This is a genomic window from Methylocaldum sp. MU1018 (assembly GCF_053646775.1).
In genome coordinates this window covers 2,045,361-2,103,031 of record NZ_CM132195.1, presented here as the reverse complement: position 1 = coordinate 2,103,031, position 57,671 = coordinate 2,045,361, and the positions used below count along the sequence as shown (strand labels likewise).

The following is a 57,671-nucleotide window of genomic DNA, read 5'->3' as shown; positions in this document are numbered from 1 at the left end:
CGTCAGTCGCTTCAGGTCGACGGTGCGTCCGCCGATTTCCAGGGTTCCTTTGATCAGCCGGTTCTCCTGATAGAAATGCTTGATGAACTGCCGAAACAGCTCGCCCGGCTGATCGGGGCTGTCGAAAATCCATTTTTCCATGCGCAGGAAATTCTTGAGCCGTTCCTCGTCGTCCATGATATCAGCCATGTCGACGTACTTCTGGCCGGTCAGGCGGAACGGTTTCAACGACAGGAAGCTCCAGTTGAGCAACTCGCCGGGAATGTTGCCCAGCGTGTCGACCATGAGATCCACGTCGAGATCGCGGTACCATTGGCTCAGGGTGTTGTCCGGCGTGTGAAAGTCGACCGGCGTGACCATGACGATCAGGTTGCGCACCCGTTCCGGGTGCAGGGCCGAATAGCAAAGGCTCAGGGTGCCGCCCTGGCAAATCCCGAGCAGGTTGATGCTCGGCAGACCGTGCCGTTTGCAGACGAAATCGACGCACCGCGCGATATAGCGGTTGACGTAATCTTCGAGATCCAGAAAACGGTCGGCTCCGTCGGGATATCCCCAGTCGATCAGGTAGACATCGATTCCTTGTTCGAGTAGTCCGCGGACGATGGACCGGTCCTTCTGAAGATCGGTCATATAGGGGCGGTTCACCAAGGCATAGACGATCAGCAGCGGGACCGTGGAAATCTTTTCCCGTTGCGGCCGGTAACGGTAAAGAACGAGTTTGTCCTCCCGATAAACCGGATCCTTAGGACTCGCTTCCACGTCGACCTCGCCGATTCTGGCGAGCGTCGCCGCGCCATCCGCCATTCGGCGATTGAATTCGAAAAGTTCTTGGGCAATCTGGTCCGGGCGTAGCATGGGATCGCCTGCTCCTGTTTCGGCTAGGTGGATGTCTTGGCTCTCGTCTTGCGCGGCGAGTTTGCCGCTTCGTCCTTTTCGTCTTCGATTTTGCCGCGCAGGGCTTCCAGATCGCGCCGCAGTGCGGTGATTTCGGCCCGAAGCTCCAGCGCGCCAGATTCTTCGAATCTCTGCTCCAGTTGCCAGACATGGCGCCGCAACCGGTGAACGCGCCGGTGGCTGGTGTCGAGCTCGCGGCGGGTGGGCATGTTGAGCGCGCCGAGAACTTCCTCGACCATGTTCTGCTCCTGGCGCTTCACGGCAAAGACGGCATTGGCCAGGCGGGTCTGGGCCTGCGTGAATTCGGGCGAGGTCGAGACTTGGGTGTAGGTTGCCTCGCAGCAATCGATCCACAAGTCGTAATAAGCCCTCAGGGTTTCGATGGATTCGCCTTTTTGGTTTTTTTCGTAAAGCTTGTTGCCGAACAGTTCGATGGCCTTGGCGGTTATTCCCGAAATGGACAGGACGTATTCCTGAAGGGCCTGATAATAGTCGATGGAGAGCAGTCCCCAGTGCTGAAGCTCTTCCTGCCATTCGCGGGTGTAGCCCAGCGTCGGCATCGACAGAAAGCCGATCATGCCTTGACGCAGGGTTTCCTGGTCATAGGGCGAGCCGAATTCGCGCTCGGCTTTTCCCATGTCGCCGGGCAGGACGGAAAAAGCCGAGCAGACGCGGCGCCAGTTGTCCACGGGCATGCCCCAGAAGGTGGCGAATCCGGTCCACGGATCGTTGCCGCCGCGCAGACGTTCGCCGAACCGATCGCGCATCCGGCGGATGTCGCGGTTGAAGGCGTCCCACTGGCTTTCGAGGCTCTGCGCGGCGCCGCGGCCCGGCGACATCGTCTTCCACAGACCCTCGCCGATCCGGAAAAAGGCTTCGTTCGCGTCCAGCAGCTTGGCGATCGATTCGCGCGACTGCTCCGGTATCAGCGGCATCCAGAGTCTGATCCAATGATCCCGCAGCCGCGCGGAGACGCTTTCGTCAGCGGCTTCCGTTTTCGCTTCCGACGTTTGCCGCGCAGGCGCGAACCAGCGGTCCCAGTTCTTCTGCTGCGCGGATATCCAGAAATCGACCCATGCGCCCGGATCGTAGCCGGCCTTTTGAGGCTCGGGGCCGGACTTGCGGCCTTCGCCGGAGACGTTGCGGGAAAAATCGGACCACGATTCCCAGTATCGGCGCTGGGCGTCGAGCCAGAATCGGGTCCAGGCATCGGCGGCGGAAGATGATTTCTCGGTCATTCGGGACTCCCTCGGTCTGGCCTGTTGATGCCGTGGCGATCGCCATATCCAATGAATGTTGCGCCGCAACATTGTGAACCCTGGATGAACCGCCTATTTCCTCTCGATAACGAAAACCCTTCTTTCCCGTCATGAACGAAGCGAACAAGACGGTCGCACGCCGGCGGCAAACCTCCGATATCGTCCGTATTCGTATGATGGACCGGATTCTCCGGGTCAGGGTTCCTGAATTCGTCATGGTTATTTTTTACACTTTTTCGAGCTCGTCGGGGCTAGGTATTTTGGCCTATTGCCCAGCCCGAACGGCTTCTGTATGGTGCATCGCATCACGATAAGGGCCGCATATGCGGTGAAGATGTTTCGCCCGGAGGAGGGAGCGATGAATACACGCGAGATGTACGACCGATGGTTTCAAATGAATCGCGCGGCGATCGATCCGCTGATGCGCTGGAACGAGATTGCGTTGGAGGCCGCCGAGAAAGTTGCCCGATGCAATCTGGCCATAGCGCAGGATTATCTGGAAATTGGCACGCGGCAGGCCCAATTGAACTGCGAAACGCGGGACCCTGAAAAATGGAAGGACGAAGAGCGGAAATTGATGTCCGAACTCGGCCAAAAAATCGTGGACCATGCCGGAGATTATCTGGCGGTGGTCAGAGACACCCAGAATGCCCTGAACGCATGCGCCTATCAGACGGCGAGAGAAACCGCCGAGCGGGCGGCGCGCGCCGCCGACGCCGCGGCCGAAACGGCAGCCGAGAGCAGCGCGCGAACCGCTAAACCGGGAGCGCAGCGGTCGCAGCAGAAGGAACCGCAGAAAGGGTGAAGGCGGCGCGATCCGAGCCGTTTTCATTTGTCGTAAGGGCGCGGTTTCGTTCCTTCGGATTCGGCATCAACCTAAATCCGGCGTCGGAAACGACCTGAAAAGCCCTAAACCCTCTCCCCGGCCCTCTTCCAAAGGGAGAGGGTGGTTTTGAAGGTCGGGCGAAGGGCGTTTGGCCCCTCTTCCTCGGGGAGAGGGCATGCAGCGGCCGACGCAGCCTGGCGGTTATTTCGGCGATTCAACGGTGGTTTTTAGGATCAACAGGAGATCGATCGATGCAAGATGTGGTCATCGTAGGCGCTTCGCGCACGGCGATAGGCAAGTTCGGCGGCGCGCTGGCCAATATTCCGGCCGCTCGGCTGGGGGCCAGGGTCATTCTGGATCTGATTTCGAAAACCGGCCTGGAGCCGCGGCTGATCGATGAAGTCGTCCTGGGACAGGTCCTGGCGGCCGGAGCCGGGCAGAATCCGGCCCGCCAGGCGGCGATCGGGGCCGATCTTCCGGTCGAAGTGCCGGCCACCACGATCAACAAGGTGTGCGGGAGCGGCCTCAAGGCGGTGCAACTGGCGGCCCAGGCGATCCGGTGCGGCGATGCGGAGATCGTGCTTGCGGGCGGACAGGAGAACATGAGTCTGGCCCCGCACCTGCTGCCGAATTCGCGCAACGGCAACCGCATGGGAGATTGGACCCTCGTCGACAGCATGATCGCGGACGGGCTTCGGGATGCCTTCGGCGACTGCCATATGGGCTGCACCGCGGAGAACATCGTCGATCGGTACGGCATTTCCCGCGAGGAGCAGGACGCTTTCGCGGCGGCCTCCCAGCAAAAAGCGGAAGCGGCTCAAAAGGCCGGAAAACTCCGGGACGAGATCGTGCCGATCGAAATTCCGCAGCCCAAGGGTCCGGCCATCTCGTTCGATACGGACGAATATCCGCGTCCCGGCACCACCGCGGAATCCCTGGCGAAGCTGAAACCCGCCTTTCGGCCGGGCGGCACGGTGACTCCCGGCAACTCCTCGGGCATCAACGACGGCGCGGCCGCGGTATTGCTGATGTCGGCTGCCGCAGCCGAGAGACATGGCCTGAAACCTTGGGCCCGCATCGTAGCTTTCGGGAACGCGGGCGTCGAGCCGGCCGTCATGGGAACCGGGCCCATCGCGGCGACGCGCCGCTGCCTGGCGCGGGCCGGGTGGACGGTCGACGATCTGGAGTTGATCGAAGCCAACGAAGCCTTTGCCGCCCAGGCGATTGCGGTCAATCGCGAGTTGCAGTGGGATACCGATAAGCTCAACGTCAACGGCGGCGCCATTGCGCTCGGTCACCCGATCGGCGCGTCCGGCGCCAGGATTTTGGTCACCTTACTGCACGAGATGCATCGGCGCGGTCTTCATAAAGGACTCGCCACGCTTTGCATCGGCGGAGGGCAGGGCATTGCCGTCGCCATCGAGCGTTAGAGCGTTTTCAATCCGGATGTAGGGGCGACTTCAGTCGCCCGCGACAGACGATACGAGCACGGACTGCCGTTAACGCGAGACGCTCTAGCGCGGCGCTCACGGCACGTCCCACACAAACACGGAGGATTTTCTGATGAACGGGCGAGTGGCCGTCGTAACCGGGGGAACCGGAACCATCGGCACCGAAATTTGCAGACACCTGGCGGCGATGCCTTGCCGCGTCGTTGCCCTTTGCCGTCCGCGGGCGGCAGACTGCCGCACCGAAGAATGGACGGCGGCGCGCTGGGACGAGGGCTACGACATGGAGGCCGTGGCATGCGACGTTACCGATTTCGAGCATACGGCCGCCGTACTCGATAATATCGCGAGCAAGTTCGGCCGGGTGGATGTTCTGGTCAATGCCGCCGGCATCACCAGCGACGCGACCTTGCGCAAAATGACGCCCGACCAGTGGCGGACGGTGCTCCGGACCAATCTCGACGGCGTGTTCAACACCACGCGCTGCCTCATCGAAGGCATGCTGGAGCGCGGCTTCGGGCGCATCGTCAACATTTCCTCGGTGAACGGCCAAAAGGGCCAGTTCGGCCAGGCCAATTACGCGGCCAGCAAGGCCGGGATACACGGTTTCACGATGTCCGTCGCGCGCGAGGTCGCCAGAAAGGGAATCACCGTGAACACGGTGTCGCCGGGTTATATCGAATCGCCGATGATCATGAGCGTTCCGGAAGAACATCGCGCTAAAATCCTGGCGGAGATTCCGGTGGGCCGTTTCGGCCGGCCGGAGGAGGTCGCGCGATTGGTCGCCTTTTTGTCGGACGAAGAGGCCGGATTCATCACCGGAGCGGATATTTCGATCAATGGCGGACAACATATGGGGTAGGCCGCGCTACGACTCCGGAATATGAACGACGAAAACGACGAACGTCTTATCAAGAAATATCCCAATCGGCGCCTTTACGATACGGCCGTCAGTCAATACGTCACTTTCGAGGATATTCGAAGGCTCGTAAAAGACGCCGTCAAATTCCGGGTGGTGGATGCCAAGACCGGCGGCGACATCACTCGGAGCATTCTGTTACAACTGATCGTGGAAGAAGAAGAAAAGGGCCAGCCGATCTTCACCGTCGAAATTCTGGAGCAGATCATCCGGACCTACGGCAATGCCATGCAAGGCTTCATGACGGCCTATCTCAAGGAAAGCATGGAGGTTTTCCTGAAACAGCAAAAACGGGTGCAGACGCAGATGGCGAGCCTGATCGAAACCGCGCCCTTGTCGGTGTTCACCGAACTGGCCCGGCAAAACCTGAAGCTTTGGCAAACGGCGCAGAAAGGCTTTTTCTCGGCCTACGGGCGCGACGGAACGAGCGATGACGAGCGCAAGGACAAAAAAAGCTCCCGTCCGGCCCCTTTCTCGGGGGGAGAACGGACTGAGGACGATTCCACCTAGAGCATTTTCATCCCGCGTTGACGGCATTCCGTGCGGAACGCGTGTGCCGTATGTCGTGGGCGACTCGAGTCGCCCCTGCATCGCGAAGCCCTCGCGCCGGAATCAGCCGATCCAGACGCTCTTGATGTTCGTAAATTCCCGCACCCCGTAAATACCCAGCTCCCGTCCGTATCCCGAAGCTTTCACGCCGCCGAAAGGCATGCGCGGATCGCTTTTCACCATGCCGTTGACAAAAGCGACGCCGCACTGCAATCGGCGGGCAAAGTCTTCGCCTTTGCGCGGGTCGCGGGTCCACACCGAAGCGCCAAGGCCATAACGATGTCGGTTGGCCATATTGAGCGCTTCCTGCTCATCGCTCGCGCGGACGATGACGGCGACCGGTCCGAACAGTTCCTCCTCGTAAGCCGGCATGCCGGGTTGCGCCCGGTCCAGGATCGAGGGCGCGTAAAAATAGCCCGGCCCTTCCAGCGGCCGGCAACCGGCGAGAGGCACCGCTCCCCGGCGCATGGATTCGATGACCGTGCGATGCACCTGTTCCCGGAGATCGACCCGCGCCATCGGGCCTATCCGGGTGTCCTCGCGGAAAGGATCGCCGATCGCAAGCGCCTCGACTTTCGGTTTGAACCGCACCAGGAATTCGTCGGCCACGGATTCGATCAGAATGAACCGCTTGGCGGCGATGCAGCTTTGCCCACAGTTTTGGAAGCGCGCCGCGACTGCGGCGGTCGCGGCCTGCTCCGGATCGGCATCGGCCAAAACGACGAAGGGGTCGGAACCTCCCAATTCCAGAACCGTTTTCTTGAGATTTTTCCCGGCCAGCGCCGCTATCCGCCGTCCCGCCCGTTCGCCCCCGGTCAGGCTGAGCGCGTGAATGCGCGCGTCTTCGATGAGCTTGTCGCTTTGGACATGAGAGATTCTGAGCCATTGAAACACGCCCGGCGGAAAGTCCGATTGCAGAAAAAGATCTTCGATCGCTTCGGCGCATTGGGGTACGTTCGAGGCGTGCTTGAGCAAGACGCAGTTACCGGCCGCCAGAGCCGGCGCGGCGCATCGGAACACCTGCCAAAAAGGGTAATTCCAGGGCATGATCCCCATGACCGTTCCGATCGGCTGAAAGGCTACGTAACTCCGTTTCGCGTCGGTCTCGACCGGTTCGTCCCGCAAAAAGGCTTCGGCATTTTGGGCGAAAAACTCGCAGGCCCAAGCGCATTTCTCGATTTCCGCGCGCGCCTCTCGAATCGGCTTGCCCATTTCCAGGGTGATTTTCGACGCATAGACGTCCGTGTGTTTTCGCAGCGCGCCGGCGACGTTCCCCAGCAGCTCGCAGCGCTCGGCGATCCGGATCGATGACCAGGCCGTCGAAGCGTCCGCCGTCAGCCGCAGCGCCAGTTCGAGTTCGGTATCGGTCCACAGGGCGTAACGCTTCAGCGTTTCGCCGGTAGTCGGGTTGATGCTCGTGAAGTCCATGCCTGTCCTCGTGAAAGAGTTCGCAAAACCATAGGGTACTCTGCTCAAGAGCACCTCGAAAAACCTGCCCCGTTCAAGATTCGACCCGCCGAAAACGCGAGTGTTGTCGTTCCGGACGGCTTCCGAGATAAAGTTCTCGTCCCGTGTGTCCGATTCATCAAATTCCCGGCGTGAAAACGCCGCATTAAGGAGAGAGCTCCATGATATTTGGCTATCCGCGCTTGGCAACCATCGTCGCGGCATGCGCATTGATCGTCGGACCGGGTTGCTCCTCGCAGCCGACCGCCGTCCGCGCACCGTCTCCCGAAGCCGCCGGGCAACCGGTCGCTCCCAAGGCGGCGCAGACATCTTCGAAAGCCGAAGCGATCGACGACGATCCCCCGCTGTTGGACGGGCTCGGCGCCCTGAGCTACCGCATAGCGACATCGAATCCTCTCGCGCAACAGTATTTCGATCAGGGATTGCGGCTGGCCTACGCCTTCAATCATGCCGAGGCGCGCCGGGCGTTCAGAAAAGCCCGGCACCTGGATCCCGAATGCGCCCTTTGCTATTGGGGCGAAGCTCTGGTGCTGGGGCCGAACATCAATGCGCCGATGGATCCGGGCGCGAATGGCCCCGCTCTGGAAGCGATCCGAAAGGCGCAGTCCGCTGCCGCCGAGTCGCCCCGCCGCGAACGAGCCTTGATCGACGCCTTGGCCGTGCGCTATGCGTCCGAACCGGGAGCCGATCGCGCCGGTCTCGACCTGGCTTATGCGGACGCCTTGGGCAAAGTCTCGGCGGAGTACCCGGGGGACGATGACATTGCCGTGCTGTACGCCGAGTCGCTCATGGATCTGTCTCCGTGGGATTATTGGGAAGCCGGTGGCGTCAGGCCCAAGGGCCGGGCGGCGGAAACCGTCGCCGTTCTGGAGCGCGTACTGCGCCGGAATCCGAATCATCCGGGCGCTATCCATTATTACATCCATATGGTCGAGGCTTCGGGCGCTCCGGAGCGGGCGGAGCCCTATGCCGAGAGACTCGCGAAGCTGATGCCGGGAGCGGGACACATCGTCCACATGCCGGCGCACATTTATTACCGCACCGGACGCTACAAGGACTCGATCGAGGCCAATCGCAAGGCGGTGGAAACGGACGAGCGCTACTTCGCCCGGGTCGGGCGCACGCCCGGCATTTATTCCGATGCGTATTATTTGCACAACATCCATTTTCTGATGAGCTCCGCGCAAATGGCGGGCGACGGCCGGACCGCCCTCGATGCGGCGGAAAAGCTTTCTTCGCTGGTTTCGGATGCGGCGGCGAAGACCATGCCCCCGGTTCAGCCGATCAAGGCCGCACCATATTTCGCACACGCCCGCTTCAGTGAACCGAACACGATTTTGAGCCTCCAAGAGCCCGGAGACGAATTGCCCTACGTCAAGGCGGCATGGCATTACGCCAGAGGCATCGCCAATGCGGCGATTGGCGACATCGATGCCGCGTTGCGGGAAGCCGACATGATTTTGCGGATGGGGCTGGAGGGCGACTTCACCGCTCTCCAGGCTGCCGGCATCCCGGCCGGAGCAGTCTTGAAGATTGCCGATCATGTCGTCCGGGGGCGCGTTGCCCAAAAGCGAGGCGATCTGCGGACTGCGGCAGCGGAATTCGAAGCCGCCATCGCCGTGGAGGACACGCTTCCGTATATGGAACCGCCGTTCTGGTACTATCCAGTGCGCCAGTCGCTCGGCGCCGTGCAGTTGGCGGCGGGCGACCCGGACCTTGCGGAACAGTCCTTCCTAGGCGCTCTGAAACACGCGCCCGACAACGGCTGGGCGCTTTACGGCCTTAAAGCGATTTATGAAAGACGAGGGGACGCGAAGCAGCTTCGCGCCGTTCAAAAACGGCTCGACAGGACCTGGCTGGGCGATAAGGCCGGACCCGGCATCGAGCAACTGTAGCCCGTATGCCGGAAACGCTTCGCTTGCTCCGACCCGCCATCTTTATGAAAGAGCGGGCGGGTCGGTTGTAGGTCGGGGTAAGGCGATAGAGCATTTTCATCTCGCGTTAACGGTATTCCGCGCGGAACGCTGGTGTCGCATGTCGTGGTAGGAGCGACTGAAGTCGCCCCACGTTTGTGTTGAAAACGCTTTAGCCGCTCCCGGCGCATCGGCGGCATCACTCGGACGCCGCCGTTTCGCCCGGCTTCGCCGCATCGGGTTTTGCCTTCTTCTTTCTCGGCCGCCACAAGCCGCCGGAGGCGTAGCAACTCCACCCCCAGCGCAGCCAATCCAGCAGCGAATAGGCCAGCCACAAGGCCCAGGCCAGCATCAGCACGCGGTATATCCAGACGGGCGCCGAAACGATCCAGGGCCGGGGAAGCGTCGGGCCGCTGCGGTCCTGATACCAGTTCAGGTGGTACGGATCCGAGCCGTTGCCGGCGATTTGCATGTCCGGCAATCCCAGCAATCCGTGACGAACCGCTTCCAGCAAGAGGGAGAGGGCGGCCAAGGCGAGCACGGCGAGTCCCGCCTGGAGCAGATTGAATCTCAAATCGTCCAGCCTTGATCCCACGTTCGCCCGCCACCCCAGCGCCAGCAGCCAGCCGACCACGACGATGCCGCCGATCGCCGGAATCTGGCTGAGTCCGATCAACAGCAGAAACCATTGCCAAATCTTGACCGGCGTCAACGGCAGTTTTCCCAATCCGGCCGATAGCAGGGTGATCACGATGAGAACGCCCCAGAACAACACCGCCGGGCCGAGGCGGGGGCCGCCCGCCAGCAGCACCCAGCGGTCCGGTCCCGGCGAAAAGGTGATCGCGCTGTTCACGCCGGGAGCGCCCAGGTCGATCTCGGGAGAGACGAGGCGGCTGCGAATGCCGCTCCCGTCGCGCCATGTCAGGGTCGCGGTCTGCTCGCCCGGACGGATCGGCAGCGAAACCAGCCGTCCTTGCTGCCGGATCGGCTGCACGGCGCCATCGATGGCGACCGATTGCAGCTCGGCGTTCTCCGGGAGTTTCAGCGTGTGCTGCCCGCCCTGCGAGCTTCGCAGGCTCAGCGTCAGAGTGGCGTCGGTAGCGTGCAGCCCCGGATTCAGTTGAAGCCGGCTGCGGTCTATGGTCAGCGTGTTTCCGGGCGCGCCCTGAGGTCGCGTCAAGCGCAGCGTAACGGATTCGCCGGGCCAGGGACGCCATTCCGGCAGCCAGTTGCCTTCCGCGTCCTGGTGGTGGATGACCACGAGTCCTTCGGGACGCATATGCCAGATCGGGCTAATGTCCGCGCGCCAAATCTCGATCCATTCGGTGGTCTCCGGGGCCTTGAGAGCGATGGCAGGCCGTTTCGCCAGGACCGACTCCCAGCTCAGCGCGGACTGGCCCGGCAAGAGATTGAGCATCACCTTGCCGTCGGCGACATGCAGCCCGGGCGTGACGAGCGATTCCCCTTCGATCAGCGGAATGCCGGCGACGACCGGGCGATCGGGCGGCGAGACCCGGCGCGCCACCGTGATCACGCGCCAATCCAGGCCGATTTTGAGCGTGCGCTCGACTTCCAGAAACGGCGGCAAAGGCCGGGACTCCAGCGCCGAGAGTTCGGCCGAAGGCTGCCCGCCGTCCGAAATCCGCACGAGCTGCAACTGGACATCGGGAATGCCGTTCTCGCGGATGCCGTCGACCCGCCAGCCTTCGCCCGAGGCTTCGACGCGCCGGGGCTTGAGCGGCAAGGGAATTTGCAGTTGTTCGCGCGCCGGCAAAATTCCGGAAAGCGTCACGACATGACGGCCAGGCTTCACGGCCAGCCAGAGTCCGCCATCCCGACTGCGGAACAGTCCTTGGGCCGGCGCGTCGTCGACCTCGACTTTGGACGGCATCCATTGCACGGCGTTTGCCGGCAAGGGCAGGGCGATCGGCTCCTGAGCGTGGATTTCAAGGATTTGACGCAGTTCCGAGCGCCTGGTCTCGATTTTGAGCAGCGGAATTTCGGCGCATTGCGGCAAACAATCCGGCGGCGCGAGCAGGCGCGATTCAAGTTCTTCGAGCAATGCCGGATCGGGAAAATCGGCTTTTGCATCCGGAATGAGCAGGAGTAGCGGAAGCAGCCAGAGCGCTGCGGCGGAGCGCGGTGCGAAGGGACGGAAACGCGGCCGTCCGCCCAGGAACAACGCGGCCAAGGCGATCAGAAGAGCGATGCGAAGAAAATTCAGCAGCAGATTGACCGCCGGGGAGAGCAGCACCAGGCCGATGTCCTGATTGCGCAGGACGGGGCCGTTCCAGCCGAGCGGAATCGATGTCCAATGCCATTCCGGGAGACCGGGGCCGGTTTGGGTGATCGCGTTGGGATCGGTCTCCCTGAAAGCTCTGCCGCCCAGGTCCGCCGCAGCGGGAGCAAGCGGAGGCGCGCCCGGTTCATAGCGCTTCGGCCGAGGCGCGTATGATTCCAGGGTTTGCGGCGCTTCGACGGGCTGTTCCGCCTGTTTCCTAAATTCAGAAGGAGCGGCCGAGGGCATCGCGATCCAGGGCTGCTCCAGTTGCGGATAAAGCGCGAACCGAGCCTGATCGACCATGAACGGAATGGCGATGAGTACCAGCGCCAGTACGGCCAGATTCCGGTAGAGACGGACGGCCGATGCGATTCGTCCTTCCGGCAATACCGAGAACAAGGCCGCCGCCGCCAGAATGTTGAGCCAGACGTAACGCGGCGCGCCCGGCTCGTGCCAGAGCAGCCCCAGGGCGATCAGCGTCAGGGCGGCATACGGCCAGGACCATAATCGCGCCACCGCCATGACCGTAATCAGTACCACGAACAGATCGAGCAGCGTCCATCGCGCGATCCAGGTGCCCGGCGCACGATCCACGCCGGTCGCGGCGAACAAGCGCCATCCGGGAGGAAGATTGAGCTCCGCGCTCGCGCTTCGGAAATCCTTGTCCCAGCCGGTCGCCGAAAACGTTCGGATGCCGTCGATCCGGCTGTCGGCGGAAAGATCGACCGCTCCGCGCCGGACCTCGACGCCGACCGCCCCGGTTTCATCCTCGCGGGTGATGGATTGCGGTTCCCCGCCGATCGCGACCCGGCCGAGATCGACGCCCGGCCGAACGTTCAACCGCCAATCGCGGGTCATGCGCCCGCCGATGGCGTCGCTCACCGTATAACCGCCGCCGTCGAAATCCAGCCAGATGCGTCGGTGCAGCGTAAGGCTGTCGGGTTCCGGCTCCGGATCGCCGCGCCGGATGAGCTTCAGATTCATCGTGGCGCCGGATGCCATCCGGTAGGCAGGGAGCGATTTCCATTCTTCGGGCAAATTGGTTTGGCGCGGATCGACGGCGGGAACACCCTCGATTTCGACCACCCGCAACTGCGGGCGGGCATCGAAAACCCAGATTTCTTCCGCCGGCCAAGGCTCGATGCCGGGAGGCCGCCGAAGCGATTCGACCGGCCCCGGAAAGCGCGAGCCGAGCTGCACACGCCAGCGCCCCGGACGAACGTGCAGACGCAGCTTGCCGTCGGCTTCCAGACGGGTGGGCAGGGGCGACGAAACCCGCAACGGAATCGAATCCGGCGGCAAAGCCCCGTCGAGCAGGATTTCGCGCGGTTTGCCGGACACGTCCAGATCGATGTGAGTCGCCACGCGGAGCGGCGTGTCGTCGATGACCCGCCGGTAAGCCTGCACGTCGACGGTTTCGGTTCTCTCGGAAGGCGCCGTTTCTTCCGAGGCCTGGCGATAGATCCACAACTGTCCCTGCTCGTTGAAAGCCGGAAAGGCGACGGATTGCCCCTTGACCGTCAAGGCGATGAGGCCGGTGTCGGTCGGCACCGCGAGATTTTCCGGCAGACGATCCCAGACAAACCTGCCTTTGACCGTATGCTCGCCCGGAGCGAGGCGGACTCCGGGGCCATTCTCGACGGTGGCGACAACGGCCGGCTTGCCGTCCGCCTCGACCTGCTGCGGCCAATGTTCGGCGTCGCCCGGCAGCGGCAGCCAACTCTCCGCGTAGACCCGAACGTTCAAGACGAAACGCCCGGCGCGGTCGTCCAGGACCAGATCGACACCCGTCGGCCAAACGCAGCGCCGGTCTTCCGGGCTGCCGTGCACTTGCGGACAAGAACGATTTTCGTGACCGTGCAAGACCCAGGTGGTCCAGGGTTTGAGGGGATCGGGAACCGATTCCGGCTTTAGCGGATCAGCCAGGGCGATGATCGTGAACAGCAGAACAGGAAAGACCAAGAGCGCCGGCCGACGAAGCATGAGGAGTCTCCATCTGAGTTGATAAAGGAAGGCAGGTCAGAGGCTTGCGTTTATCAGATTCGTAAAGGTAGTGTAACGCCGGAAATACGTCTATCGCGAAAGAAGGCCGAAGTGCGTTAAGGCGGCTCTGGTCAGTTATTCGATGGGTTCAAGGCGAAGATGGGTTCAAGGCGAACAATAAAGAGTCGATTCCGTTCGTGGAGAGCTTATCGAACGCCCCTGAGCTCGGACGAAGAGCATGGGTGGAATTGGTTTTTCAGCGTTTCTTTTGTCGACTCTTCCGATCGGGGAGCTGATCAGAGCGGAGCGGAGCTTTCTTAGTGCGTGTTATGAACGTGCTCTAAATTATTGGCCTTTAAGGTTGAACTAGTAGCGCTATCCAGGAAAATCTAACTAATTGATTTAACGCTCAAAAACTAAAGGCTCATGGCGCGCTTTAGGCTCAGCGGGTCGTCGCTAGCGAAATCAGGTACAGGCTGCTTTTCACCCAGCGACACAAAATCAACTTAGATAATCAAGAAAACATTTGGTTCAGCGTTAATATAAATTTTGATAAAATCGTGCCAAAAGCTTCATGCAGACATGCTTTAGAGCGTGTTATGAATTTTTGATTTTCAACCGAAAAATCAAGTGGTTGGCTTTAAATTTAGCCGGTATGTCATTGCCAGCTTGGCCTTGTAATTCAATGATTTAGACAAGGTTCGTGGTGGACTCTCGGAGATGGGGCAAATTCCTTTTTTATCAACGCCTTGTCGATATATCAAGCAAATCTATCCGGTGGATTTTGCATTTAGAGCCAAGCTATTCCATTCAATTATCCGAAACGGCAACTAATCCAAGGTTATAGGCGCATTCCTAAATGTCAGGGAAAACATACGATTTTGTTATCGTCGGAGCCGGCATCGTCGGCCTAACGGTAGCTCACGAGTTACTCAAACGACAACCCGGCTCACGTCTAGCAATCATTGAAAAAGAACCCGCACTCGGAAAGCACGCGAGCGGTCGAAACAGCGGAGTCATGCATTGCGGTATCTACTACGGTAGCGATACCCTCAAGGCCAAAGTATGCGCAAGCGGAGCGCGGCGCATGGTCGAGTTCGCTAAAGCTGAAGGCATCGCGGTTAACCAATGCGGCAAAGTTATCCTGGCCACATCAGAAGATCAGTTGCCAACGGTTGACAAGTTGATGGCGAATGCGAAAGACAACAACATCCCCGCAGAGCTCATTGACTATCAGCAATTACGAGAGATTGAACCATATGCCGCCCCTGGCCCGGCGGCCATCTACTGCCCTACAACGGCGGTTATCGACAGTGCCGCCGTGCTCAATAGACTAAAGGAAAATCTTGAGCAAAAGGGTGTTGTATTCTTCTTTAATTGTGCAGTCACAGGCCAGCAGTCCAAAGGACAGCTTCAAACCACACTCGGAACCATTAGCTATGGTTACATGATCAATTGTGCCGGCGCTTACGCCGATACTATTGCCAAAAGTTTTGGCTTGGCTCAGGAGTATGCGTTAGTCCCATTTAAGGGTATTTATTGGAAATTGAGCGAAGCAGCCAATTCCAAGGTTCGCGCAAACATTTACCCTGTGCCTGATATATCCATGCCTTTTCTCGGCGTACACCTCACGCGTGTAATAGATGGGAGTGTGTATGTCGGCCCTACGGCTATTCCCGCCCTTGGTCGTGAAAACTACGGAATAATACAAGGCATCAATCTAATCGAATCACTGAGCATTGGTTATCAACTCTCAGGCATGTATCTGCGCAATGAGAACAATTTTCGTAAGCTGGCTCACGTGGAAATAGGTAAATACAGTAAGAAGAATTTTTTTGTGGCAGCACGCAGGCTGATGCCGTCGCTGGAAATGGAAGATATGGTCCCGACTTCCAAGTCTGGTATTCGGCCGCAGCTTGTCAATACAAAAACGCGAAAATTGGAAATGGATTATATTTTGGCCAAAGCGGATAACTCATTGCATGTACTCAATGCGATCTCACCGGCATTCACTAGCTCTTTGACATTTGCAGAACTAATTTTAAATAAGCTTGCTTGTTAAGTAAGCGAGAAATGATTCAATAGTTATAGCAGAATCATATTCTAGATTAATTTCTAATTTTTCCTGGGGATGAACGCTTACAACGTTTATAGTGATTTTTATTGAAAATCATTGGTTAGTTTGCGAATAAAAAAACAACGAAGGATATTTATGAAGGCTGTATTGTTAGCTGGCGGGCTTGGAACGCGATTTGCCGAAGAAACAGATGTCAAACCAAAACCGATGATTGAGATTGGGGGGAAGCCTATTCTCTGGCACATCATGAAAATCTATGCTGCTCATGATGTAACTGACTTTATTATCTGTCTAGGCTACAAAGGTTATGTAATCAAAGAATATTTCCAGAATTATTTCTTGCATATGTCCGATGTGACTTTCGATCTACGCAAAAACGCGATGAAAGTTCATCACGTTAATGCTGAGCCATGGACGGTCACACTCGTCGATACAGGCGAACAAACGATGATCGGCGGACGCATAAAACGGATTCTGCGTTATTTGGAAGGGGATGATGCCTTCTGTTTAACATATGGAGATGGGGTAGGCGATATCGATATCAGCGCTGCCATCAACCTCCATCGCCAAAATGATGTGCTTGCCACCGTTACTACCGCTCAACCACCAGGACGATTTGGCTCTGTGAAATACGAAGGAGACTACGTAACCGGCTTTCAGGAAAAGCCGGTCGGCGATGGGGGATGGGTCAACGCTGGCTTCTTCGTTCTTTCGCCAAAGGTTGGTGAATACATAGATGGAGACAATACCGTTTGGGAGCGTGAGCCGATGGAGCGCCTGGCAGCAGAAGGTCAACTCAGAGCTTATTTTCACCGTGGCTTCTGGCAACCCATGGATACGCTCAGGGATAAACGACACCTCGAGGAATTATGGGCATCAGGCAAGGCGCCTTGGAAAATCTGGTAATTAAGCGCTAGAACGCTTCCTCTTCTTTATAGAGAATATCTTATGCGAATTCTGATCACTGGTAATATGGGTTATGTTGGTCCTGTATTAGTTCGTTATTTGCACCAGACATTTCCAGGGTCTGAACTGATTGGTTTCGACGCCGGTTTTTTTGGGCATTGTTTGACCAACGCAAGCGTGTTGCCCGAGTCGTTACTTGATCGACAAATTTTCGGCGATGTACGATCGCTTTCCTCATCGCTGCTGGATGGGGTTGATGCTGTTGTTCATCTCGCGGCAGTTTCGAACGATCCGATGGGCAAGGAATTTGAGTCTGTCACCGAGGAGGTTAACAAGGGGGCAAGCGTGCGCCTCGCCAAGCTTGCCGCCGAAGCCGGCGTAAAGAACTTTGTCTTCGCGTCGAGTTGTTCGATGTATGGCTACGCCGAGGGTGGAGCACGCAAGGAAACCGACCCGACCAATCCGCTCACAGCTTATGCGCGATCCAAGATCGGCACCGAAATCGATCTCGCCGATGCCGATCTTAACGGTATGGTTTTTACCAGCCTGCGCTTTGCCACCGCGTGCGGCATGTCGGAGCGGTTGCGGCTGGACCTCGTCTTGAACGACTTCGTGGCCTGTGCGGTGACCGCGGGAGAGATCACCGTTTTAAGTGATGGTTCGCCCTGGCGACCGCTTATCGACGTCGAGGATATGGCGCGTGCTATTTCTTGGGCAATCCAACGCCCGGCGGAGAATGGAGGTGCGTTTCTGGCGGTCAATGCCGGGCGCGACGAGAGCAATTACCAGGTCAAGGAACTAGCCGAGGCCGTCGCGCGGCACGTGCCCGGAACTGCTGTCAGCATCAACACGGACGCGCCACCCGACAAGCGCTCATATAAGGTCGATTTCTCGCTGTTCAAGTCGCTTGCTGCTGGTTTCATCCCACAAGTGTCATTGGATGAATCGATCAAGCGATTGTGCGCCGGCCTCCAACAGATGAAATTCGCCGACCGGAATTTCCGCGAGTCACCCTTCATGCGGCTCAATACACTGCGCCGGCACATTGCTGCCGACCGCCTGGGCGCGGATTTGCGATGGAAGGGAGTATGAATCAATGAAATTCCATAAAACTTCGCTCGATGGTGCTTATCTGATAGAACTGGAAAAACGTGGCGACGACAGAGGCTTTTTCGCCCGTGTTTTTTGTGAAAATGAATTTGGCGATGCAGGTCTTGAAACGCGGTTTGTGCAGATTAACAACTCACGGAGCAGCAAGAAGGGAACCCTGCGGGGCTTGCATTATCAATTGCCTCCGGCCGCTGAGGTCAAGGTGGTGCGCGCCATAAAAGGGGCGCTTTATGACGTTATCGTTGATCTGAGGGCAGGCTCGTCCACGTTCGGTAAATGGTTCGGCGCTGAACTCAATGAAGACAATCGTCTCATGATGTACGTGCCTCGTGGATTCGCACATGCCTTCATGACTTTAACTGATGACGTCGAAGCGTTTTATCTGTCGGGTGCGTTCTATTCGCCCGAGAATGAGCGCGGTCTGCGCTATAACGATCCGGCGATCAATATCGAGTGGCCGATAGAACCGCTGGAAATTTCAGAGAAGGACCGAAGCTGGCCGGACCTCGATCCCGAGTTTCACGGCATCGAACTCATGCGAGGTCTCAAATGAAAGTCCTGCTGACTGGCGGCAGTTCCTTCACCGGCTACTGGTTTGCCAAGGCGCTTTCGGAGGCGGGACACCATGTCGTGGCACCGCTGAGGGGTGGTCTCGACTCATACGCACAGGGCGCGCGATCTGAGCGGGTGCGGCGTCTTCAGGCCATTGCGGAGACCGTTGGCGATTGCGTTTTCGGCGGTACGCGTTTCAAGGATTTGGTGCGGACCGGCGGCTATGATCTCTTGTGTCATCATGCCGCTCGTGTCGGCGATTACCGCAGCCCCGATTTCGACATCGCAGGCGCTCTGGCTGAGAATACAGAAAACCTGCATGCCACACTCGCGACGCTTGCCGAAGGTGGTCTCAAAGGTGTCGTACTCACCGGCAGTGTGTTCGAGCAGGATGAAGGGGTAGGCAATGCCCCACTTCTTGCTTTTTCGCCATATGGTCTGTCTAAAACGCTGACTGCGGCAGTCGTCCGCCACCGCTGCCACGAAATCGGACTGTCCTTCCACAAATTCGTAATTCCGAACCCCTTTGGTCCCTTGGAGGAACCGCGCTTCTGTGCATATCTCATGCGCACGTGGAAGACTGGAGAGATCGCGCGCGTCAACACCCCGGATTACGTGCGCGACAACATCCATGTTGCTCTCCTTGCCAAGGCCTATGTGCGGTATGCCAGCGAGGTATCTGCTGGTACGGCGAAGGCCAAACTCAATCCGAGCGGCTATGTGGAAACGCAAGGCGCTTTCGCAAAACGCTTTGCAGCTGAGATGCGCCCGCGTCTAGGTCTCGAGTGCGCCCTCGAGATGGCGATGCAGACGGATTTTTCCGAACCTTTGATGCGAGTGAACATGGATTCCGCAGCACGTTATGTTGAGGAATGGGACGAGCAGAAGGCATGGGCTATGGTGGCTGAGGCCTATCGGTAAGACTAAGGTCGATCAAAAGATACATCGGCCATATGCAGGTATGAAATAGGAGTGCTAAATGACGCCGTCGGAACAATTCCCGATAATTTGCATCGGCCAAATGAAAGCAGGAACGACCTGGCTGTACGAACTTTTCGGCCACTTCTCCGACATATGGCGCGCGCCGGTTAAGGAACTCCACTTTCTTGACGTATATGAACAAGTTGGATCAACAAATATAGATCAACGGCTGAATTTTGATGTAAACCAAAATAATGAGGCCCTGCTGGAATTTGGTAGAGTAATCTGGCGACCGGAATTCAACACCTTCGTTGAACAATTCGGTTTGCTTAAGGAACATTTGTTGCCTGATTCCGCAATGCAACAGTTGAAGTGGTGGAACCTTTTTCTCTTTAGTGAACGGAATTGGGACTGGTACGAACAACTTTTCCAGTGGCCGTATCCAAAAAAGTTTGCCGATATAACCCCGAGCTATAGTGAAACGTGCTCGGCTGACACAATCGCTCTGTTGGCCCAGAAGATGCCAAACGTGCGGGTTATATTTCTTCTTAGGAATCCCTTAAGTCGCCTCATCTCGCACTTCGGTTGGGGAAAGAAATATAGCGCGCCTGTGGCGGAGCTATTATTTGATTGGAAACTTTTTCAAAAGCTTCTCGATAGCGGTGATAGTGAGGACGGTATAAAAAGCCAATTCGAAGGGATGCTCGCGTACTCTCGTGCTAATGACCATTTGAAAAAATGGTCTGCCCATATACCTCAAAGTCAGATATTCGTCGGATTCCTTGACGACATCGTAAATCATCAGCACGAGTTCGTTTCTTCTCTAGCAAATTTTCTGGATTCGGATTTCATTTTGTCGCCGGACTGGCTCTTGCCAGCGGTTAATAATGCAGATTCGCTCCTCCGTGTAGATTATCGGGTAATTGAGTGGATTGCAGATTGGTGTGAGCGAGAGGCCTGGGCGTTGGCCGATTGTATCGGAGGACTGCCGGAATGGTGGGCACAGGATATCGTTAAGTTGCGAAGTACACTCAGCAAAGGCGCTATGGAATGGAGATACAAAGGGATTGTAACACCTGATATACCGTTCAGTAGTGGTGTTTGGTCAGAGAAAAATAAGCAACGCGATTTAGCTGGATATTGTCCATCAACGCAAAAAAAAGAATCAGAATTTTGAGGCAGCAATGATCGTAAACGATTATCAATTCATGACTGACAGTATCACAAAATTTCACAATACAATCTATATCTTCGGTTGGTTTTATCACCATACTGACAGCCTAAAAGAAGTACGAATTGTAGATCGTTTTGTGCGTGATTATGTGTCAGAGATTGGAGTCTCCCATGGGGGAGTGGAAAGTTCTCTTGGCCCGAATAAAGGGTTTCGTCTACAGGCACTTCGCAATACCGAGAATTTCGATGAAGACATCAAGCTAGAATTTGTTACCCAAAATGGATGGTGCCAACGAGTTTCTTTGTTAGATTTGGCATCGGATAGGATACAGCGATACAGATCATCTCAACTTGCTAGAGAATTTGTAGATACCATCATATCTCTGCCAAGAGCACGTGTTCTCGATATTGGGGGTAGAGCGCGTAGCGGCCTGGATCGTCAATTGGACTTTCCCGGCGTTGATTACACAGTTCTTGATATTCTCCCTGGTGCTAATGTCGATGTCGTTGGGGATGCGCATGAATTGAGCAAATATTTCCAACAGGAGCAGTTTGATGCTGTCTACTCGGTAAGTGTATTCGAGCATCTTCTCATGCCATGGAAAGTAGCGATCGAAATTAATAAGGTACTTAAAATAGGCGGGATTGGCCTTATCCATTCTCACCAGACGCTCGGCGTCCACGATATGCCTTGGGACTTCTGGCGCTTCTCTGATACGGCTTGGAGTGCCATTTTCAACGAAAAAACCGGGTTTGAAATTATCGAATCCACCATGGATTATGAGGCGTTCATTTTGCCTTTTATTTATCGAAGCAACGCACGCGACGCGGAACGATCAGCCGTTTGCCAGTGTTCGGCTGTTAAGATTCGTAAAGTTGGCCCAGCTCAGGTGGCATGGGATATTTCGCTCTCAGAAGTCGTATCGTCGGCCTATCCGGATCATGATGATGGGCGTAATGGCCAGCGAGACTACTTTTGATTGCAGGATAATGGCATGAAGCACTATATCCTCCGAGCCATGTTGCATTTCGTCGCTTTTTCCTATGATCTCTGGTCGTATCTCGCCGATTTGCCGCGCCTTGTTTTCGGCAGGGTAATCAACTATGAAGATTTATTCCAAAGAATCGAAGAAGAAGGTGTGGAACGCCTAGCGTTTGTCACACCGCATCCGACTAATATCCTTCGATTCTCGATGCGCCATCTTGTGGAAGCGCTTCTGGCCAATAATTACATCGTCGTTGTTGCCGTCGCAAAGGAGGATACGGTTGCGTGGCTCAAGGAGGAATTTCCACAAATTCATATCGTCCCTCGGGAGATGCGCGGCCGGGATTTTGGCGTATGGAAAGCATTGATTCTGACGTTGTTGAGCCGACAGACTCTCGCGAAAAAAGTGAAAAATCTTATGCTCGTCAATGACAGTCTCTACTTCAATAAACATACGACCGCATTGATCGAGAGAATGACGAATTGCGGCAAGCACTGGTCATGCTTATATGAAAGCTATGAGCCGATTTATCACGCGCAATCGTTCCTTATCATGCTTGACAATGTTGCGTTGAACAGTACGAATTTCAGAAACTATTGGGATAGTTATTTGCCCTTTGATAGTCGCCGACACACGATCCTCAAAGGCGAGTTTGGTTTGAGCAATGCCTTGATAAAATGGGGATTTTTGCCATTTTCCGTGGTGACGTCAAGGTCTCTTTCGCAACGAATTGATGAGATTGGCAGAGAGGATATGATCTTTCTTATGGCTGCTTTGTTAGCAAATGCTCAAATTGTTATGCGATATTCAGAACAGTTAAAGAGAGTCGGAATTTTCTTAGGCATCATGCCTGAGAATGGTAGGCTGCTTGATAAGCAAGATATCCCCGCCGATTGGATCAAGAATGTTTTGAGTGAATTACTTATCAAAATCTGCGAACTTGGTAATCCAACGCATACTGTTGGTCTTGCTGCTAATCAGCTTTTGGATGCGCCTGTAAAACGTGATCTTGCGTATCGCGGGACACACCAGATCGCCGATATTCTCCGACTGGTGCGCGGTTACTCGGAAGAAGAGTTGACCGCAATGAGCGACGATCTGAGGGCAAAAGCGCTTCCGATCTCGATACGCGGGTTCAAGCGCATTTTATTCGCAATCGGTCGTGCCTGACGGAGATTTGATCCGATGCCGTCTGCTGCTACTTCACTCGCATCCGCCCTGATGCATTGGCCGGTCTGGCTGTGGTTTGGGCGCCAGGACATACGCTCGCGCTATCGTGGTTCGCTTTTGGGACCGCTCTGGCTGGTTCTCAATTTAGGCATTTTGGTTAGTACATTGTCACTCATCTACGCGACGGTTTTCGATTTGCCGCTCAATGTCTATATGCCGCATGTGACAACCGGGTTTCTCGCCTGGTGGTTCATTGCTGGAGTGATGACGGACTCCTGTACTGCCTTTACCGCTAATGCGCAGATCATTCGTAATCTGCCCTTACCGCTCGGTATCCATGTGCTGCGAGTGCTAACACGCAACAGCCTGCTCATGGCGCATAATTTTATCGTTTACCTTGTCGTCGCCATTATTTTCAGTATTTGGCCAAATCTCAATACGCTGCTCGTTCTCCCAGGGCTTTTGCTCGTCTGCGGCTTGTTGTTTACGATAGGCTTGTCGTTTGCCATCGTCTGTGCGCGCTATCGCGACGTCCCGCATATCGTGACCAGCATCATCCAGGTAGTTATGTTTGTCACGCCCATCATGTTCCTGAAAGATATGCTTGCACGCAAGGCAATCCTGGCCGATGTCAACCCTTTTTATCATATGATCGAGGCAATTCGCGCGCCGCTTCTTGGACAGGCGCCAGAGATACTCACTTGGGGTTTCCTCATCACTGGTAATCTCGTCTCCGCGTTTGTCGCAGTTTGGCTCATTCGCCGCGCTGGCCATCGTGTTCCTTATCTGGTGTAAAAAATGTTCAGCGCACATCTTATTATTGAGGCGGTTTCGCTGGCTTTTAGAGTCTATGGCGTGGGCGGACAATCGCTCAGGAAAGAGCTGATCTCCTTTGGTACGGGTGGTCGGCTCGGGCGCGATGCGAAAAACCATTTTGTCGTCCAGGCGATTTCCTCACTTTCTTTTGATTTGCACGAGGGGGACCGGCTAGGCATCGTCGGCGCCAATGGTTCGGGTAAATCGACGTTATTGCGTATTCTCGCCGGCATCTATCGGCCGCAACAAGGGTCTGTGAGTGCTAAGGGCCGCATTGCGGCGATCATCGATCCATCCGTCGCGCTTGATCCCCATGCTACAGGGTACGAGAATATCCGCTCCCGAGCCATTCTGCTCGGCGTCTCCAGGCATGATTATGAGGCATTCGCCGAAAAGGTCGCCGCCATATCCGAGCTTGGGGATTATCTTGCCATGCCGGTTCACACCTATTCGTCCGGCATGTTGATGCGGCTCAATTTCGCATTATCGATCTCCATCGACCCTGACATATTGCTGCTTGATGAATGGCTGAGCGTGACCGACCAGACCTTCAACGCTAAAGCGGAGGCGCATATGCGCGCACTGGTGGACAAGTCACGCATTTTGGTACTCGCCTCACACAATCTTCAGCTACTCGAACGTATCTGCAACCGCGGTCTTTATCTCGATGGCGGCCAGGCACGATTTCTGGGCTCAATGGCCGATACGCTTGCTGCTTATAGAGCACGTATCTAGGAAGTCGGAATCAAATCAGTTGCCATTCATCCTGAAAGCGACAGTTGATTTTGAAGCTCCGGATTTGTATGCCCTGAAATTTGACTTAGTGTCTAAGCTCGTTTACACGAAAATTCTTTCACTCACGGTAACCGAGCAAATTCGAAAGCGCTGTAACTTTGTTCTACTGAGCTTACTGTGAATGTGATTACTTCGAATCACAGGGTTGCGGCTATAGTTGTTGTCTACCGCCCCGATCTGGATCGACTTGGGATGCTTGTCCGGTCGACGCTACCTCAAGTGTCATCGTGTGTGCTGGTCATTAATGAAGCGCCTGAAGATTTGCCGGCTCACCTTGCGCTCTGCGGTATAGATATCAATCGCCTTTCCTTCGTATCTATGGGGCATAACCAAGGTGTCGCTACGGCCCAAAATGCCGGTATCGCTGTCGCTCGAGAAGTCGGTGCAACTCACGTTCTTTTGCTTGATCAAGATAGTGTGCCGGCATCTGATATGGTGATTAGACTTTTGGAAGTGCTTGCAAACTATCCGGATGCGGCTGCGGCTGGGCCACGCTATGTCGATTCGCGGCAAGAAAACCCGCCGCCATTTATCCGGGTAAGCGGCTTGCATTTAACGCGATATGCGTGTGCGACGGAGTGCTCGGTTGTACCCGTGGATTATCTGATCTCCTCGGGTTGCCTGATTCCATTGTCTGTTCTGGATACGGCGGGAGACATGCGTGACGACTTGTTCATCGACTATGTGGACATCGAATGGGGATTGCGGGCTCGCAAACACGGTTTGCAAAGTTATGGCGTATGCGCTGCCAAGATGCAGCATAATCTAGGGGAGCATCCGCTTGAATTTTTCGGTCGTAAAATTCCGTTGCACACCCCACTCAGGCATTATTTTCATTTCCGCAACGCCATTCTATTGTATAGAGAAGCTTGGGTTCCCTTGAACTGGAAATTGGTGGATGGATGGCGCTTATTGCTGAAGTATGGATTCTACACGCTCTTTGCTAGACCGCGTGTGGAGCATTTTCGAATGATGAGTTTGGGGCTGTGGCATGGGATACTTGATAAGGGTGGGCCGGTCAGTTGAAAGGCACCTCATTACCCACAAGTGTTTGCGGTGCCATAGATGTCCCGGATGGTTTGGAACGCCTATTGGAACGCCTAGACGTAGGCATGAGTTTCATCATCCCCTCCTGAGAGACTGAGGTGGCCATTGCCCTTGTGGCTCAGGAACCCTCGAAGCCCCCCATTAGGCGGATCATCGTGCCCAGCGTAGGCGATGGCCGGCGTTGGGTCATCAACCAGGCGTCGCCCATTCCTCGGGCGCGAAGGCGACCTCGCACGGCCGGCGGGGAACAGTTCCGGCCTAGCGTCATCAGGTACAGAATCCGACAGGCGATCAAGAGATAGATCACAGGGCGCGCTCCAAACGGTCCACGCCATGAGTCTCCGGCACGGTCCATCAGACCGCCATCTTTGTTGCCAGTAGGCGATAGGCCGCCTTGGTCTCCGCCAGCCCTCCTCAAACCAGGGGAATACTCTTCGTCAGGTGGGCCAAGAAGTCATCACCAGCCGAATCAGTCGTTTTATCAAACGCAGGGCCCCAGCGCCGCCTCGAAAATTCTTCCATCGCCCACGCCACGGAACCGTAAGGGCGCCTCGAAAAACCTGCCCCGTTGAGGCTTCGGCAGGCGCGGTACGAACGGAACCGATCGATCCGATGGGAACCGTTCGCACCGAGCGGGTCGAAGTGCACGGTTTTTCGAGGTGCCCGTAAGTTCAATAGCTACTCTATCGAAGGGCTTCTGGGTAATAGAGCGCCCTAAGGAGGGAAGGGAACTTTATTAATGTCAGAGAACATCGGCAAACCCTTTCCTTGTTTTCTGAAACCAAACAAAACCCAACCATGCAATAACGGCAGAGGCGGCAAAATAGCCAACAAGGGAATACCAATCAGGTGCTTTTCCCCAAATCAAAATATCTCTGACTTGCTCGATCATCGGAGTAAGCGGATTAATGAGCAGAAATGGTTGATATTCCTCGGGCAGCACGGAAACCGGATAAAAAATGGGGCTTAAAAACATGAGTGCAGTAATTATGATGCCGATGAATTGTCCAACATCACGCAAATAGACGCCTAATGAGGCAAGAAACCAGGTAAGCCCAAGAGTAAACAACATCAGAGGGAAAATAGTTATTGGTAACAATAGCGCTGTGATCGGTGGCAGGCCCAAAAAGAGCAGGAAGAATAATAGCCACACAACAAAGCTGATAGCGGTATGAAATATAGCCGCTCCAAAAGATACCACCGGCAGAATCTCTAACGGAAAAATGATCTTTTTGACGTAATTGATGTTGGAAATGATCAAGCCAGGCGCCCGATTAACACATTCGGCAAAAAGATTGAATACCATCAAACCGGCAAAGAGTATGAGCGCGAATTCCGTTTTTGAATCTCCGCCGCCATTCCATCGGGCCTTGAATACCACACTGAAGACGAAGGTATACACAACCAACATGAATACCGGGTTGAAGAACGACCACAGTATGCCAAGGACAGAACCGCGATAGCGGCCAACAACTTCGCGCTTGATGAGCGCTCTAATGAGAACTTGGTTACGCCAAATGGTGGTTATCATCTCGCGGGGAGCAAGGCTGAAGTTCTGCATCAAGCGTGTGTGTTTCGATTGTTGAGGGGTAGTGCTTTGTTTGCCTTTGACCGTGCAAAGCCTAAGCTCTGTGTCGTCTTTGCGAGAGTTGGGGCATAGATCATGTTGAACAATGCAGCGGTTAAAATTTTGTACGTAGAAATCGATGAACCTTGAAAGGGGCGCGAAGCACTCAGGCATTGAGTGCAAAGATAATACGATATCTACTGGAATTGCCCTAGTCTAGTCTTTAAGGAAGCTCTGATTAAGTCCTTCGACAGGTTCAGGACGAACGGAATCAACTTGTTCAGAGCTTCCCTAACGCCGTTAGCTCGTTGCGTCAATAAGGAATGGGTGTGACTAAGGAATCTCTGATTTATTCCAAGATGTAGCGATTCTTGTCATCATTTTATAGCGAATAAAAAGCCTAGTTTTACCCAATTTCATAAGGTTTAATTACTTATGATATAAATTTTCGAGGTTTAAATCTAATATCTAAAACCGCATCGGAATGATCAAAGCACATATCGAAATTGATACGATTTGCGGCTTCCGGGGTTACCTTTTTGTAACCCGGTAGAGTCGATAGCCAGCCCAGAGCGAATCTCATCAGCGGCAGAGGGATGTGGATAATCTTGCACGTCGTTCCGAGATGCATGGATATCCGGTTTACCATATCCCGATAGGTCAGAATTTCTCCGCCGCTCAAATTATAAGGTTTGTCGAAGGTTTTCGGATTGTCGATGGCTTCGATGCAGGCGGACGCCAGGTCTTCCGCGTGGACGGGCTGGCGCAATCCGTCGCCGGCTCCGACCAGGGGAAAGAATCGGAATCGTTTGATGAAGCGGGCGATGGTCGTGACGTTTTTGTCCCGTCCCAGGCTGTAGACCATGGTGGGACGAAAGATGGTCCAGGCGATATTCCGTTTCTCGCAAAACGTTCGCAAATCCTCCTCGGCTTTTTTGAGTCTGGCGACCATCTGCCGCTCCTGCTCGTATCCCGAGTGCTCTTTGGTGAAAAGGCTGGTCGAACTAAAGGCGATGATGCGCTTCATGCCGCCGTCGGCGAGCTCGTCGAGCATCGGCGGTAGGGTCCATAAAGGGGCCAAATGAATCAATAGCTCGGCGCCGTGGCTCTGAGCCGGCCTTTCGCGAGTGATATCCCGTCGATGCCAGGTAATGTGCCGCTGAACCGGCGAAACGGGCGGTTTTCGGCTTATGGCATGAACCTCGAAACCGGCTCGAACCAGAGCGGGCAGCAAAAAATCGCCGATCAGGCTGGTGGCTCCGGTAACGATTGCGCGCCGTTTCGGGGTGTCATGTTTGGGAGATCCGATCGCTTCGGGGGAAGCGTTCGAGGGCGCGCCGGCGGCGTTGAATTTTTTTTTCTGATTAATCATAACCGCGATCGATTTTATGAGATATCGAATCCCGATACCCAGCATGACGAGCCACATTAAAAAGGCCGGGTACTGGTGGCGAAAAAATTTCCGATAAAAGCGAACCATGCCTTTGTGTTTGTAGTATTCGACCCGAGCCTGGCGCGAACTGCTGCAAACACCGCCCACGTGCAGGATTTCGACGTCGGGCACGAAGAGGATTTGGAATCCGGCCTGGCGGAATCGCATACACCAGTCCAAGTCCTCGCAATGCATGAAATAGCCTTCGTCCAGGGGGCCGACTTGTTCCAGGGTGCTGCGCCGCACCAGCATGAACGCGCCGGAAATCGCTTCGATCTCCGCCGGTTCGGGCGGCAGCGGAGTATCCGCCTGGATGAAGCTGTTCAGCTTGGGATGGTACTTCGAGAATTTGTATAGGTTGGTGAGTCGGACGAAGGTCCGCCACGGTGTCGGTACGGCGCGCCGGCAGCCCGCCTGTTCGCTGCCGTCGGGATTGCGGATCAGACAGCCCGCCATTCCGACTTGCGGACGGTTTTCCATGATCTCCAGCATTCTGGCGAGCGCTTCGGGGCAGATCAGGCAGTCCGGGTTCAGAAACAGGAGATAATCGCCTCGGGCGAAGGGTAGGGCGATATTGTTTGCCTTGGCGAAGCCGAGGTTTTGCTGATTCTCGATGATCTTCAGCCGGTCTTCGCCGGGCAAGTCCTGGCGCAGGATATCCAGGCTCGCGTCGGTAGATCGGTTGTCGACGACGATCACCTCGACCGGCGCAGTGGATGCGAGCACCGAGCGCACGCAGTCGGAAAGAAACTTGCCGGCGTTAAAGTTAACGATGATGACGGAAACCTGCTTCATGGCGTCCAATTCCTGGATACTCCTCGATGTTCGATCCCGAGATTCTATGCTAAACGAAAAATGATTGTTGAATGAATGGTTTGCATCGAGGAGGCTCTGATCGACTCTCCGGTCTAAGCACATGCATTACGTCACTATTTTTGAAGCGAAAGGCTCTCATCCCATTCTCTCCGGAGAAGGGTGTCGGAAACGGGTATTTTCGCATTTACGACCATCGGGAAGCGATAACCATGAGTTCGTCAAGGAAGCTCCGATTGAATCTCCAATTCGGTGGAACTGTCCGGGCCACCGATGGATCCGACAGGCCGCGCTTTTTCAGAGCGCCTTTACGCCTTGAACGGCATTCCGCGCTCGTGTCGTCTGTAGGGGCGATTTGAGTCGCCCACGTCCGTATCGAAAACGCCCTGACCGCCTCACTCCGGCTTTCCGCCCAGCGGTAGCGGGCGCTTTTACGGCACTCTCCGGAGGAAAAGGGCTTTTTCGGAGTTTCCTTGAAGGCCGATCCATGAATAGAGTCGATGTGATGCGGCCGAACGGAGGTGCGGCGCCGGTCAGCGGCGCCGTAAAGCCTCTTCGACCTTCTCATGAATTCCGCCGAAGCTGCCGTTGCTCATGAAAACCAGGTGATCGCCGGAGCGGGCATCGCTCGCCAGTCGCTCCACGATCGAATCCAGCGAACGGCAGACGCCGATGCGCCCGGTTCCCCGAGTGGCCTGTTCCGCATCCCAGCCGAGATCGTCGGGCTGAAAAATGACGGAGTGATCGGCTGCCTTTAGCGAATCGGCAAGCGCGTCCGCATGAACGCCCATCCGCATGGTGTTCGAGCGCGGTTCCAGCACGGCGATGATGCGGGCGTTGCCGACGCGGGCGCGCAAGCCTTCGAGCGTCGTTGCGATGGCCGTGGGGTGATGGGCAAAGTCATCGTAAAGCGTGATGCCGTTGACGCAGGCGCGCACTTCCAGCCGGCGTTGGACGTTTCGGAACGTGCCCAGGGCGGCCGCGGCTTCTTCGGGATCGACTCCCGCGTGGCGGGCGGCGGCGATAGCGGACAGCGCGTTCATCACGTTATGCCGGCCGGTCAGGCTCCATTCCACGATGCCGCTGGGCCGCCCCTGGTGGAAAATCCGGAAGCGGCTGCCGTCGGGCGCCAGCAGCTCGCCGCGCCAGAGTGCGGTTTCGGCGCTTTCTTCCAAAGTCGTTTTCTCGACCGGCGTCCAGCAGCCCATTTGCAGAACCTCGACGAGAGGCTTGTCCGACTCCGGCGCGATGATCAAGCCGTTTCCCGGAATGCTGCGTATCAAATGGTGAAACTGCCGCTGGATTGCGGCCAGATCCGGGAAAATGTCGGCGTGGTCGAATTCGAGATTGTTGAGGACCGCGGTACGCGGGCGGTAGTGGACGAACTTGGAGCGCTTGTCGAAGAAGGCGGTGTCGTATTCATCGGCTTCGACCACGAAGAATCGGCCTTCGCCGAGCCGCGCGGACAAGCCGAAATTGAGCGGAACGCCGCCGATCAGAAAGCCGGGCTTGAGCCCCGCGCTTTCGAGAATCCACGCCAGCATGCTCGATGTGGTGGTTTTGCCGTGCGTTCCCGCCACGGCCAGCACCCAGGCGTTCTTCAGCACATCGTTGTAAAGCCATTGGGGGCCCGAGGTGTAGGCGAGCCCGCGGTTGAGCACCGCTTCTATTTCCGGATTGCCGCGGGAAATGGCATTGCCCACGACCACCAAATCCGGCGCCGGTTCCAGATTCGACGGGCTGTATCCCTTCATGAGCGCGATGCCTTGCTCTTCGAGCTGGGTGCTCATGGGGGGGTAAACGTTTTGGTCGGAACCGGTGACGTGATGGCCCATCTGTTTGGCCATGATCGCCAACCCGCCCATGAATGTTCCGCAGATGCCCAGAATATGAATGTGCACGATCCTGTCCTCTTAGGTTTCGATCCGTTATTTCGCAACGTCGTCCGGTTGTTTGTTCGCGGCTGTTTCGTCCGCCGGTTTTATCGCGGCGGGCTTTACCGCCGCGGCTTGTTCCAATAGCGCGGCAATCCGCCCATGCCCGCTCTTTTTTGCCCGATCCACGGGCGTAAGCCCCGCATCGTCCTTCGCGGAAATATCCGCTCCGCCGGCGATCAGGGCTCCAACGGCGTCTTCGTAGCCTTGCGCGACGGCTTCCATGAGCGCGGTCACGCCTCGCTTGTCCGCCGTATTGGGATCGGCGCCGAACGCCAATAGCTTTCTGATCGCCCGGACATTGCCCGAGAACGCGGCGCCCATCAGGGGCGTGCGGCCGGCGCCGTTCTTGGCGTTGACGTCCGCCCCTCGCGCGAGCAGCGAATCCAGGCGTTCCAACTGCCCCGCTGCGGCCGCGGCGAACAAGGCCTGATTCGGATCTTCCGCCTCCGAAGCGGGCGCCGATGCGAGAAGCGCAAGAGCTAGCAAGGCTTTTTTCAACATAGCGAAAATCGGTTCGACTCGAGAAGATTTTCTCTGAAGTTGCCGAACAATCTACAAATCATCCGCGAGGTTGTAATAGGCGTTAAGGCAGCTCCGATTGAATCTCCAATTCGGCGGAGCTGTCCGGGCCACCGATCGACCCGGCAGACCATCACCCACCCCCCTTCCAGGCAGAGGCGTATCACTTCCCTGTGCTCCGGATTCCGGCAATCCCTGCCGGAATGACGCGTTAACTTAACCGCATTGTCCCGGAGGGAGAGGCTTTTTCAGAGCTTCCTACATGTTTTAAACAGGCGTCAAGGATACTTGAAGAACGTTCTTCCGTTTAAACTATCGGAAAAAACACTCGTTTGTAACCATCGTCCCTGTCATGAGCAATAAGTACCGCATCGATATCGAGGCCATAACCAGCTACCTTGAAGCGCAATCCTCCCCCGAGACGAATCGCTACGTCTTTACCTATACCATCACTATTCGCAATACGGGTGACGTGCCTGCAAAACTATTGTCCCGCCACTGGATCATCACCGATGCTCACGGAAAGATACAGGAAGTCCGCGGGGAAGGGGTAGTGGGCGAACAGCCCCGTCTTTCGCCGGGCGAATCCTTCCGCTATACCAGCGCCGCCATGATCGAAACGCCGGTGGGCAGCATGCGCGGCGAATACCTGATGATCGCCGATGACGGACAGCATTTCGATGCCGAAATACCGGTGTTTACCCTGGCCATTCCGCGCACTTTGCACTAGCGATGGCGATATACGCAATTGGCGATATCCAAGGCTGCTTCGCCGAGCTTCAGCGCCTTCTCGACAAAATCGGTTTCGATCCGGCCGCGGACCGGCTTTGGTTCACCGGCGATCTGGTCAACCGCGGCCCTCGATCGCTGGAAACGTTGCGATTGATCCGGTCCCTCGGCGATGCGGCCGTCGCCGTGCTCGGCAATCACGATCTGCATCTCCTCGCGGTGGCGCACGGCGTGTCGAAAACAAAGCACAGGGACACGTTCGCCGATGTGCTTGACGCTCCCGACCGGGACGCTCTCGTCGACTGGCTGCGCCGCCGTCCCTTGCTGCATCGGGACGGGGCATTTTACCTGATTCACGCGGGCTTGCCGCCGCAGTGGAGTGCGGAAGACGCCGAGCGTCACGCCAAGGAGGTGGAGAGCTGCCTGCGGGGCGATGATTTCATCGAGCTGTTTCGGCAGATGTACGGCGATCAGCCCGATCTATGGTCGGAAACCTTGCAGGGCTGGAGCCGGCTGCGTTTCATCACCAACTGTTTCACCCGGATCCGCTACTGCGATCGGCAGGGACGCACCGATTTCAGGCAAAAAGGCGCTCCGGGGACGCAACCACCTCATCTGATGCCGTGGTTCAAGGTGCCGGGCCGGAAAAGCGCCGGGGTCGAAATCGTTTTCGGCCATTGGTCGACGCTGGGGTTTTATGCGGACGACGGCGTTTACGGGCTCGACACCGGTTGTTTGTGGGGCGGGGAATTGACGGCGCTAAGGCTCGACGGCGAGAAGCAACGGATCAGCGTGTCCTGCTGCAAAGGCGGCTATCAAAAACCGTTTTGACTTTGCGCGCCCGCGCTATTTTAGGGGAACCGTCGCTGTTCGTATGCTTCAACCGAACGCTCGGGCTTATTAACCCGGCCTTCAAGGAAACTCCGAAAAAGCCCTTTTCCTCCGGAGAGTGCCGTAAAAGCGCCCGCTACCGCTGGGCGGAAAGCCGGAGTGAGGCGGTCAGGGCGTTTTCGATACGGACGTGGGCGGCTCAAATCGCCCCTACAGACGACACGAGCGCGGAATGCCGTTCAAGGCGTAAAGGCGCTCTGAAAAAGCGCGGCCTGTCGGATCCATCGGTGGCCCGGCCGTTCCGCCGAAGGCCAGGTCAATAAATCGGCTTCATCTCGTCGGGAGACTCACCATCGACAGGGTTCTTCGCTTTATCACGCTGGGTCTTTTCCTGGCGGTTCTGGCGTTTTTGACCTTTCGGGTCATGAGCGATTTTTTGGAGCCGATAGGTTGGGCCGTGATTTTGGTTTATGCGACATGGCCGCTCCATGCTCGACTGACCGGGTTGCTGGAAGGGCGAAGCGGCTTCAGCGCGTTCGCCATGACGGTGCTCTTGGGCTCCTTGCTGGTCATTCCGTTTATCGGGCTGACCGTCGTTCTTCAGGTCGAGACGGTCGAGTTCTTCCAGCGCTTGCCGACCTGGCTGGACCTGAAACCGGCGTTGCCGAAATGGGTGAGCGGTATTCCCGTTCTCGGCGCGGAATTGCAATTCATCTTCGATCAGTTCGATGACTTGCAAGGCTTGATGCGGCAGTACGTATTGCCTTGGCTGACCCGGCTTTCGGGAAGGCTCGTGGGCATGCTGGAAGGAGTCGGCTATATCGCCGCGAAGCTCTTCTTCACCGTATTTCTGATGTTTTTCGTTTACCGCGACGGGCATCGGCTGATCCGCGACGTTCGCCGGGGCTTGCTGCTCGCCTTGGGCGAGCGGGCCGACGAGTACCTGTCCACCGCGGAAGTGACCGTGAAGGCGGTCGTGTACGGAATCGTGCTGACGGCCATAGCCCAGGGCGTGATGGCCGGCATAGGTTATTGGATCGTCGGTATCCGGGCGCCGGTCCTTCTCGCCGCGTTCACGACGTTTTTCGCGCTGATCCCTTTCGGCACGGTCGTGGTTTGGGTTTCCGCAAGCCTGTGGCTGCTGCTGAACGGGGATTATGGGGCCGGAGTCGTGTTATTTCTCTGGGGGGCGTTGGTCGTGAGCTGGATCGACAATCTGGTCCGGCCGCTCGTCATCAGCCGTACCACCCGCATTCCGTTCGTGGTGGTGATGTTCGGGGTTCTGGGCGGACTGACCAGCTTCGGCTTCATCGGTCTATTCGTGGGGCCGGTCATCCTGGCCGTGGGCATGGCCGTCTGGCGCGAATGGTTGCAGTCCGCGCCGCGCGACCGGCCCTGAACCGATCCGCGTCGCCAGACAGCCTGAAACGCGGTAATTCGGCTTTTTGTTCACGCAAACAGTTGCTGCGCCTCTTCGACTTCGGCGGCGACGCCCTCGATTTCCAGCACTTCGATCTCGGGGTCGAGCCCGAGCTTCGCGAAGGCCGGCACGCTCGACAGATCCACTTCGGGCGCGGCTTTCGCGACCGTGACGCTTTCCAAATAAGCGACCTGGACCAGATCCACGTAATCCGGCGACGGGCCTGAATCCCTCCCGAAATTCGTGTACTCCGACGCCGCGCGGCTCAGGCTGTCCGGAAGTTCCCAGGTTTCCATGATGATTTTGCCGATTTGCGTGTGCAAATGATCGAGATGGCTCTCCAGCACCGCATGGTCTTCCTGCAACTCCGGAAACTTTTCCGCCAGAGTAAGGATCGGCAGTTTGCCGATTTGATGAATGAGCCCGGCGAGCATGGCCTGATCCGGGTCGAGCGGACGGACGCGCCGCGCCAGGGCGCGGCACACGGCGGCCACGTTGAGGCTGTGTTGCCAGATGTCGTGGAAATGACCTTCCAGCAGCAGAGAACTGGGCCTGAAAACTTGTTTCATCGCCAGATTGATCACCAGGCTGCGAATGGCGTGGTGCCCCATTCGGGTGATGGCCGTTTGAAGATTGTCGATTTTCTGCCTAGCCCTGAAGAACGGACTGTTGGCGACATGCAGCAATCGCGCGGACAGCGCGGGATCGGAAGAAATCGTTTCGGCTATCTCGGCATCGGATGCGTTGTCCTTGTTGATCGCCTGACGAACCTTCAGAGCGACTTCGGGAATCGTGGGCAGTTGCAGTTTGTCGCTCTCGATCGCGGCTTTGATGTAATCGAGAAAGATCTGCTCGTTTTTGAGATTCATCGTGAAAGAATTCTGGTGGGATTACGAGGTCTGAACGTCGAAAGTATAGGGCAAGGTCAGAAATTCGACGGCGGGACCGTCCGGCCGAAGGAGGCGAAGATCCGCGTCGTGGGCGTGGTCCGCGGGCAAGACCGCCAGGAGTTGAAACGTGTTTTCCGCTTCGGGCGCCGCGGCGACGATCTGGCCGACCCGTTGTCCGTCGGATCGATAGAGCGGATCGCCGGGCTCGGGCTCGCGCTCGGCAATGGCCCGCAGACGAAACATGCGGCGTTTGAGATTTCCGAGAAAATGCGTTCGCGCCACGACTTCCTGCCCGGTGTAGCACCCCTTGCGATAGCTGATGCCGCCCAAAACGTCGAGATTGAGCATCTGCGGGAGGAATTCTTCGCTGGTGTTCTGCGTTTCGCTCGGGAGCCCCTCTTCGATATCTCTTAGGCGCCAGACTCGGGGGGCGACTGCGGTGAATTCGGGCGACGACCGGAGATCTTGCCAGATTCGCTTGGCGGCGTCCGTCTCCGCGGCAATCAAACGACGCCCGGGATTTCGGCCGATGGGAATCGTCACGATATCGCCGATAGCGACATCCGAAGAGACCGTTTCGACGGCGCTATCGAAGAGGCCGATGAATCCCCGCTGCGGCGTCAGGTTTTCTATGGAAACCTTCGAGCGCAGGACATAGATCCTGAGGCGCTTGTGTATCGCTTCGACCAGATCGGTCGGAACCAGAAGATAGTAGCTCTCACTCTGGCGGAGAATGCGAAAGCTCGCGATAACCCGGCCCTTGGGGTTGCAGAAAGCGCCCAGGCCGGATTCGCCGGGCTTGAGGCCGGCGATGTCGCAGGTGGACTGACCTTGCAAAAAGGTCTCCGCATCCTCGCCGGAAACGCGCAATAACCCCGAATCGGTCAGGCCGCAGAATGCGAACCGTCCTGCGTCTACCGGCAGTTCGGGAGTTGCCGCGTTTTCGTTCAGGAAAGTCGACCACTCGTCGCTCATGGGTGTTGTTCCTTCGATCGGTCATCAATAAAAAAAGCCCGCCCGGATGGATTTCTCGGGCGGGCAGACAGGACTTTCGACGTTAACGCAGGTTTTGAAGAGCGGCGATGCGTTCTTCCAGCGGAGGGTGGCTCATGAAGAGCTTCTTGAAGCCGTAGCCCAAGCCGCCGTTGATCCCGAAAGCCGCGAATTCGCCGGGCAAATCCCTATGGTCGTGGGCCCGCTGCAAGGCTCTCAGCGCACCGATCATCTTGGCCGGGCCGGCCAGCCGCGCGCCGCCCGCATCCGCGCGAAATTCGCGCCAGCGGGAGAACCACATGACGATCATCGTGGCAAGGATGGAGAGGAATATTTGCGCTACGATCTGCGTCAAATAGTAGGCGGGTCCGTAGCCGCCGCGGTCGTCCTCCGAGCGGAACACGACCCGGTCGACGACATGGCCGGCGATGGAGGCGAAGAAGTACACGAATGTGTTCACCACGCCCTGGATGAGCCCCAGGGTGACCATATCGCCGTTGGCGACGTGGCTGATCTCGTGTCCCAGGACGGCTTCCACCTCGTCGGCGTTCATATGGTGCAGCAGGCCGGTGCTGACCGCCACCAGGGCAGCGTTCTTGTTCATGCCGGTAGCGAACGCATTGGGTTCCGCGGCGTCGAAAACGCCCACCTCGGGCAGGCCGATGCCGGACTGCCGAGCCAAGCGATGGACGGTTTCGACCAGCCAGCGTTCGGTCTGATTGGCGGGTTGTTCGATGACGTGAACGCCCATGGATTGCTTGGCCATCCATTTGGACATCATCAGCGAAATGAAGGAACCGCTCATGCCGATGATGGCGGACATCAAGAGCAGGCTATCGAGATTCAGATGGATTCCGCGCTGACCGAGGAAATTGCCGAGCCCCAAAAGGTGGAAGATGATGCTGATCAGGAGCAGCACCGCCGCGTTGGTGAGCAGGAAGAGAAATATTCGCATGATTGCCGATCACCTATGAAAATTTGTGGGTGTTACCATATTTGGAGGCGCCGCGTTAAAAATCAAGTCGTCCGCCGTTTATACAGTCTTGCCGCACGACACTTTCAGCAACCGCTCCGTTCATCGAGGGAAAGGTCATGGAAGCATCCAAACATTCTTGGCTGAGACTCGCCGCGTTCACGATCGGTTTGGCCCTCTGCTGCGATGCCCGGTCCGAAAGCCCGCTGGGGGAAATCAAGTTGCCCCCGGGGTTCCGCATCGCGATCTATACCGACCGGACTCCCGATGCCCGGTCCCTGGCTTTGGGAAATGACGGCACCGTATACGTGGGCAGCATGGACGAGGGCAAGGTCTATGCGGTTCGCGATCCGGACCGGGACGGCAAAGCCGACCGGGTCGACGTCGTCGCCGCGGATTTGAATATGCCGAACGGGGTAGCCTTTGCCGATGGCGATCTGTATGTTGCCGAATTGTCCCGCATCTTGAAATTCAAGGACATCGAGCGGCAACTCGCGCCTCCGCCCAAGCCGGAGGTCGTTTTCGACCGTTATCCCGGGGATGCGCACCACGGCTGGAAATATCTGCGCGTCGGTCCCGATGGCAAGCTTTACGTTCCGGTGGGTGCTCCGTGCAATGTCTGCCTCTCCGAGAAAGAGATTTACGCGACCCTGACCCGATTGGACAAAGAGGGCTCCAATTTCGAGATTTACGCCCGCGGCATCCGCAACACCGTCGGCTTCGACTGGCATCCGGAAACGAAAGAGCTGTGGTTTACCGACAACGGGCGCGACTGGATGGGCGATGACGTACCGCCCGACGAACTGAACCATGCGCCGAAGCCCGGACTTCATTTCGGATTTCCGTACTGCCACGGCAAGGACATCGCCGATCCCTCTTTCGGCAAGGGCAAGAACTGCGCCGAATTCCAGCCGCCCGCATGGACGTTTCCGGCCCATGCCGCCGCGCTGGGCACGCGTTTTTACACGGGCAAGCAATTTCCCGCCGAATATCGGGGCCGGCTTTTCGTCGCCCAGCACGGCTCCTGGAACCGGAGCACGCCGGACGGTTATCGGGTCGTGACGGTCGAATTCCAGGGAGGCCGGCCGGTAAACGAAAAGGTTTTTGCCGAGGGTTGGCTGCAACCGGACGGCAAAGTGCTCGGCCGCCCGGTGGATGTTTTGCAGATGCCCGACGGAGCGCTCTTGATATCGGACGACAAGGCCGGGGCGATCTACCGCATCGCTTATCGGCCGTGAACCGATGTTAACCCATAATCCTCAACCCATAAGATCGATCATGAACGATGTGACTGCTGAAAAACTTTTTTCCGGCCCTATCGGGGAAGAATACGAGATGCTCAAGCGGATTTGCCCGGCCGCCGCCGACGTGAGCCGTCGGGTCGGCGAATTTGTCGCGGGGTGGACGCCCAGGCTTCCGGCGGAATCGTTGAGCTTGCTGGAGCTCGGCTGCGGCACCGGGGTGACGACGCTGAACCTGATCCATGCAAGGCCCGATACGATCATGACCTCGGTGGACAACGAGCCGACCATGCTGAACCAGGCTCGGCGGAATCTGGCCGAAGTCCTGGAACACGGCCGGCTCCGGCTGGTCGAGAACGATGCCTTGTCCCATCTGCGCGACACGCCGTCCGCAAGCGTCGATATCGTGGCCACCGCCTACACGCTGCACAATTTTCTCAACGGTTATCGCCTTCGAGTGCTCGAAGAAATCTTTCGCGTTCTCAAACCCGGAGGGATATTCGTCAACGGCGACCGTTATGCCCTGGATGATTCCCTGGCCCATTTGCAGTCGATCCAGGACGAGGTCAGGCAATATTTCCGCACCTTTACCGCCCTGAACCGGATCGATCTTCTGGAGCAGTGGATCGTCCATCTTTTCAGCGACGAATCTCCCGATCACGTGATGCCCCTCGCGGCGGGACTGAACAGCATGCATGAGATCGGCTTCGATGCCGTGACGGTGCATTTCCGTCACGAAGTGAACGCCTTGGTCAGCGGGTGCAAGCCATGGCCGTAAGCCGCGGCGCCAAAGACCGGAAGATCCTGTTTCGCTGCACGGAATGCGGCCATGCCCAGACCAAATGGTCCGGGCAGTGTCCGGCGTGCAGCGTTTGGAATTCGATGGTGGAAAGCGTCGAGGACCGGGCGGCTCCGTCCGTTTCCCGCTTTGCCGGCTATGCGGGGGTCGTCGAAAGGCTCTCCCCGGTATCGCTTGCCGACGTCGAAGCCGAAGAGATTTACAGAACGCCGACCGGGATCGAGGAATTCGACAGAGTCTTGGGCGGCGGACTCGTAACCGGCTCCGCGATCCTGATCGGCGGCGATCCCGGCATCGGCAAGTCGACCCTGCTGCTCCAGACCGTCGCCACGCTGAGCGAGCGTCAGCGGGTGCTGTATGTCACCGGCGAAGAATCCATCCGGCAGGTCAGCCTGCGCGCCAAGCGATTGCAGCTTCCCTGCGCGGGCGTTCAGATCATCGCCGAAACCTCGCTGGAACGGATTTTGGCCGTCGCGGCCGAAAGCCGGCCGGAAGTTCTGGTCATCGATTCGATCCAGACCACCTTTAGCGAGATATTGCAGTCGGCGCCGGGTTCCGTGGCCCAGGTGAGGGAGTGCGCGGCACAGTTGGTTCGGCACGCCAAGCAGACGCCGACGACCGTTTTTCTGGTGGGCCACGTCACCAAGGAAGGCGCTCTGGCCGGTCCGCGCGTATTGGAGCACATGGTGGACACGGTGCTTTATTTCGAGGGCGATTCGGGCAGCCGGTTTCGAGTGATCCGGGCTTTCAAAAACCGCTTCGGCGCGGTCAACGAACTCGGCGTGTTCGCCATGACCGAAACCGGGCTGCGCGAAGTGCGCAATCCGTCGGCGCTGTTCTTGTCGCGCGGCGAGGAGGACGCTCCGGGCAGCGTCGTGATGGTGATGCGCGAAGGCAGCCGTCCGCTTCTGGTCGAAGTTCAGGGGCTGGTCGACGAATCCCATTCGCCGACGCCGCGCCGGGTCGCCGTGGGCATGGAGCAGAATCGGCTGGCGATGCTGTTGGCGGTGCTTCACCGGCACGGCGGAATTCCGTTGTTCAACCAGGACGTCTTCGTCAATATGGTGGGCGGATTGCGCCTGACCGAAACCGCCGGCGATCTGGCGGTGGCCCTGGCGGTCGTGTCCAGCTACCGGGACCGTCCGATCCCGAAGGACTGGGTGGTGTTCGGCGAATTGGGGCTCAACGGCGAGGTCAGGCCGGTTCAGAACGGCGAGGAGCGGCTCAAGGAGGCCGCAAAACACGGGTTTACCCATGCGCTGGCGCCCGCCAAGAATATCGCCAAAGGGGGAATCAAGAATCTGGAGATCGTGCCGGTAAGAAGCCTGCGTGATGCCCTGGCCGCATTGTGATCGAGAACGATGCGGCTCTGGCCGGACCATCCCTGCCCGCATACTGGGGGTTGTTCCGCCGTGCAGATCGGCACAAATCCTCCGGGACCGAGACAGCAGGCTTTACATTGGAGCGTGCCTGAACCCAAACGTCACCAAGCTCGTGACGAACGGTCCTGGAGCCGAGGAGTTCCTTTGTTTTCGCAGGAAAACCGGTTTGAAGCAGGTCATGGGCGGAATTCATTAGTTCCCGAAATCCGTGATTCAGCACGTAGCCTGATGAAGTGAAACGGAATCCGGGAGGAGTGGTCGATGAACGAGACGGCATGAGTCCTGGATTCTACTTCGTTACGCCCTTGCGGTGGGCGCGGCGCGGCCTGCGTTGCCATGACGGCGGCTTAGCGTACTTTTCGTTCCGTTTTCTGCGAGGGCCCCGTATAGCGGGAAATGAGATCGCCAAACGTCTTGGGTTTACCTTCGGTCTGAAGGGCCTGGGGAATGGTGCCCTGATCGAGCATCGCTTCGATCCGCCGGGCATAAGAGGCAGAGCCTCCGCTTCGGTATCGAAAGTTGCGTAATGAGGCTTGAGCAAGACAGATCGGCGGATGACGACTTCCCGATTTCCTGTTTTTCGCTGTCTGATAGTTGCATCGGCGTCGACGGACAAACGGGCGGTTGATGCGTGGTTTTTGCCACACTCCAAGGAATTTTTACCCGTTTTTCGCCGAATTTGGCAATAAAAAGCGCCAGACTTATATGAGAATAAGAACTGATTTTTGGAGGCTGAGGTCGGAATCGAACCGGCGTCCACGGCTTTGCAGGCCGCTGCATGACCACTCTGCCACTCAGCCTAAGTGGGCTTGCGAAAGTAAAAAGCCGCGTTTCTTATCGCGGCTTTCTGAATTTGGAGCGGGAAACGAGACTCGAACTCGCGACCCCAACCTTGGCAAGGTTGTGCTCTACCAACTGAGCTATTCCCGCGTCGTGCTGTTGAGAGTTTGAATTTTAGGGATCGCCGGAGTTTTTGTCAACTCTTCGTTATTGCCTTTGAGAGCGGGCAATGCCGCTTTCAGGTAATTGACCATGGACCAAAGCGTCAGAATGGCGGAAATCAGCAGGAAAAACTGGCCGAGGTTTTTCAGGAGTTCTTGCCAGATGTCCATACCGAGCAAAAGTATGACGATCGAGACCATCTGGGCGGTCGTTTTCCATTTGCCCAGCCAGGAGACTTCCACTCGCTTGCGCTGTCCGATTTCCGCCATCCATTCGCGCAGGGAGGCGATGGTGATTTCGCGCCCGATGATGACCGCCGCGGCGATGGCGACGTAAGGGCTGGGATCGGCCTGTACGATCAGCACCAGCGTGACGGCCACCATCAATTTGTCGGCGACCGGATCGAGGAAAGCGCCGAAGCGGGTGGTCTGGCTCATTTTTCGGGCCAGATAGCCGTCCAGCCAGTCGGTTACGGCGGCGATGGTGAAAATCAGCGCGCAGGCGATGTGGGCGCCACTCCACGGCAGGTAGAAGAAGACGACCAGGACCGGGATCAACACGATCCGGAGCAACGTCAAATTGGTGGGGAGATTCAACTCCATTTTCAGCTTTCTCTCTCGTGGAAGGTTTCGTAAATGCGCTTGGCCAATTGAGCGCTGATGCCTTCGACGCTGCTCAAGGCGTCCACGCCGGCGCGGCTGATTTCCCTCAGGCCGCCGAACTGACGCAACAGTTGCTGGCGCCGCTTGGGACCCAATCCGGCGATATCGTCGAGCGCGGACTGTTTTCTGGCTTTGGCCCGACGCTGGCGATGCCCGGTGATGGCGAAACGGTGGGCTTCGTCGCGAATCTGCTGGATCAACAGCAGCGCGGGCGAGTGGCTGGGCAGGATGATGGCATCGGACGAGCCCGCGGGGAAGAGCGTTTCCATGCCCGGCTTGCGGTCGGGACCCTTGGCCACGCCCACGGTGCGAATGCCATCCATCCCGAGTTCGCTCAAAACCGCGCGCACGGCATTGACCTGACCTTTGCCGCCGTCGATGAACAGGATGTCCGGTGCCTCGATCTCGCCTTGCTTGATTCGCTGGTAACGGCGCGACACCGCCTGCGCCAGGGCGCCGTAGTCGTCGCCGGGCGTGACCCCCTCGATGTTGAAGCGCCGATAAGCGGACTTGACCGGACCTTGCCGGTCGAATACCACGCAGGAGGCGACGGTTTGCTCGCCCTGGGTATGGCTGATATCGAAGCATTCCAAACGTTTCGGAGGCTCCGGACAGCGCAGCGCCTCGCCCAGGCTGAGAAAACGCGCATACAGGTCCTGGCGGTTCGCCAATTTCGCATTCAAGGCGTTTTCGGCATTGATGAGCGCCAACTGCAGGCGCTTCTGCCGTTCGCCCCGGAGCCGCGCGGAAATCTGCACGGCATGGCCCGATTGGCTGGCGAGCACTTCCGCGACCAACTCGGCACCCTCGATCGGGTGGCTGATGAGAATTTCCCGGGGAACCAATTTTCCAAGGTAATACTGGGAGATGAACGCCGCCAGAATGCTGCCCGGATCGTGCTCTTCCAGCATGCTCGGGAAAAAGGCGCGGTCGCCGATCTGCTGTCCGCCGCGAATGAACAGCATCTGCACGCAGGCGACATTGCCGTTGAGCGCGCAGGCGATGATGTCGACGTCGCCGTGCTCGCCGTGCACCGACTGTTTGGCCAGAACCATTCTCAAGGCGGCGATCTGGTCGCGGTAACGCGCTGCCCGCTCGAACTGCAAATCGGCTGCGGCCTTTTCCATGCGGTCGGCCAGAGCGTCGATCAACCGCTTGCCGTTGCCCTCCAGGAACATCACGGTATCCTGCACGTCCTGGGCGTAGGCCTCGTGATCGATCAGATCCACGCAGGGCGCAGTGCAGCGTTCGATCTGGTGTTGCAGGCAGGGGCGGGAACGGTTTTGGAAATACGGATCCTGGCACTGGCGCACGGGGAAGATTTTCTGCAGCAGTTTCAGGCTTTCCCGAACCGCGCCGGCGCTCGGATAAGGCCCGAAATAGCGGCCTTGCTTGCTTTTGGCGCCGCGGTGGAAGGTGACGCGAGGGAACGGCTGATGGGTCGAAACATAGATATACGGATAGCTCTTGTCGTCGCGCAGATTGATGTTGTAGCGCGGCTTGTGGCGCTTGATGAGCTGGCTTTCGAGAAGCAGCGCCTCGCCTTCGGTGTGCGTCACCCTGATGTCGATCGAGCGTATCCGGGCCACCATGGCTTGTTGCTTGGGCGAGCAATCTTTGCCCGAAAAATAGCTGGATACCCGCTTTTTCAGATTTTTCGCCTTGCCGACGTAAATCACTTCGTCTTTTTCGTCCAGCATCCTGTACACGCCAGGCAACTGGGTCAGCGTTTCCAAAAAAGCTTTGATGTCGAAGGACGGGGCGTCTTCGCGCAAATTCATGACAGACAGGCCAATTCGTCGATAAGGGATCATTATAATCCTGAACGGGCAGGGACACGCAGTCCGAGCTTCTGTCGCCCCGCTTTCGGAAAAACGGTCGACTCGTCCGGGCCGCCGCCGGATCGGAGCATGGAACCCTATTGAACGAGGCGAGACGGCAAACGCCTGAGCCTCCATAACCGCCATACTTGGATCATGACAGCGATATCGAAGTGCCTAACGGGTTTCATCGGCTTAATCCTGCTGTTTTGCATGAGGATGCCTTGGGCCGGGCCGGAGCAGCCGGAGGGTGTCCTGATAGAGACCGTCGTTCGCGCCGATTGTGCCCACTGTCAGGCGGAAAAAGAGTTTTTGGAGACTTTGACGCGGGATGAAACCGACATCGAGGTGCGCTTTCACGACATTGCCACGAAAGAAGGCGCGGAGCTTTTCAAGAAGATCGTCGAGCATTCCGGACTGCCTTGGTCGCTGCCGATCACGATCGTGGGGACCGATCTGATACAGGGATTCGATACGCCGGAAACCACGGGCCAGCAGATTAGACGGCTGATCGAACGGAATCGCGGGCGCCCCGGCCAGGGATTCACGGCGTTGCTGGGCGTTCCGCCCGGGGGCGCGGAGAAAGCTTGCGACAGCGGGCCGTGCCCGGAGCCGACGTCCTTTTTCGTGAAACTGCCGTTCGTCGGTGTGGTCGATGCGGCGGTTTGGTCGTTGCCGATACTGGCGATCACGCTCGGATTCCTGGACGGCTTCAACCCGTGTGCCATGTGGGTGTTGGCGACGTTTCTGCTGGTGCTGATGCATATCGGATCGCGGCGCCGCATGTGGGCCGTGGCCGGGTTATTCATCGTTGCCGAAACGGTGATGTATTTTGCGATCCTGAATCTGTGGTTTCAGGTGTGGGATTTCGTCGGCATGGATAAAGTCATCACCCCGCTGGTCGGCATCGTGGCCATCGGCGGCGGGCTGTTCTTTCTCTACGAGTGGTTCAAATCGCTCGGCACCGAAATGGCTTGCAAGGTCGTCGACTTGGAACGGCGCTCCCGCATCGTGAGCAGGATCAAGCGCATCTCTTCGGGCCGGTTCGGCGTTCTGACCGCCGCGGCCGTGATCGGTCTGGCTTTTTCCGTGAACATCATCGAATTCGCCTGTTCCATCGGCTACCCGCAAGCTTTCACCAAGATCGTCGAGATGAATAGCCTCGGATTTTGGTCCGCTCAGGCGATGATCGGGCTTTATACCCTGTTTTACATGGCGGACGATTTTTTGGTGTTCGGTCTGGCGCTATGGGGTTTCGGCAAGCTTCATCTGGCGCAGAAATATTCGCGCTGGACGGCGCTCGTCGGCGGTTGGCTGATGCTCGCTCTGGGCTGGCTCTTGGTATTTCACCCGGACAAGCTGAGGTTGCCGTAGAGCGCCGTCTGCCCGGATGCTCGGGGCCGGCTCAAAGCTTCAAATGAAAGCCGCCGAATACCGTGGCGCCCGGTATATGGTGGGCGTAAGTGCCGCCGTCCCGGTTGCCGGTGAGGTTCTCTCCGCGCACGTAAAAGTTCAGTTTCGACAACACGCGGCAAGTGGCCAGAACGTCGACTCGGACGGCCTCGCGGCTGGGCAGGGTTGCCGCGATGTCGTTCCACTGCGCGCTTTGATATATCGCGTTCACGCGAAGGCTCAGCGGCACGACGCGCATGTCCCATTGGGCCCAGGCGCGGCCGCTTTTTTCCGGGTGTACCGGCAAAGGCCGGTCGTTGTCCAGATTGCGGCTGTACTGATAGGTGAAGTCGACCCCGCTACGGATTTGTTCCGACCAGAGTGTTTCCAATGAAGCCTCTACTCCGGCGATACGGGCCCGCGGCGTATTGCCGATGCTGAAAAAGCGCCCCAGGCCGATTTCCGAAGTAACCAGGTCGTTATAACGGCCGTAATAGCCGGTCACGGCAAGGCGCAAATCGCGGGTCGGCATCCAGTCGAATCCGGCATCCGCCGTCAAGCCCTTCTCCGGTCTCAGAGCGGGATTGCCCAGAAGCGGCATCTGCAACTCGCCGTAGCCGGGGGCGCGGAATGCGGTGCCCGCGTTGGCACTGAGGCTCAAGGCCGGCGCAAGATCCCAGCGAGACCCGAAATGCATGAGCGTGTGCTTGCCGTAGTCGTCGTGACTTTCCACCCTGACGCCGGCTTCGTGATGCCATCGCCCCAGGTCGGCCTGGACTTCGGCGAATCCGGTCACGGTTTTCCGTTCGTCGCGGAATTGCGACGATCGCAGCGGGTTTTCACTTTCGCCTCGCTCGTGACGCGCCTGTCCGCCCCAGATGAGCCGCCAATGCCGTTGTTGCGCGCGGTCGTCGAAGAGCGCATGGCTGTTGCGCCAATCGGCAAACATCAGATGGCTGCGGAAACCGATCGGCAGACCGCCGGCCCGGGCGGCGACATCGTTTTGGGTATAGGCCAACTGCAATCGGCTGGTCCAGTCGTCGGTCAGGCGCACAGAGGCAGCGTTCTGGGTCAGCCAGAGTTTTTCATGAAAATGCGTGGTTGCACTGTCGACGAAAGTGGGAAGTCCGGCCGAAGTCACTCCCGGCAGATCCGCGTCTTGCCAGGAGTCCTTGTAGAGCAGACTGCCGTCCACCGTCAAATCCGGCGCGAATCGTGCGCCGTAGCGCGTCATTCCCAAGCTGCTGCCGAACGGATCCCGTTCCGGATTGCCGCGCTCCGGCATGGCGTCATGGGTGCCGTCGAATTGGTTGATCCGGCTTGCCGCGACGGCGATATCGGCGCGCTCCGCCTGTACGCCGCCGCTCAGGGTCGTTCGAAAGGTGCCGAAGCTGCCGCCTTCCGCATGAGCCAGACCGTAATCGTTCACGGCCCGCTTGGAATGCATCTGGATGCTGCCGCCCAAGGCCTGGCCGCTGTAGTAGGCATGGTTGGAGCCGAGAACCGCGGCCACGCCGCCCAAAGCCTCGGCGGGGATGGTATCGAGCCAGCTCAGGGCCGGCAGCGCCGTCAACAGCGGCACGCCGTCGAACGTCACCATGCCCTGGGCGGCGGATGCGCCGCGCACCCGAAGTCCCGATCCGCGGCCTTCGCTGCTGCGGGTTACGAATACGCCGGGCGTTCCGCGAAGAAAATTATCCACATTGCTGTATTGGGAACTCTCCAGGTCGGTCCGCGACCGGATAGTGACATGGTTCGCCAGCGTCGCCGAGAGGCGGTCGTCGGCAATCGCGGCCAGATCTTCCGCGGGCGCTACCGTGACCGTGGGCAGTTCCGTAGCTTCCTCTTGCGGCGCGGCCAGCGCTCGAAGGGTCACCAATACGGCTGCGGCCGGGCCGATCAGTCTCCGCGCTCTTGTCTTAACCATCAAATAGGTTAAGTCCGGTCAGCCGGTCAATCCGGCTCGTAAGCCAGGATCGGCGCCAGCCAGCGTTCGGTTTCCCTAAGCGTCATGCCTTTCCGCTTCGCGTAGTCCTCCGCCTGGTCGCGGCCGATCTTGCCGACATTGAAATATCTGGCTGCCGGATGGGCCAAATACCAGCCGCTGACGGAGGAGGCGGGATACATCGCGAAAGATTCCGTCAATCGGATGCCGGTGTTTTGTTCCGTAGTCAGCAATTCGAACAGTGCGGCCTTTTCGGTATGATCCGGACAGGCGGGATAACCGGGGGCGGGGCGGATGCCCCGATAGGCTTCGGCGATCAGTTGCTCGTTGCTGAACTGCTCGTCCGGTGCGTAGCCCCAGAACTCGCGGCGAACCCGGCGGTGCATCAGTTCGGCGAAGGCCTCGGCCAGCCGGTCGGCCAGCGCCTTGAGCATGATGCTGCTGTAGTCGTCGTGATTCGCGGCGAAACGGTCGAGATGCCTTTCGATGCCGTGGCCGGCGGTAACGGCGAAGCCGCCGATGTAGTCGGGCACGCCGCTGTCTACCGGCGCCACGAAATCGGACAGGCAGTAATTGGGCTGGCCGGGCGGCTTCATCGCCTGCTGGCGCAGATGGTGAAGCACCGTAAGAGTCTCTTTCCGGGTCTCGTCGGCATACAGCACGATGTCGTCGCCCGAGGCATTGGCCGGGAAGAATCCGACCACGGCGCGGGCGGTCAGCCACTCCTCCTCGACCAGGGTTTCGAGCATGGCTTTAGCGTCCTTGAGCAAGGTGCGCGCATGTTCCCCGACCACCTCGTCGTCGAGAATCTTCGGATAGCTGCCGGCCAGCTCCCAAGTGTGGAAAAACGGCGACCAGTCGATGTACTCGACGATCTCCCGCAACGGATAGCGGTCGAATACCCGAGTGCCCAGAAAAGTCGGGTGCGGCGGCACGTAATGCCGCCAATCGCCGCGAAAGGCATTGGCGCGCGCGACGGCAATCTCGTGCATCGGATGTTGCGCCTTGCGTCCCGCGTGGCGCTGGCGTACTTCTTCGTATTCGCGCCGGGTCTGGGCGATGAAATCGTCCCGCAAGTCCTCGCTCAGGAGCCTGCCGGCAACCCCCACGCTGCGCGAGGCATCGGCCACGTAAACCGCCGGAGCGGCGTAGTTCGGTTCGATCTTGACCGCGGTATGGGCGCGCGAGGTGGTCGCGCCGCCGATCAGGAGCGGCAGGGTGAAGCCCAGCCGTTCCATTTCCTTGGCCACGTGGACCATTTCGTCCAGGGAAGGCGTGATCAGGCCGGACAGTCCGATGATGTCGACGTCGTGCTCGCGCGCCGCCTCCAGGATTTTCTCGCAAGGCACCATGACGCCTAGATCGATGACCTCGAAGCCGTTGCATTGCAGCACGACGCCGACGATATTCTTGCCGATGTCGTGCACGTCGCCCTTGACCGTGGCGAGCAGGATCTTGCCGTTCGATTGCGTCGCGCCGCCGGCCTTTTCCGCTTCCATGAAAGGCATCAGATAAGCCACCGATTTCTTCATGACGCGGGCGGATTTGACCACCTGCGGCAGGAACATCTTGCCGGCGCCGAACAGATCGCCGACCACGTTCATGCCCTGCATGAGCGGACCTTCGATGACGTGCAAGGGGCGCGCGTATTGTTGACGGGCCTCCTCGGTGTCCTGTTCGATGAATTCGTCGATACCCTTGACCAGCGCGTGCTCGAGGCGCTTCTCGACCGGCCAGTGCCGCCAGGCGAGGTCTTCCTTCTTTTCGACGGCTCCGCCTTCTTCACGGTATTTCTCGGCGATGGCCAGAAGCCGTTCGGTGGCGTCCGGGTGGCGCGCGAGGATCACGTCCTCGATCGCGTCCCTGAGTTCCGCCGGAACGTCTTCGTAGATGGCGAGCTGGCCGGCGTTGACGATGCCCATGTCCATGCCGGCGCGGATCGCATGGTAAAGAAAGACGGCGTGGATGGCCTCGCGCACCGGATCATTGCCGCGAAACGAGAAGGATACGTTGGAAACGCCGCCCGAAATCAGAGCGTGGGGCAGGGTTGTCTTGATCGTCTCAACGGCTTCGATGTAGTCGAGACCGTAGCGATTGTGCTCCTCGATGCCGGTGGCGACCGCGAAGATGTTGGGATCGAAGATGATGTCCTCGGCCGGGAAGCCGACGCGCTCGGTGAGAATTTTGTAAGCGCGGGCGCAGATCTCCACCTTGCGCTCGCGGGTGTCCGCCTGGCCCTGCTCGTCGAAGGCCATGACGATGACCGCCGCGCCGTAACGCCGGACCAGTTGGGCGTGGCGGATGAAAGCGTCCTCGCCTTCCTTCAGCGAAATCGAGTTGACGATGCCCTTGCCCTGCAGACATTTCAGTCCCGCTTCCAGAATCTCCCATTTGGACGAATCCAGCATGACCGGCACGCGGGCGATATCGGGTTCCGAGGCGATCAGGTTCAGGAAACGGACCATCGCGGCTTGCGAGTCGAGCATGCCTTCGTCCATGTTGACGTCGACGATCTGGGCACCGTTCTCGACCTGCTGGCGGGCGACGTCGATGGCCTGCTCGTATTTTTCCTCGCGGATCAGGCGGCGGAAAACAGCCGACCCGGTGACGTTGGTGCGTTCGCCCACGTTGACGAACAGGGATTCTGGGCCGATGTTCAAAGGCTCGAGCCCGGACAAGCGGCACTTGGGCTCGACGATCGGAACGCGGCGCGGCGGAAAGTGCTCCACGGCGTCGCGGATGGCTTTGATATGGGGCGGCCTCGTGCCGCAGCAGCCGCCCACGATATTCAGAAATCCCTGCTCGGCCCATTCGGCGATTTCCCTGGCCATGGCTTCGGGCGATTCGTCGTACTCGCCGAATTCGTTGGGCAAACCGGCGTTGGGGTGAGCCGAGACATGAGTGTCGGCGATGTGCGAAAGCTCTTCGATGTATTGCCGGAGCTGCTTGGCGCCCAGCGCGCAGTTGAAGCCGATCGAAATCGGCTGGGCATGGCGCAGCGAGTTCCAGAACGCTTCCACGGTCTGTCCGGACAGGGTGCGGCCCGAGGCGTCGGTAATCGTACCCGAGATCATGACCGGCAAGCGGAGCCCGTGGTCGTCGCAGTACCGTTCCACGGCGAAGACCGCGGCCTTGGCGTTCAGGGTGTCGAATATGGTTTCAATGAGAATGATGTCCGCGCCGCCATCGACCAGACCTTTCGTGGCTTCGTAATAAGCGTCGACTAGTTCGTCGAAGCTGACGGCACGGAAGCCGGGATCGTTGACGTTCGGAGAAATCGAGGCGGTGCGATTGGTCGGCCCCAATACGCCGGCGACGAACCGCGGCCGGTCGGGCGTCTTCTCGGACATGGCGTCGGCCGCCTGCCGCACCAGGCGGGTCGCTTCCGCGTTGAGTTCGTAAGCCAGCTCCTCCATGCCGTAATCGGCGAGGCTGACCCGATTGGCGTTGAAGGTGTTGGTCTCGATGATGTCCGCGCCCGCTTCCAGATAGGCGTCGTGAATCGCCCGGATGATCTGCGGTTGGGTGAGGCAGAGGAGATCGTTGTTGCCTTTGAGATCCTTCGGCCAGTCGGCGAACCGCGTTCCGCGATAATCTTTCTCTTCGAGCCGATAGCTTTGGATCATGGTGCCCATCGCGCCGTCCAGGAACAGAATTCTTTCCGAAAGAAGTTGTCGGAGTAAAGCGGCGCGCGTGTTCGGGTTAGTCATCGTGGGGAGTTCCGAAGTAAGGGAAAATTCGAAAGGACGTATCGACGGCAAAGAATTCTATTTTAGAGACAGACGGGCCGCCGATAAACCGGTTTATCATCCGCAAACCGGTGAATTCCTTGCCATACGGAAATGAAAGATGTCAAAATTCGGCTCGCTTTCAAGAATGGCCAGCCCGCATTTCTCACATTGCTTCGTCGCGAGGGAATACGGCGCGCCACGGCGATTTAGAAGGGTCGCGGCTAAAGCGGCGTTTGCTTGGAAGGGTGGCTTCGGCGCTCCCGAAGACGCCGTTTGCGATTGGAGGAGTGCGAGAAATGCGGGCTAGTTATTCCGTCTACGAATGCCTCTTTATATTTTGCGGACGAGAGTAACCGCCTCACTACCAGTTCCGGGGAGATATCTATGAATTTTCGAGTATTCGGTGCAGCCGGCCTGATTTGGCTTGCCGGAGCCGTGGGAACCACCGCTCTAGGGGAAATCCTGCTAAAGGACAACAGTGAAATCGTGGGTACGTGGCAGCTTGAATCGGTGGCTCCGTCACTCAATAAACCCAAGGTCGAGGAAAATAGGACCTGGGAGTTCAAGCCCGACGGCACCGTCGTCACTTCGGGGTACAACCGGCACTTCAAACGGGACGACCGGCACGAATGGACCTACAAAATCGAGAACGGCAAAATCGTCACCGATGATCCGGGTCGGCCGGGAAGGACGATCGATTATACAGTCTATGAAAAAACACCCGACCGGATGATCTTGAAAGGCGGCATGGAAGGGTTCTATTTCTTTAAAAAACAATAACAGAGGAGGCCGGATATGAATAAATTCTTTCAGTTCAGCAAAGATGACAAAACGATGTGGCTGGGCATGTTGGGGATCAGCGTGGTCTTCATCGTGCTGATGTCGCTATTCACGACTACCTCGCCCTTCTATTACGCGCAGCGCATTCTGATCACGATCTTCATCATGTTCCTGCCGGGCTACGCGATCACGAAGATGTTCTTCGACCACCTGGAATTCACGGAGTACAGGGCGCTCGACAAGTTCCTGGTTTCGTTTTTCTTTTCCATAGCCACGGTGCAAACCTTGTACTTCATATCGACGTATATACGGACTTACGCCCTCAATGTGGACGAAGACGTCATCAGCAGCAACGCGATTGCGATATCCATCTCCCTTTTCGTGATCGCCGCTGCGTTCGGCGTCAAATTTTATTTGAACAAAAAGAAAACCATCACGTCATAAAGCAGACTTTGTCCAACAGGTTTTGAAGATAGCCATGAGTTCAGATGCGACCAAACCCAAAAAGCCCACGCTATTTCAGGTCATCGGCAGCGTCGTTGCGGCGGCTTTCGGTGTCCAAAGCTCCGCAAATCGCGAGCGCGATTTCGCGTCTGGCTCGGCCAAGACTTATATCATCGGAGGCATAATCTTCACGGTGCTGTTTGTGCTCGCCATCATGACCGCGGTCAATCTGGTGATCAAATCCGCCGGGACTTAGAAACGCTTCGGCAGCGACATCATCGCGAACCCCGCCGCTTCGTCCGCGGGGTTTTTTCTTGTGTGCCCGGCACGGGCGCACTCTTGCGGGAGCAAGTCCCGCCGTAAGTTGATCACAGCGAACGAAGCGAAGCGCAACTGCATGAGGGTGACCGAGCGTGGGGAGGAAGCGTGGAGCGAAGCTGCGAGCCGATGGACAAGAACCGGATAGAAGGCGCTGCCAAGCAGGGCGAGCGGGCAAGATTCCGTGAAGCTCTTGTGATCAAGGCGAAGTGGCGTAAATCCGGCGGTTGTGCAGCGAAGGCGTGCGTTCTTACCCGGGGAGATCTCGCCTTGTGCCTGAAAGGGCGACGTGGAGACGCGGAGCGAGAAGTCAGCAGAGGCCGTAGTAGCGCCAGCAAGGGGGCGAAGGGCCGAACGAGAAGGCGTGTTCGAAACCATGCCAACAAGGGCGCGGCAGGCGTGGACGGACTGGACATCGACCAGACGGCACGTCACCTCGTCACGGCGTGGCCGGCGCTACGGGAACGACTGCTGCGGGGGACGTACCGGCCCAGTCCGGTACGACGGGTGACGATCCTGAAACCGGATGGAGGCAGCCGTGAGCTTGGCATCCCGACGATCACGGATCGGCTGATCCAGCCAGCGCTGCTGCAAGTGCTGCAACCGCGACTCGCCCCGACCTTCAGCGAACACAGCTATGGCTTTCGACCTCTGGGCGACCGTGCGCACGACGCGATCCTTGCGGCGCAAGCGTACGTGCAATCGGGGCGGCGCATCGTGGTGGATGTTGATCTGGAGACGTTCTTCGACCACGACAATCACGACATCCTCATCGGCCGGCTGAGGAAGCGCATCGACGATGCCGGAGTCATCCGGCTGATCCGTGCCTATCTCAGCAGCGGCATCCTGAGCGATGGCGTCGTGCTGGAACGGTATCAGGGCACGGCGCCAGGCGGGCCGCTGTCGCCGCTTTTGGCCAACGTGCTGCTGGATGAAGTGGATAAAGAACTGGAGACGCACGGCCACTGCTTTGTGCGCCACGCCGATGACTGCAACGTATATGTGCGCAGCCGAGCAGGCGGCGAGACGCGTGGCGCAGAATGCGCAATGCTGGTGGCGAAACAGTGCGGGAGAACTCAATCGGGTGCTCACCGTCGCCTATTTCGACCAACTCGGCTTGCCCCGTCTCTCCTGAGGTACTCCTCGAACCGCCCGGTGCGGACCCGCATGCCGGGTGGTGTGGGAGGCGCGCAGCCTATAGCAGCCTATAATGGCCGTTCCCTATCCCGATTGAACGGGGGCGGGTCGAGAACGGTTTCGCCGGTTGCGCGGGATCGGTTGACGAGCCCTCGGCCAAGCGTGGCATCCTGCCGGGCATCGAGCGCCGCCAACGCTGGGAACTCAACAACCGGGCCGAAGTGTCGGTACCTGGCGACCTGACAACAAGGGCGGCAGATGCGGCGATTCAAGTCATCACAGCAAGCCCAACGATTCGAAAAAATAGCGATGCGTGGAGGCATGAACTTGGTCCATTCAAAATGAAGGGTCGGTATATGAAAGAGAAACGTCTTATTCTGAAGTTCCGTTCTGTGGTGCCAGTGCTCATCCTGGCGCACGGGGTTTCTAATGCGATGCCCGGCATGGACATGCCGGGCGGTAGGGGTAGTGAAGCGGCTCCGCCGATATCGGAGAGCATGGGCAAACCACTCAACTCGGAAGGTGCGGACTTCGAGATCACTTACAGCGCCGACGGCAAAACCGCCATCTTCACCTCGACACGCCCGGGCAGTATTGAATCGCCCGGGAATCCCTACAACTTCGACATCTGGATGTCCCGCTATGAGAAGGGCGCCTGGCAGACGCCCATTCATTTGGGATCGGGCATCGACCCTACTGTGGGACCGAACATCAACACGTCCGCCTGGGAACTGGAGCCGAGTTTCTCCGATGACGGAAATGTCATTTACTTCACGAGATATGAACCGGGCAATCTGTCTACCGGCGATCTCTACATCGCTCAGAAAGTCGATGGCGTGTGGCAGCCGGCCAGAAACTGGAACGACGTTCCCGAATTGCCGCACATCAATACGCCGACCGGCGAGGAGCACTGCCCGATCATCGCCTCCGCCAGCCTGATTTATTTCAGCTACCAACAGCCGGGAGTCACGCAAGACAGCGACATCTGGAAGGTCGAGAAGAGGGACGGCGTCTGGCAGAAGCCAGAGAGCCTGGGTTCGAGCGTACCGCGACCATATGCACTGGACCGGACTGTCAAAAGACGGCAAAGGCCTCATTGTCACCAGCACGCGGCCTGACCTCGGCTCGCGGGGCGGGCATGACGAGTGGATCGCCTACCAGAATCCGAAAGGCGAATGGCAGGAGCCGTTGAACCTCGGCGATACCATCAATACCGCCGGCGAAGGCATGTGCTGGACCTTCACTCCCGATGGCAAGAAATTCACCGGAGGTTGGGGACCGCAAGGCTCTTACGATCTCGACATCCGATGGGTCAGCAAGGATGACGTTCCCCTGCTGAAGAACTTCGAGCCTATCGGTCCGCCGCCCAACCTGCTCGCCAGCAGCAGGGCAAAGCAGAAGAATATCAAGTAATTGCACTAACCTATATCAAGAACCCGCTGGTCTCGGCGGCGCATTCTCGAAGATGGCAAAGGGACGGCGGTTTGCTTGTGAAAGGCGCTGTCGACGCGTCGATGAGTTAACGGGCTCTATCGCCGCGCCTTCGGCCGTCAGGGGCGCTCGGTCTCGGCCGCCGCGGATTCGGCGTCGGGTTCCGCCAACAGCGTGCGCTTGACCAGGAATATGGCCGTCATGGGCAGCGCCAGTCCGACGACGGCGACGGTGATGAACAGCGCGCCCAGTTCGCCATAATCGGCTGGCGTTTCCACCGTGCCGGTGGCTGCATTCTTGACCTCGCGCGTGACGGAGTACGCCTGATTGAGATATTTGGTGCCGAGTTGGGAGAGCGAAAGGGCCAGATTGGTAAAGGCGGCCATGACGGCGAAATAGGTCGCCTTGAGCTTTTCCGGAGCCGAGTTCGCGATCCATGCCAGCATCGGAATCATCGCGATCTGGCCCAGGGGCGATTCGAGCGCCGTGTCGATCAGGGCGATGAACCGGGCGTCGACCACGCCGCCGGTGTGAGCGGCGGTCCAGTGGTGGAATCCGTAGAACATCGCGATGTTGGGCAGGAAAAGGACGGTGCCGGCTATGGTTAGAACCGCGTAAATATAGGTAATGGAGCGTTCCGCCATCAAGCGCCGGAAGATAAACATGCCGAGCAGCGTCAGTGCGCTGGCGACCAGGGAAAGCCGGGATATGAACTGCTGATCGAAGCCGAGTTCGTCGATCATCCACCAGGTCGAACCGGCCCCGGTCGTAGGAATGGCGCGGAATGCGAAGATCACGATAGCCGTGGCGTAGAGTTCGTTCCAGGCACGCTCGGGGAGATCTTGGGTCAAGCGCCGCATCAGGAACAGCACGATGGCGAGCGAGCCGGAGAAAACGATTTCCTCGTTCAACGGCACGGCGGCCAAACCCATGACGACCGAGAACAGGACGAATACCAGGCCGCCGCCCAGAATCCACCAGTTGGCCTCGGGCAATTCGCCGACGGGTCTCGCTATCAGCCGCTCGATCTGATCCATTTCGAAACCCTGGGCGGCAAGCCTTTGCACGTCGCGCCAGTGCAGAACGGCGGCCAATGCCACGCCGAGCACCGAAACGGCCGGGATGATCAGCGCCAGGCGGTAAATCTGAAGATAAACCGCGGCCTTTTCCGCCGTACTCAGATTCTCGACGCCGCTGAAAAGGTACACGTTGACCGCCGCGACCAGCACGGTGCCGCCGATGATCGCAACCCTGCCCAAGGTCTGCATGGTGGTGTGGGACAGACGGATCTGTTCGTCCGGGATGGGCCGGCCTTCACGGTCGGCGCGCGGCACCGCCTCGACGGTCATGGCGTCCGCCACGGTATCCTGCAGCACATACCCGATGGGCGCCAGCAGGGACGAAAGAACGTACCAGGTTTCGATCGGCAGCAGCTCGCGCATGGCATCCGGGCTGCCGAGCAAACCGATCATGATCCAAAGACTGGCGAAAATCAGCCCGGCGCCGAGCACGATGAGGCCGGATTTATGGCGCCAGATCAGGTCCACCAGATGACCCAGCGGCATCTTCAAAGTCCAGGGCAGCATCATCCAAAAGCTCAGCGCCGCCAGGAACTCCGCGGACAAGCCGAGATATTCCTTGACGAAAAAAGTGCCCACGATGCCGGTCAGCCCGGAAATGCCCGCGGCCATGTAGACCATGAGGGGCGGAAGATAGCTCAGCCGCATCTGGCGGCCGAGATCGAAAACATTGCGGTCTAGCCACTCTTTCCAATGCATGAGAATCTCTCCGTAATCGAGTTTCCAGCGATTGTAGAGCAAACGCTCCGAGGATTTTGCACGGATTTGGCTCGGGCGGCCGTTTCCGGCAGGGTTTTCTCGGCGGAGCCGGTTTACCTCATGGCGCGATTCTGATAGAACCGGATCGGTGAACGCGGATGCGGCGCGCTGGCCTGTGCGCCGGAAGCCCGCGCAAGACGACATCAAACCATTCCAGAAAATCGGAGGCCCGGCATGAAATCGCAGTCCCTGGCACAAATGCTCAAGATCCTTTTGTTCGGCGCGCTGATCGGCGGGATAGTCCCGAACGAGGCGTCGGCCGGCAATGTCGTGGCCGAGGATGCGCTGGACCGGGCGCTTCAGGGCGATCACCAGGATTCCGGAAACCGCGAACGGGATCGATACCGGCATCCCAAGGAAACCTTGCGCTTCTTCGGCCTCCGGCCCGATATGACGGTCGTGGAAATCTCGCCCGGGCGCGGTTGGTACACGGAAATTCTCGCGCCGGTCTTGCGCGCCGAAGGAAAGCTCTACGCGGCCGGTTTCGGGCCGGTTCGACCCGGGATGCCCGAGTACGCCGTGAAGATGCAGAAAGCGTATGAGGCCAAACTCGAGGCGAGACCGGATGTCTATGACCGGGTCGTTCCGACTTCGATGCAGAATCCCGAACAGG

46 protein-coding genes, 2 tRNA genes and 1 pseudogene (2 of these 49 cut by a window edge) are annotated in these 57,671 nt (G+C 58.0%); 31 read left to right on the top strand and 18 right to left on the bottom strand.

Annotation, left to right across the window (positions count from 1 at the left end):
* A protein-coding gene (gene phaC / locus ACWJKU_RS09665; RefSeq protein WP_454142096.1) for a class III poly(R)-hydroxyalkanoic acid synthase subunit PhaC crosses the window boundary here: on the bottom strand, positions 1-855 show its 5' portion. 201 nt of this gene lie to the left of the window's left edge; the window shows 855 of its 1,056 coding nt (coding positions 1-855); its start codon is at positions 853-855; its stop codon lies beyond the left edge, outside the window.
* Positions 856-878: 23 nt separating this feature from the next.
* Positions 879-2,132, bottom strand: coding sequence for a class III poly(R)-hydroxyalkanoic acid synthase subunit PhaE (gene phaE / locus ACWJKU_RS09660; RefSeq protein WP_454142095.1), 1,254 nt, complete (start codon positions 2,130-2,132; stop codon positions 879-881).
* Positions 2,133-2,511: 379 nt separating this feature from the next.
* Here phaE and ACWJKU_RS09655 point away from each other — a divergent pair, with 379 nt between their 5' ends.
* From ACWJKU_RS09655 to phaR, 4 genes are all read left to right on the top strand, one after another.
* Positions 2,512-2,958: a phasin family protein gene (locus ACWJKU_RS09655; protein ID WP_454142094.1), complete on the top strand. Its 447-nt coding sequence runs from the start codon at positions 2,512-2,514 to the stop codon at positions 2,956-2,958.
* A gap of 272 nt (positions 2,959-3,230) precedes the next feature.
* Positions 3,231-4,409: an acetyl-CoA C-acetyltransferase gene (locus ACWJKU_RS09650; RefSeq protein ID WP_454142093.1), complete on the top strand. Its 1,179-nt coding sequence runs from the start codon at positions 3,231-3,233 to the stop codon at positions 4,407-4,409.
* 133 nt (positions 4,410-4,542) lie between these two features.
* Positions 4,543-5,289 (top strand): acetoacetyl-CoA reductase, encoded by a 747-nt coding sequence (gene phbB, locus ACWJKU_RS09645; protein WP_454142092.1) that lies wholly within the window; start codon positions 4,543-4,545, stop codon positions 5,287-5,289.
* A 21-nt stretch (positions 5,290-5,310) separates the two neighbouring features.
* Positions 5,311-5,856 (top strand): polyhydroxyalkanoate synthesis repressor PhaR, encoded by a 546-nt coding sequence (phaR, locus tag ACWJKU_RS09640; protein WP_454142091.1) that lies wholly within the window; start codon positions 5,311-5,313, stop codon positions 5,854-5,856.
* A gap of 102 nt (positions 5,857-5,958) precedes the next feature.
* Here the strand turns inward: phaR and ACWJKU_RS09635 are convergent, their stop codons facing one another.
* Positions 5,959-7,323 carry an NAD-dependent succinate-semialdehyde dehydrogenase gene (locus tag ACWJKU_RS09635; RefSeq protein WP_454142090.1) on the bottom strand — a complete coding sequence of 455 codons (1,365 nt, stop codon included), beginning with the start codon at positions 7,321-7,323 and terminating at the stop codon, positions 5,959-5,961.
* A gap of 200 nt (positions 7,324-7,523) precedes the next feature.
* Between ACWJKU_RS09635 and ACWJKU_RS09630 the strand changes: the two genes are divergently transcribed.
* The gene (locus ACWJKU_RS09630) at positions 7,524-9,257 is read left to right on the top strand and encodes a hypothetical protein (protein ID WP_454142089.1); all 1,734 of its coding nucleotides are present in this window, start codon (positions 7,524-7,526) and stop codon (positions 9,255-9,257) included.
* Between the two features lie 217 nt (positions 9,258-9,474).
* Here ACWJKU_RS09630 and ACWJKU_RS09625 read toward each other — a convergent pair whose 3' ends face one another.
* Complete coding sequence (locus tag ACWJKU_RS09625; protein WP_454142088.1) at positions 9,475-13,539, bottom strand: hypothetical protein; 4,065 nt, start codon at positions 13,537-13,539, stop codon at positions 9,475-9,477.
* An 859-nt stretch (positions 13,540-14,398) separates the two neighbouring features.
* On the opposite strand from ACWJKU_RS09625, the gene lhgO reads away from it, so the two are divergent.
* The 11 genes from lhgO (at position 14,399) to ACWJKU_RS09570 (ending at position 25,071) form a co-directional block, all read left to right on the top strand.
* Positions 14,399-15,601, top strand: coding sequence for an L-2-hydroxyglutarate oxidase (lhgO, locus tag ACWJKU_RS09620; protein WP_454142087.1), 1,203 nt, complete (start codon positions 14,399-14,401; stop codon positions 15,599-15,601).
* A gap of 150 nt (positions 15,602-15,751) precedes the next feature.
* Positions 15,752-16,522 carry a glucose-1-phosphate cytidylyltransferase gene (gene rfbF, locus ACWJKU_RS09615; RefSeq protein WP_454142086.1) on the top strand — a complete coding sequence of 257 codons (771 nt, stop codon included), beginning with the start codon at positions 15,752-15,754 and terminating at the stop codon, positions 16,520-16,522.
* Positions 16,523-16,564: 42 nt separating this feature from the next.
* Positions 16,565-17,614, top strand: a complete 1,050-nt coding sequence (locus ACWJKU_RS09610; RefSeq protein WP_454142085.1) for an NAD-dependent epimerase/dehydratase family protein — start codon at positions 16,565-16,567, stop codon at positions 17,612-17,614.
* A 4-nt stretch (positions 17,615-17,618) separates the two neighbouring features.
* Positions 17,619-18,185, top strand: coding sequence for a dTDP-4-dehydrorhamnose 3,5-epimerase (rfbC, locus tag ACWJKU_RS09605; protein WP_454142084.1), 567 nt, complete (start codon positions 17,619-17,621; stop codon positions 18,183-18,185).
* Entirely contained in the window at positions 18,182-19,105 is a 924-nt protein-coding gene (locus ACWJKU_RS09600; protein WP_454142083.1) for an NAD-dependent epimerase/dehydratase family protein, read from the top strand. Before rfbC ends, ACWJKU_RS09600 begins: the two co-directional genes overlap by 4 nt.
* A gap of 58 nt (positions 19,106-19,163) precedes the next feature.
* Positions 19,164-20,282, top strand: a complete 1,119-nt coding sequence (locus ACWJKU_RS09595; RefSeq protein WP_454142082.1) for a sulfotransferase — start codon at positions 19,164-19,166, stop codon at positions 20,280-20,282.
* Positions 20,283-20,313: 31 nt separating this feature from the next.
* A complete protein-coding gene (locus tag ACWJKU_RS09590) occupies positions 20,314-21,258 on the top strand; it encodes a class I SAM-dependent methyltransferase (protein ID WP_454142081.1) in 945 nt (314 codons plus the stop codon).
* A 15-nt stretch (positions 21,259-21,273) separates the two neighbouring features.
* Complete coding sequence (locus ACWJKU_RS09585) at positions 21,274-22,434, top strand: hypothetical protein (protein WP_454142080.1); 1,161 nt, start codon at positions 21,274-21,276, stop codon at positions 22,432-22,434.
* A 15-nt stretch (positions 22,435-22,449) separates the two neighbouring features.
* Positions 22,450-23,229 carry an ABC transporter permease gene (locus tag ACWJKU_RS09580; protein ID WP_454142079.1) on the top strand — a complete coding sequence of 260 codons (780 nt, stop codon included), beginning with the start codon at positions 22,450-22,452 and terminating at the stop codon, positions 23,227-23,229.
* A gap of 3 nt (positions 23,230-23,232) precedes the next feature.
* Positions 23,233-23,985, top strand: a complete 753-nt coding sequence (locus ACWJKU_RS09575) for an ABC transporter ATP-binding protein (RefSeq protein ID WP_454142078.1) — start codon at positions 23,233-23,235, stop codon at positions 23,983-23,985.
* 177 nt (positions 23,986-24,162) lie between these two features.
* Complete coding sequence (locus tag ACWJKU_RS09570) at positions 24,163-25,071, top strand: glycosyltransferase family 2 protein (RefSeq protein ID WP_454142077.1); 909 nt, start codon at positions 24,163-24,165, stop codon at positions 25,069-25,071.
* 763 nt (positions 25,072-25,834) lie between these two features.
* On the opposite strand, the gene ACWJKU_RS09565 is transcribed toward ACWJKU_RS09570, so the two are convergent.
* The 4 genes from ACWJKU_RS09565 to ACWJKU_RS09550 form a co-directional block, all read right to left on the bottom strand.
* The gene (locus ACWJKU_RS09565; RefSeq protein ID WP_454148096.1) at positions 25,835-26,653 is read right to left on the bottom strand and encodes an ABC transporter permease; all 819 of its coding nucleotides are present in this window, start codon (positions 26,651-26,653) and stop codon (positions 25,835-25,837) included.
* Between the two features lie 439 nt (positions 26,654-27,092).
* Entirely contained in the window at positions 27,093-28,886 is a 1,794-nt protein-coding gene (locus tag ACWJKU_RS09560) for a glycosyltransferase (RefSeq protein ID WP_454142076.1), read from the bottom strand.
* A 551-nt stretch (positions 28,887-29,437) separates the two neighbouring features.
* Positions 29,438-30,805 carry a UDP-N-acetylmuramate:L-alanyl-gamma-D-glutamyl-meso-diaminopimelate ligase gene (gene mpl / locus ACWJKU_RS09555; RefSeq protein WP_454142075.1) on the bottom strand — a complete coding sequence of 456 codons (1,368 nt, stop codon included), beginning with the start codon at positions 30,803-30,805 and terminating at the stop codon, positions 29,438-29,440.
* A 27-nt stretch (positions 30,806-30,832) separates the two neighbouring features.
* Positions 30,833-31,342 carry an ankyrin repeat domain-containing protein gene (locus ACWJKU_RS09550; RefSeq protein ID WP_454142074.1) on the bottom strand — a complete coding sequence of 170 codons (510 nt, stop codon included), beginning with the start codon at positions 31,340-31,342 and terminating at the stop codon, positions 30,833-30,835.
* Between the two features lie 370 nt (positions 31,343-31,712).
* Here ACWJKU_RS09550 and apaG point away from each other — a divergent pair, with 370 nt between their 5' ends.
* The 3 genes from apaG (at position 31,713) to ACWJKU_RS09535 (ending at position 34,319) form a co-directional block, all read left to right on the top strand.
* Positions 31,713-32,090: a Co2+/Mg2+ efflux protein ApaG gene (gene apaG / locus ACWJKU_RS09545; protein WP_454142073.1), complete on the top strand. Its 378-nt coding sequence runs from the start codon at positions 31,713-31,715 to the stop codon at positions 32,088-32,090.
* Between the two features lie 2 nt (positions 32,091-32,092).
* Positions 32,093-32,920 carry a symmetrical bis(5'-nucleosyl)-tetraphosphatase gene (locus ACWJKU_RS09540; RefSeq protein WP_454142072.1) on the top strand — a complete coding sequence of 276 codons (828 nt, stop codon included), beginning with the start codon at positions 32,093-32,095 and terminating at the stop codon, positions 32,918-32,920.
* 283 nt (positions 32,921-33,203) lie between these two features.
* The gene (locus ACWJKU_RS09535; RefSeq protein ID WP_454148094.1) at positions 33,204-34,319 is read left to right on the top strand and encodes an AI-2E family transporter; all 1,116 of its coding nucleotides are present in this window, start codon (positions 33,204-33,206) and stop codon (positions 34,317-34,319) included.
* 50 nt (positions 34,320-34,369) lie between these two features.
* Here ACWJKU_RS09535 and ACWJKU_RS09530 read toward each other — a convergent pair whose 3' ends face one another.
* The 3 genes from ACWJKU_RS09530 to htpX all read right to left on the bottom strand — a co-directional run bounded on the left by ACWJKU_RS09530 (position 34,370) and on the right by htpX (position 37,181).
* Entirely contained in the window at positions 34,370-35,209 is an 840-nt protein-coding gene (locus tag ACWJKU_RS09530) for an HDOD domain-containing protein (protein ID WP_454142071.1), read from the bottom strand.
* A gap of 21 nt (positions 35,210-35,230) precedes the next feature.
* Positions 35,231-36,205: a CAF17-like 4Fe-4S cluster assembly/insertion protein YgfZ gene (gene ygfZ / locus ACWJKU_RS09525; RefSeq protein WP_454142070.1), complete on the bottom strand. Its 975-nt coding sequence runs from the start codon at positions 36,203-36,205 to the stop codon at positions 35,231-35,233.
* A gap of 82 nt (positions 36,206-36,287) precedes the next feature.
* Positions 36,288-37,181 carry a protease HtpX gene (gene htpX, locus ACWJKU_RS09520; protein WP_454148092.1) on the bottom strand — a complete coding sequence of 298 codons (894 nt, stop codon included), beginning with the start codon at positions 37,179-37,181 and terminating at the stop codon, positions 36,288-36,290.
* Between the two features lie 134 nt (positions 37,182-37,315).
* On the opposite strand from htpX, the gene ACWJKU_RS09515 reads away from it, so the two are divergent.
* From ACWJKU_RS09515 to radA, 3 genes are read left to right on the top strand one after another with little or no spacing between them, the layout of a single operon-like run.
* Positions 37,316-38,434, top strand: a complete 1,119-nt coding sequence (locus ACWJKU_RS09515) for a PQQ-dependent sugar dehydrogenase (protein WP_454142069.1) — start codon at positions 37,316-37,318, stop codon at positions 38,432-38,434.
* Between the two features lie 40 nt (positions 38,435-38,474).
* A complete protein-coding gene (locus ACWJKU_RS09510) occupies positions 38,475-39,215 on the top strand; it encodes a class I SAM-dependent methyltransferase (RefSeq protein ID WP_454142068.1) in 741 nt (246 codons plus the stop codon).
* Positions 39,206-40,588, top strand: a complete 1,383-nt coding sequence (gene radA, locus ACWJKU_RS09505) for a DNA repair protein RadA (RefSeq protein WP_454142067.1) — start codon at positions 39,206-39,208, stop codon at positions 40,586-40,588. Before ACWJKU_RS09510 ends, radA begins: the two co-directional genes overlap by 10 nt.
* 756 nt (positions 40,589-41,344) lie before the next feature.
* Here radA and ACWJKU_RS09500 read toward each other — a convergent pair.
* From ACWJKU_RS09500 to uvrC, 4 genes are all read right to left on the bottom strand, one after another.
* Positions 41,345-41,418, bottom strand: a tRNA-Cys gene (locus tag ACWJKU_RS09500).
* Between the two features lie 54 nt (positions 41,419-41,472).
* A tRNA-Gly gene (locus ACWJKU_RS09495) sits at positions 41,473-41,548 on the bottom strand.
* Positions 41,539-42,168 carry a CDP-diacylglycerol--glycerol-3-phosphate 3-phosphatidyltransferase gene (pgsA, locus tag ACWJKU_RS09490; RefSeq protein WP_454148090.1) on the bottom strand — a complete coding sequence of 210 codons (630 nt, stop codon included), beginning with the start codon at positions 42,166-42,168 and terminating at the stop codon, positions 41,539-41,541. The genes ACWJKU_RS09495 and pgsA overlap by 10 nt, the downstream gene beginning before the upstream one ends.
* Positions 42,165-44,003: an excinuclease ABC subunit UvrC gene (gene uvrC / locus ACWJKU_RS09485; RefSeq protein ID WP_454142066.1), complete on the bottom strand. Its 1,839-nt coding sequence runs from the start codon at positions 44,001-44,003 to the stop codon at positions 42,165-42,167. The genes pgsA and uvrC overlap by 4 nt, the downstream gene beginning before the upstream one ends.
* Positions 44,004-44,354: 351 nt before the next feature.
* Between uvrC and ACWJKU_RS09480 the strand changes: the two genes are divergently transcribed.
* Positions 44,355-45,416 carry a cytochrome c biogenesis CcdA family protein gene (locus ACWJKU_RS09480; protein WP_454142065.1) on the top strand — a complete coding sequence of 354 codons (1,062 nt, stop codon included), beginning with the start codon at positions 44,355-44,357 and terminating at the stop codon, positions 45,414-45,416.
* 31 nt (positions 45,417-45,447) lie between these two features.
* Here the strand turns inward: ACWJKU_RS09480 and ACWJKU_RS09475 are convergent, their stop codons facing one another.
* On the bottom strand, positions 45,448-47,361 hold the full coding sequence (locus tag ACWJKU_RS09475; RefSeq protein WP_454142064.1) for a TonB-dependent receptor plug domain-containing protein: 1,914 nt from the start codon (positions 47,359-47,361) through the stop codon (positions 45,448-45,450).
* 26 nt (positions 47,362-47,387) lie between these two features.
* Positions 47,388-51,089: a methionine synthase gene (gene metH / locus ACWJKU_RS09470; protein ID WP_454142063.1), complete on the bottom strand. Its 3,702-nt coding sequence runs from the start codon at positions 51,087-51,089 to the stop codon at positions 47,388-47,390.
* 405 nt (positions 51,090-51,494) lie between these two features.
* Here metH and ACWJKU_RS09465 point away from each other — a divergent pair, with 405 nt between their 5' ends.
* The 7 genes and pseudogenes from ACWJKU_RS09465 (at position 51,495) to ACWJKU_RS09435 (ending at position 55,202) form a co-directional block, all read left to right on the top strand.
* Positions 51,495-51,890: a lipocalin family protein gene (locus ACWJKU_RS09465; RefSeq protein WP_454142062.1), complete on the top strand. Its 396-nt coding sequence runs from the start codon at positions 51,495-51,497 to the stop codon at positions 51,888-51,890.
* 15 nt (positions 51,891-51,905) lie between these two features.
* Complete coding sequence (locus tag ACWJKU_RS09460; protein ID WP_454142061.1) at positions 51,906-52,334, top strand: hypothetical protein; 429 nt, start codon at positions 51,906-51,908, stop codon at positions 52,332-52,334.
* 34 nt (positions 52,335-52,368) lie between these two features.
* A complete protein-coding gene (locus ACWJKU_RS09455; RefSeq protein WP_454142060.1) occupies positions 52,369-52,590 on the top strand; it encodes a DUF2970 domain-containing protein in 222 nt (73 codons plus the stop codon).
* 191 nt (positions 52,591-52,781) lie between these two features.
* A pseudogene (locus tag ACWJKU_RS09450) lies at positions 52,782-53,612 on the top strand (reverse transcriptase domain-containing protein); the annotation flags it as partial.
* 25 nt (positions 53,613-53,637) lie between these two features.
* Complete coding sequence (locus tag ACWJKU_RS09445) at positions 53,638-53,787, top strand: hypothetical protein (protein ID WP_454148198.1); 150 nt, start codon at positions 53,638-53,640, stop codon at positions 53,785-53,787.
* A gap of 358 nt (positions 53,788-54,145) precedes the next feature.
* The gene (locus ACWJKU_RS09440) at positions 54,146-54,907 is read left to right on the top strand and encodes a TolB family protein (protein ID WP_454142059.1); all 762 of its coding nucleotides are present in this window, start codon (positions 54,146-54,148) and stop codon (positions 54,905-54,907) included.
* Complete coding sequence (locus tag ACWJKU_RS09435) at positions 54,846-55,202, top strand: hypothetical protein (RefSeq protein WP_454142058.1); 357 nt, start codon at positions 54,846-54,848, stop codon at positions 55,200-55,202. Before ACWJKU_RS09440 ends, ACWJKU_RS09435 begins: the two co-directional genes overlap by 62 nt.
* Positions 55,203-55,339: 137 nt before the next feature.
* On the opposite strand, the gene ACWJKU_RS09430 is transcribed toward ACWJKU_RS09435, so the two are convergent.
* Positions 55,340-56,998 (bottom strand): hypothetical protein, encoded by a 1,659-nt coding sequence (locus ACWJKU_RS09430; RefSeq protein ID WP_454142057.1) that lies wholly within the window; start codon positions 56,996-56,998, stop codon positions 55,340-55,342.
* Positions 56,999-57,232: 234 nt separating this feature from the next.
* Here ACWJKU_RS09430 and ACWJKU_RS09425 point away from each other — a divergent pair, with 234 nt between their 5' ends.
* On the top strand, positions 57,233-57,671 hold the 5' portion of the coding sequence (locus ACWJKU_RS09425; RefSeq protein ID WP_454142056.1) for a class I SAM-dependent methyltransferase. 404 nt of this gene lie beyond the right edge of the window; only the first 439 of its 843 coding nucleotides appear in the window; the start codon lies at positions 57,233-57,235; its stop codon lies off the right edge, out of view.

Coding starts and splice junctions, on each gene's coding strand:
- phaE (WP_454142095.1), bottom strand. CDS start 2,132: ATGACCGAGAAATCATCTTCCGCCGCCGATGCCTGGACCCGATTCTGG.
- ACWJKU_RS09655 (WP_454142094.1), top strand. CDS start 2,512: ATGAATACACGCGAGATGTACGACCGATGGTTTCAAATGAATCGCGCG.
- ACWJKU_RS09650 (WP_454142093.1), top strand. CDS start 3,231: ATGCAAGATGTGGTCATCGTAGGCGCTTCGCGCACGGCGATAGGCAAG.
- phbB (WP_454142092.1), top strand. CDS start 4,543: ATGAACGGGCGAGTGGCCGTCGTAACCGGGGGAACCGGAACCATCGGC.
- phaR (WP_454142091.1), top strand. CDS start 5,311: ATGAACGACGAAAACGACGAACGTCTTATCAAGAAATATCCCAATCGG.
- ACWJKU_RS09635 (WP_454142090.1), bottom strand. CDS start 7,323: ATGGACTTCACGAGCATCAACCCGACTACCGGCGAAACGCTGAAGCGT.
- ACWJKU_RS09630 (WP_454142089.1), top strand. CDS start 7,524: ATGATATTTGGCTATCCGCGCTTGGCAACCATCGTCGCGGCATGCGCA.
- ACWJKU_RS09625 (WP_454142088.1), bottom strand. CDS start 13,539: ATGCTTCGTCGGCCGGCGCTCTTGGTCTTTCCTGTTCTGCTGTTCACG.
- lhgO (WP_454142087.1), top strand. CDS start 14,399: ATGTCAGGGAAAACATACGATTTTGTTATCGTCGGAGCCGGCATCGTC.
- rfbF (WP_454142086.1), top strand. CDS start 15,752: ATGAAGGCTGTATTGTTAGCTGGCGGGCTTGGAACGCGATTTGCCGAA.
- ACWJKU_RS09610 (WP_454142085.1), top strand. CDS start 16,565: ATGCGAATTCTGATCACTGGTAATATGGGTTATGTTGGTCCTGTATTA.
- rfbC (WP_454142084.1), top strand. CDS start 17,619: ATGAAATTCCATAAAACTTCGCTCGATGGTGCTTATCTGATAGAACTG.
- ACWJKU_RS09600 (WP_454142083.1), top strand. CDS start 18,182: ATGAAAGTCCTGCTGACTGGCGGCAGTTCCTTCACCGGCTACTGGTTT.
- ACWJKU_RS09595 (WP_454142082.1), top strand. CDS start 19,164: ATGACGCCGTCGGAACAATTCCCGATAATTTGCATCGGCCAAATGAAA.
- ACWJKU_RS09590 (WP_454142081.1), top strand. CDS start 20,314: ATGACTGACAGTATCACAAAATTTCACAATACAATCTATATCTTCGGT.
- ACWJKU_RS09585 (WP_454142080.1), top strand. CDS start 21,274: ATGAAGCACTATATCCTCCGAGCCATGTTGCATTTCGTCGCTTTTTCC.
- ACWJKU_RS09580 (WP_454142079.1), top strand. CDS start 22,450: ATGCCGTCTGCTGCTACTTCACTCGCATCCGCCCTGATGCATTGGCCG.
- ACWJKU_RS09575 (WP_454142078.1), top strand. CDS start 23,233: ATGTTCAGCGCACATCTTATTATTGAGGCGGTTTCGCTGGCTTTTAGA.
- ACWJKU_RS09565 (WP_454148096.1), bottom strand. CDS start 26,653: ATGCAGAACTTCAGCCTTGCTCCCCGCGAGATGATAACCACCATTTGG.
- ACWJKU_RS09560 (WP_454142076.1), bottom strand. CDS start 28,886: ATGAAGCAGGTTTCCGTCATCATCGTTAACTTTAACGCCGGCAAGTTT.
- ACWJKU_RS09550 (WP_454142074.1), bottom strand. CDS start 31,342: ATGTTGAAAAAAGCCTTGCTAGCTCTTGCGCTTCTCGCATCGGCGCCC.
- apaG (WP_454142073.1), top strand. CDS start 31,713: ATGAGCAATAAGTACCGCATCGATATCGAGGCCATAACCAGCTACCTT.
- ACWJKU_RS09540 (WP_454142072.1), top strand. CDS start 32,093: ATGGCGATATACGCAATTGGCGATATCCAAGGCTGCTTCGCCGAGCTT.
- ACWJKU_RS09530 (WP_454142071.1), bottom strand. CDS start 35,209: ATGAATCTCAAAAACGAGCAGATCTTTCTCGATTACATCAAAGCCGCG.
- ygfZ (WP_454142070.1), bottom strand. CDS start 36,205: ATGAGCGACGAGTGGTCGACTTTCCTGAACGAAAACGCGGCAACTCCC.
- ACWJKU_RS09515 (WP_454142069.1), top strand. CDS start 37,316: ATGGAAGCATCCAAACATTCTTGGCTGAGACTCGCCGCGTTCACGATC.
- ACWJKU_RS09510 (WP_454142068.1), top strand. CDS start 38,475: ATGAACGATGTGACTGCTGAAAAACTTTTTTCCGGCCCTATCGGGGAA.
- radA (WP_454142067.1), top strand. CDS start 39,206: ATGGCCGTAAGCCGCGGCGCCAAAGACCGGAAGATCCTGTTTCGCTGC.
- uvrC (WP_454142066.1), bottom strand. CDS start 44,003: ATGAATTTGCGCGAAGACGCCCCGTCCTTCGACATCAAAGCTTTTTTG.
- ACWJKU_RS09475 (WP_454142064.1), bottom strand. CDS start 47,361: ATGGTTAAGACAAGAGCGCGGAGACTGATCGGCCCGGCCGCAGCCGTA.
- metH (WP_454142063.1), bottom strand. CDS start 51,089: ATGACTAACCCGAACACGCGCGCCGCTTTACTCCGACAACTTCTTTCG.
- ACWJKU_RS09465 (WP_454142062.1), top strand. CDS start 51,495: ATGAATTTTCGAGTATTCGGTGCAGCCGGCCTGATTTGGCTTGCCGGA.
- ACWJKU_RS09460 (WP_454142061.1), top strand. CDS start 51,906: ATGAATAAATTCTTTCAGTTCAGCAAAGATGACAAAACGATGTGGCTG.
- ACWJKU_RS09455 (WP_454142060.1), top strand. CDS start 52,369: ATGAGTTCAGATGCGACCAAACCCAAAAAGCCCACGCTATTTCAGGTC.
- ACWJKU_RS09445 (WP_454148198.1), top strand. CDS start 53,638: ATGACTGCAACGTATATGTGCGCAGCCGAGCAGGCGGCGAGACGCGTG.
- ACWJKU_RS09440 (WP_454142059.1), top strand. CDS start 54,146: ATGAAAGAGAAACGTCTTATTCTGAAGTTCCGTTCTGTGGTGCCAGTG.
- ACWJKU_RS09435 (WP_454142058.1), top strand. CDS start 54,846: ATGCACTGGACCGGACTGTCAAAAGACGGCAAAGGCCTCATTGTCACC.
- ACWJKU_RS09430 (WP_454142057.1), bottom strand. CDS start 56,998: ATGCATTGGAAAGAGTGGCTAGACCGCAATGTTTTCGATCTCGGCCGC.